44 protein-coding genes and 1 pseudogene (2 of these 45 cut by a window edge) are annotated in these 57671 nt (G+C 75.1%); 26 read left to right on the top strand and 19 right to left on the bottom strand.

Annotated features, from left to right (window positions below; genetic code table 11):
• A protein-coding gene (locus Q5530_RS33570) for a discoidin domain-containing protein (protein WP_415366825.1) crosses the window boundary here: on the bottom strand, positions 1 to 1467 show its 5' portion. 192 nt of this gene lie to the left of the window's left edge; only the first 1467 of its 1659 coding nucleotides appear in the window; its start codon is at positions 1465 to 1467; the stop codon falls past the left edge of the window.
• A gap of 205 nt (positions 1468 to 1672) precedes the next feature.
• On the opposite strand from Q5530_RS33570, the gene Q5530_RS33565 reads away from it, so the two are divergent.
• The 3 genes from Q5530_RS33565 (at position 1673) to Q5530_RS33555 (ending at position 5927) form a co-directional block, all read left to right on the top strand.
• Positions 1673 to 3037: a M20/M25/M40 family metallo-hydrolase gene (locus tag Q5530_RS33565; RefSeq protein WP_415366824.1), complete on the top strand. Its 1365-nt coding sequence runs from the start codon at positions 1673 to 1675 to the stop codon at positions 3035 to 3037.
• Positions 3030 to 4619 carry a RecQ family ATP-dependent DNA helicase gene (locus Q5530_RS33560; RefSeq protein WP_415366823.1) on the top strand — a complete coding sequence of 530 codons (1590 nt, stop codon included), beginning with the start codon at positions 3030 to 3032 and terminating at the stop codon, positions 4617 to 4619. Before Q5530_RS33565 ends, Q5530_RS33560 begins: the two co-directional genes overlap by 8 nt.
• An 84-nt stretch (positions 4620 to 4703) precedes the next feature.
• Positions 4704 to 5927, top strand: coding sequence for an NAD(P)/FAD-dependent oxidoreductase (locus Q5530_RS33555; protein WP_415366822.1), 1224 nt, complete (start codon positions 4704 to 4706; stop codon positions 5925 to 5927).
• Positions 5928 to 6106: 179 nt separating this feature from the next.
• Here Q5530_RS33555 and Q5530_RS33550 read toward each other — a convergent pair whose 3' ends face one another.
• The 6 genes from Q5530_RS33550 to Q5530_RS33525 all read right to left on the bottom strand — a co-directional run bounded on the left by Q5530_RS33550 (position 6107) and on the right by Q5530_RS33525 (position 12328).
• Positions 6107 to 8122, bottom strand: a complete 2016-nt coding sequence (locus Q5530_RS33550; protein ID WP_415366821.1) for a molybdopterin cofactor-binding domain-containing protein — start codon at positions 8120 to 8122, stop codon at positions 6107 to 6109.
• On the bottom strand, positions 8119 to 8589 hold the full coding sequence (locus tag Q5530_RS33545) for a (2Fe-2S)-binding protein (protein ID WP_415366820.1): 471 nt from the start codon (positions 8587 to 8589) through the stop codon (positions 8119 to 8121). The genes Q5530_RS33550 and Q5530_RS33545 overlap by 4 nt, the downstream gene beginning before the upstream one ends.
• A 162-nt stretch (positions 8590 to 8751) precedes the next feature.
• The gene (locus Q5530_RS33540; protein ID WP_415366819.1) at positions 8752 to 9624 is read right to left on the bottom strand and encodes an ABC transporter permease; all 873 of its coding nucleotides are present in this window, start codon (positions 9622 to 9624) and stop codon (positions 8752 to 8754) included.
• Positions 9621 to 10463: an ABC transporter ATP-binding protein gene (locus Q5530_RS33535; RefSeq protein WP_415366831.1), complete on the bottom strand. Its 843-nt coding sequence runs from the start codon at positions 10461 to 10463 to the stop codon at positions 9621 to 9623. The genes Q5530_RS33540 and Q5530_RS33535 overlap by 4 nt, the downstream gene beginning before the upstream one ends.
• A gap of 9 nt (positions 10464 to 10472) precedes the next feature.
• The gene (locus Q5530_RS33530; RefSeq protein ID WP_415366817.1) at positions 10473 to 10850 is read right to left on the bottom strand and encodes a GntR family transcriptional regulator; all 378 of its coding nucleotides are present in this window, start codon (positions 10848 to 10850) and stop codon (positions 10473 to 10475) included.
• Between the two features lie 362 nt (positions 10851 to 11212).
• Positions 11213 to 12328 (bottom strand): substrate-binding domain-containing protein, encoded by a 1116-nt coding sequence (locus Q5530_RS33525; RefSeq protein WP_415366816.1) that lies wholly within the window; start codon positions 12326 to 12328, stop codon positions 11213 to 11215.
• Between the two features lie 274 nt (positions 12329 to 12602).
• Here Q5530_RS33525 and Q5530_RS33520 point away from each other — a divergent pair, with 274 nt between their 5' ends.
• Positions 12603 to 12878, top strand: coding sequence for a hypothetical protein (locus tag Q5530_RS33520; protein ID WP_415366815.1), 276 nt, complete (start codon positions 12603 to 12605; stop codon positions 12876 to 12878).
• A complete protein-coding gene (locus Q5530_RS33515) occupies positions 12875 to 14281 on the top strand; it encodes a BNR repeat-containing protein (protein WP_415366814.1) in 1407 nt (468 codons plus the stop codon). Before Q5530_RS33520 ends, Q5530_RS33515 begins: the two co-directional genes overlap by 4 nt.
• A gap of 99 nt (positions 14282 to 14380) precedes the next feature.
• Here Q5530_RS33515 and Q5530_RS33510 read toward each other — a convergent pair.
• Positions 14381 to 14795: pseudogene (locus tag Q5530_RS33510) on the bottom strand (transglycosylase SLT domain-containing protein); the annotation flags it as partial.
• A 988-nt stretch (positions 14796 to 15783) separates the two neighbouring features.
• On the opposite strand from Q5530_RS33510, the gene Q5530_RS33505 reads away from it, so the two are divergent.
• The 9 genes from Q5530_RS33505 (at position 15784) to Q5530_RS33465 (ending at position 25842) form a co-directional block, all read left to right on the top strand.
• Positions 15784 to 17034, top strand: coding sequence for an oxygenase MpaB family protein (locus tag Q5530_RS33505; protein WP_415366813.1), 1251 nt, complete (start codon positions 15784 to 15786; stop codon positions 17032 to 17034).
• On the top strand, positions 17027 to 17245 hold the full coding sequence (locus Q5530_RS33500) for a DUF6939 family protein (protein ID WP_415366830.1): 219 nt from the start codon (positions 17027 to 17029) through the stop codon (positions 17243 to 17245). Before Q5530_RS33505 ends, Q5530_RS33500 begins: the two co-directional genes overlap by 8 nt.
• A gap of 4 nt (positions 17246 to 17249) precedes the next feature.
• Positions 17250 to 18452: an ROK family transcriptional regulator gene (locus Q5530_RS33495; protein ID WP_380635315.1), complete on the top strand. Its 1203-nt coding sequence runs from the start codon at positions 17250 to 17252 to the stop codon at positions 18450 to 18452.
• A gap of 258 nt (positions 18453 to 18710) precedes the next feature.
• A complete protein-coding gene (locus Q5530_RS33490; RefSeq protein ID WP_415366812.1) occupies positions 18711 to 19919 on the top strand; it encodes an ROK family protein in 1209 nt (402 codons plus the stop codon).
• Positions 19916 to 21565: a sugar ABC transporter ATP-binding protein gene (locus Q5530_RS33485; RefSeq protein WP_415366811.1), complete on the top strand. Its 1650-nt coding sequence runs from the start codon at positions 19916 to 19918 to the stop codon at positions 21563 to 21565. The genes Q5530_RS33490 and Q5530_RS33485 overlap by 4 nt, the downstream gene beginning before the upstream one ends.
• 5 nt (positions 21566 to 21570) lie before the next feature.
• Positions 21571 to 22572, top strand: coding sequence for an ABC transporter permease (locus Q5530_RS33480; RefSeq protein ID WP_380635545.1), 1002 nt, complete (start codon positions 21571 to 21573; stop codon positions 22570 to 22572).
• A gap of 50 nt (positions 22573 to 22622) precedes the next feature.
• Positions 22623 to 23669, top strand: coding sequence for a substrate-binding domain-containing protein (locus Q5530_RS33475; RefSeq protein WP_415366810.1), 1047 nt, complete (start codon positions 22623 to 22625; stop codon positions 23667 to 23669).
• Positions 23670 to 23704: 35 nt separating this feature from the next.
• Complete coding sequence (locus Q5530_RS33470) at positions 23705 to 24841, top strand: Gfo/Idh/MocA family protein (protein WP_415366809.1); 1137 nt, start codon at positions 23705 to 23707, stop codon at positions 24839 to 24841.
• Positions 24838 to 25842 carry a sugar phosphate isomerase/epimerase family protein gene (locus Q5530_RS33465; RefSeq protein WP_415366808.1) on the top strand — a complete coding sequence of 335 codons (1005 nt, stop codon included), beginning with the start codon at positions 24838 to 24840 and terminating at the stop codon, positions 25840 to 25842. Before Q5530_RS33470 ends, Q5530_RS33465 begins: the two co-directional genes overlap by 4 nt.
• A gap of 125 nt (positions 25843 to 25967) precedes the next feature.
• On the opposite strand, the gene Q5530_RS33460 is transcribed toward Q5530_RS33465, so the two are convergent.
• From Q5530_RS33460 to Q5530_RS33430, 7 genes are all read right to left on the bottom strand, one after another.
• Complete coding sequence (locus tag Q5530_RS33460; protein WP_415366807.1) at positions 25968 to 26384, bottom strand: DUF6892 domain-containing protein; 417 nt, start codon at positions 26382 to 26384, stop codon at positions 25968 to 25970.
• Positions 26385 to 26494: 110 nt separating this feature from the next.
• On the bottom strand, positions 26495 to 27664 hold the full coding sequence (locus tag Q5530_RS33455) for a cytochrome P450 (RefSeq protein ID WP_415366805.1): 1170 nt from the start codon (positions 27662 to 27664) through the stop codon (positions 26495 to 26497).
• 118 nt (positions 27665 to 27782) lie between these two features.
• A complete protein-coding gene (locus tag Q5530_RS33450) occupies positions 27783 to 29666 on the bottom strand; it encodes a hypothetical protein (RefSeq protein WP_415366804.1) in 1884 nt (627 codons plus the stop codon).
• Positions 29667 to 29685: 19 nt separating this feature from the next.
• Positions 29686 to 30789 (bottom strand): VWA domain-containing protein, encoded by a 1104-nt coding sequence (locus Q5530_RS33445; RefSeq protein WP_415366803.1) that lies wholly within the window; start codon positions 30787 to 30789, stop codon positions 29686 to 29688.
• The gene (locus Q5530_RS33440) at positions 30786 to 33197 is read right to left on the bottom strand and encodes a DUF5682 family protein (RefSeq protein WP_415366802.1); all 2412 of its coding nucleotides are present in this window, start codon (positions 33195 to 33197) and stop codon (positions 30786 to 30788) included. The genes Q5530_RS33445 and Q5530_RS33440 overlap by 4 nt, the downstream gene beginning before the upstream one ends.
• Complete coding sequence (locus Q5530_RS33435) at positions 33155 to 34231, bottom strand: ATP-binding protein (RefSeq protein WP_415366801.1); 1077 nt, start codon at positions 34229 to 34231, stop codon at positions 33155 to 33157. Before Q5530_RS33435 ends, Q5530_RS33440 begins: the two co-directional genes overlap by 43 nt.
• 34 nt (positions 34232 to 34265) lie before the next feature.
• Positions 34266 to 37955: a DUF4132 domain-containing protein gene (locus Q5530_RS33430; RefSeq protein ID WP_415366800.1), complete on the bottom strand. Its 3690-nt coding sequence runs from the start codon at positions 37953 to 37955 to the stop codon at positions 34266 to 34268.
• 85 nt (positions 37956 to 38040) lie between these two features.
• Between Q5530_RS33430 and Q5530_RS33425 the strand changes: the two genes are divergently transcribed.
• Positions 38041 to 39342 carry a CoA transferase gene (locus Q5530_RS33425; RefSeq protein WP_415366799.1) on the top strand — a complete coding sequence of 434 codons (1302 nt, stop codon included), beginning with the start codon at positions 38041 to 38043 and terminating at the stop codon, positions 39340 to 39342.
• Between the two features lie 193 nt (positions 39343 to 39535).
• Positions 39536 to 41230, top strand: coding sequence for a serine/threonine-protein kinase (locus tag Q5530_RS33420; RefSeq protein ID WP_415366798.1), 1695 nt, complete (start codon positions 39536 to 39538; stop codon positions 41228 to 41230).
• A 148-nt stretch (positions 41231 to 41378) separates the two neighbouring features.
• On the opposite strand, the gene Q5530_RS33415 is transcribed toward Q5530_RS33420, so the two are convergent.
• Together Q5530_RS33415 and Q5530_RS33410 are read right to left on the bottom strand one after the other, a co-directional pair.
• The gene (locus Q5530_RS33415) at positions 41379 to 42320 is read right to left on the bottom strand and encodes a GNAT family N-acetyltransferase (protein WP_415366797.1); all 942 of its coding nucleotides are present in this window, start codon (positions 42318 to 42320) and stop codon (positions 41379 to 41381) included.
• Between the two features lie 70 nt (positions 42321 to 42390).
• Entirely contained in the window at positions 42391 to 43305 is a 915-nt protein-coding gene (locus Q5530_RS33410; protein ID WP_380635286.1) for a hypothetical protein, read from the bottom strand.
• A 181-nt stretch (positions 43306 to 43486) separates the two neighbouring features.
• On the opposite strand from Q5530_RS33410, the gene Q5530_RS33405 reads away from it, so the two are divergent.
• Positions 43487 to 45646, top strand: coding sequence for a M20/M25/M40 family metallo-hydrolase (locus Q5530_RS33405; RefSeq protein ID WP_415366796.1), 2160 nt, complete (start codon positions 43487 to 43489; stop codon positions 45644 to 45646).
• Positions 45647 to 45667: 21 nt separating this feature from the next.
• Here Q5530_RS33405 and manD read toward each other — a convergent pair whose 3' ends face one another.
• The gene (gene manD / locus Q5530_RS33400; protein WP_380635283.1) at positions 45668 to 46897 is read right to left on the bottom strand and encodes a D-mannonate dehydratase ManD; all 1230 of its coding nucleotides are present in this window, start codon (positions 46895 to 46897) and stop codon (positions 45668 to 45670) included.
• 188 nt (positions 46898 to 47085) lie between these two features.
• Here manD and Q5530_RS33395 point away from each other — a divergent pair, with 188 nt between their 5' ends.
• The 3 genes from Q5530_RS33395 to Q5530_RS33385 all read left to right on the top strand — a co-directional run bounded on the left by Q5530_RS33395 (position 47086) and on the right by Q5530_RS33385 (position 50412).
• Entirely contained in the window at positions 47086 to 48114 is a 1029-nt protein-coding gene (locus Q5530_RS33395) for a LacI family DNA-binding transcriptional regulator (RefSeq protein ID WP_415366795.1), read from the top strand.
• Positions 48115 to 48180: 66 nt separating this feature from the next.
• Positions 48181 to 49053 carry an NAD-dependent protein deacetylase gene (locus Q5530_RS33390; RefSeq protein WP_380635280.1) on the top strand — a complete coding sequence of 291 codons (873 nt, stop codon included), beginning with the start codon at positions 48181 to 48183 and terminating at the stop codon, positions 49051 to 49053.
• An 81-nt stretch (positions 49054 to 49134) separates the two neighbouring features.
• On the top strand, positions 49135 to 50412 hold the full coding sequence (locus tag Q5530_RS33385) for a hypothetical protein (RefSeq protein WP_415366794.1): 1278 nt from the start codon (positions 49135 to 49137) through the stop codon (positions 50410 to 50412).
• Between the two features lie 99 nt (positions 50413 to 50511).
• On the opposite strand, the gene Q5530_RS33380 is transcribed toward Q5530_RS33385, so the two are convergent.
• On the bottom strand, positions 50512 to 51135 hold the full coding sequence (locus tag Q5530_RS33380; RefSeq protein ID WP_415366793.1) for a class I SAM-dependent methyltransferase: 624 nt from the start codon (positions 51133 to 51135) through the stop codon (positions 50512 to 50514).
• Between the two features lie 404 nt (positions 51136 to 51539).
• Between Q5530_RS33380 and Q5530_RS33375 the strand changes: the two genes are divergently transcribed.
• The 6 genes from Q5530_RS33375 to Q5530_RS33350 form a co-directional block, all read left to right on the top strand.
• Positions 51540 to 52364 (top strand): hypothetical protein, encoded by an 825-nt coding sequence (locus Q5530_RS33375; RefSeq protein WP_415366792.1) that lies wholly within the window; start codon positions 51540 to 51542, stop codon positions 52362 to 52364.
• Positions 52361 to 53305, top strand: coding sequence for a polysaccharide deacetylase family protein (locus Q5530_RS33370; RefSeq protein WP_415366791.1), 945 nt, complete (start codon positions 52361 to 52363; stop codon positions 53303 to 53305). The genes Q5530_RS33375 and Q5530_RS33370 overlap by 4 nt, the downstream gene beginning before the upstream one ends.
• A 110-nt stretch (positions 53306 to 53415) precedes the next feature.
• Entirely contained in the window at positions 53416 to 54711 is a 1296-nt protein-coding gene (locus Q5530_RS33365; RefSeq protein ID WP_415366790.1) for an O-antigen ligase family protein, read from the top strand.
• 1 nt (position 54712) lies between these two features.
• Positions 54713 to 55759, top strand: coding sequence for a glycosyltransferase (locus Q5530_RS33360; RefSeq protein WP_415366789.1), 1047 nt, complete (start codon positions 54713 to 54715; stop codon positions 55757 to 55759).
• Positions 55756 to 56643 (top strand): hypothetical protein, encoded by an 888-nt coding sequence (locus tag Q5530_RS33355; RefSeq protein ID WP_415366788.1) that lies wholly within the window; start codon positions 55756 to 55758, stop codon positions 56641 to 56643. The genes Q5530_RS33360 and Q5530_RS33355 overlap by 4 nt, the downstream gene beginning before the upstream one ends.
• On the top strand, positions 56640 to 57671 hold the 5' portion of the coding sequence (locus Q5530_RS33350; RefSeq protein ID WP_415366787.1) for a glycosyltransferase 87 family protein. The gene runs 219 nt beyond the window's last position; only the first 1032 of its 1251 coding nucleotides appear in the window; the start codon lies at positions 56640 to 56642; its stop codon lies beyond the right edge, outside the window. The genes Q5530_RS33355 and Q5530_RS33350 overlap by 4 nt, the downstream gene beginning before the upstream one ends.

The following is a 57671-nucleotide window of genomic DNA, read 5'->3' as shown; positions in this document are numbered from 1 at the left end:
GACCGCGACGGTCTGGGTGCGGCGGCCCCACGCGGGGTTGGGCGGCAGGCCGAGGACCAGGCGGGTCGGCGCGGCGACGGCGCCGAGGTCGACCTGGAGCCACTGGGGGAAGGCGGAGTTCGCGCTCTCCCAGTAGCTGTGCGGGTCGGCGTCCACGGCGAGGTGGCCGCCGTAGTGCTGGTTCTGGCTGCTCTGCGCGGTGGGCCGGCCCGCGGCCAGGTCCCGCTCGACGGGCGGGTTGCCGTCGGGCATCGGTTTGGTCGGGCGCACCGCGGTCAGCGCGATCTGGCCCTTGAGCATCCGGCCGCCGTCGCCGGTCAGGCGCAGGTAGTAGTCCGAGGAGCAGCGGGTGCCGTCCTCGTCCAGGGCGAGGAAGCCGGAGCCGACCGGGATGCCCGCCTGCGTCTCCGGGGTCTTGGCGATCTGGTTGGCCTCGTTGTACTCGTCGAACATCGAGATGTAGATGCCCTGCACGCCCAGGCGCACCACGTTGTAGAACTGCCGCCACATGAAGTCGCCGTGCGCGCGGTGCCGCCGGGACAGGTCGCCGGGCAGCACGCACGGCTGGTAGTCGATGCCCAGGCGGTTGCACTCGGCCTGGTCGGGGCCGTTGACGTTGGTGTAGAAGTGGTCGGCGTCCGCGACGTTGCCGATCCGGCCGACCATCCACGGCGAGAGCATGTGGAAGCTGCGGTAGACGCCCGCGAAACCCGGCCGGGAGTCCTCGACCTCGCGCCGCCAGTGCGTGGGCACGCCGCCGATCAGGTAGACGCCCTGCCCCCTGAACCAGTCGACGACGTCCTGGCACTGCTGCGGGGTGAACGGGCGACCCGGGTCGTTGAAGCCGAAGCCCCACACGCACACCACGGGCTTGCCGTTCTGCCGCGCGTACATGGGGGAAGAGGTGTAGGCGCGCATCTTGTTCAGCCAGTCGGCCTTGATCTCCGACTGCATGTTCGCCCAGTTGGTGACGTCGTACATGATGTAGAACTTCACGCCGTGCTTCTCGGCCGCCGTGCGCACGTGCGCGGTGACCGCGTCGCGGATGGGCCCCTCACCGCCGGTCGGGTTGAACCGCTGGAGGGCGGCGGTGTCGCAGCCGTACTGCTTCATCCAGCCGAAGTGGACGTCGACGGTCTGGAAGTCGTGGTTGGAGAACACCGTGGCGGGCCGGCCGTCGCCCAGCGAGCCGAACGCGGTGGTGTACCGGTTCGCGTAGTCGGTCATGTCCGGCCACGACATCAGCGCGTGGTTGGTGGGCGACGGCGGCTGCCCCCAGTTGTCGCTCCAGTGCCACCAGCCGTCGAGGGGTGAGCGGTCGCCCCGGGCGGCGAACCAGCCCTGGTAGCCGACGGTGATCTTGCCGACCACGTCGCCGGGTGGGCTCGCAGCCAGGGCGGGGGTGGCGGCACCGAGGGCGGGGACGGCGAGGGCCGACCCGAGGAACGTCCTGCGCGACAGGGACACCGCAACTCCTTCGTTGGAGGGACGGCATCAGCATGGAAGAAGTAAGCAGCATTACGCAAGAACTTGACAGGATTAACCGGAGGTGGTGAACGGTGCCGTCGCCTCGCCGGGGTCCGCACGTTTGATCGCCCCGAGCCGGGCAACACACGGGCATGTCGAGCGCAGGGGAGGTGGCACCCGCGGTGCCGATCGGGGTGAGCGACTCGTGAGCGACGTCCACGACTACCTGGCCGCCCACCGGGAGCGGCTCGTCGGGCAACTGGTCGAGTGGTGCCGGGTGCCCTCGGTGGCCTCCCTGCCCGAGCACGGGCTCGACGTGCTGCGGTCGGCCAACTGGCTGGCCGCCGCGTTGCGCGACCTCGGTTTCCCCGAGGTCGAGGTGTGGGACGCCGAGCGCGCGCCCGCCGTGTTCGCCCAGTGGTGCGCCGCGCCCGGCGCGCCGACGGTCCTGGTCTACAGCCACCACGACGTGCGGCCGGCCGGGAGCGGGCGGTGGGAGGAGACCCCGCCGTTCGAGCCCGCCGAGCGCGACGGGTTCGTGCACGGTCGCGGCGCCTCGGACGCGAAGGGGCAGGTGCTGGCCCACCTGTGGGGCCTGCGGGCCCACCTGCGCGACCGGGACGCCCCCGCGGTGAACCTCAAGTTCCTGGTGGAGGGCGAGGAGGAGACCGGCTCGGCGAACCTGCCGGAGCTGCTGTCCGATCCCCGCGTCCAGGCCGACCTGGTCGTGTTCACCGACACGATGCTGTGGCGGGCCGACCACCCGGCGGTGTGCACGAGCGTGCGCGGCACCACGTTGGCGCACGTGGAGATCCGCGGTCCCGCGCGGGACGTGCACAGCGGCGCGGTGTCCGGCCCCGCGCCCAACCCGGCGCGGGAGCTGAGCCGGGTGCTCGGGCTGCTGTGGGACGACGACGGGCGGGTGACCGTGCCCGGGTTCTACGACCGGGTGCTCCAGCCGTCCGAGCGGACCCGCGCCGCGTACGCCGCGCTGCCCTTCACCGAGGAGGACTGGGTGGAGCGCACCGAGACGCGCGCGGTCGTCGGCGAGGCCGGCTACACCGTGCCCGAACGGCTGTGGGCGCGGCCCGCGGTCGAGGTGCTGACGGTGCTCGCGGGCGACCCGACCGGGCCGCCGCTGGGCGCGGTGCCCTCGGTGGCCGCCGCCGACCTGAGCATCCGCACGGTCGCCGACCAGCGCGTCGTCGAGGTCGGCGAGCAGCTGCGGCAGTGGCTGGCCAAGACCGTGGACGACCGGTACGAGCACGAGGTGTCGGTCACCGACGACACCGCGCAGGAGGCGTACCGGACCCCCGAGGACCTGCCCGAGCTGGAACTGCTGGTGGAGGCGGCACGGGAGGGGTTCGGCCGGCCGGTGGGGCGGATGGGCAACGCGGGCGGCGGTCCCGCCGCCCTGCTGGCCGAGCGGGCGGGCGCGCCGGTGCTGTTCTTCGGCACCGGCCTGCCCGAGGACCGCTGGCACGACAGCGACGAACGCGTTTCGGTGGACGTGCTGCTCGCGGGCGCGGCCACCCTGGCGCACTTCTGGGAGCGGGTGGGTCGTGGGTGACCGGGAGCGCCTGTGCGCGGTGGCGTCCGAGGTGTTCGGGTGGCCGGAGCTGCGCGCCGAGCAGCTGGACGCGATGGAGCAGGTCCTCGCGGGCCGGGACGTCTTCGTCGTGCTGCCCACCGGGGCGGGGAAGTCGGCGGTCTACCAGGTGCCCGGTGTGCTGCTGGACGGGCTGGTCGTCGTGGTGTCGCCGCTGATCGCGCTCCAGCGGGACCAGGTGGCCGCGCTGCGCGCGGCGGGCGCGCCGATGGCGGTGCTGGTCAACTCCGGTCAGTCCGAAGGGGACAACGCGAGGGCGTGGGAGGCGGTGGAGAGCGGCGAGGCGCGGTACCTGTTCGTGTCGCCCGAGCAGCTGGCCAACCCCGAGGTGCTCGACCGGCTGGGGAAGCCGGCGCTGTTCGTGGTGGACGAGGCGCACTGCGTCTCGGCGTGGGGCCACGACTTCCGGCCGGACTACCTGCGGCTGGCGGGCGCGGTGGAGCGGATCGGCCGGCCGCCGGTGCTGGCGCTGACCGCCACCGCGGGCACGACCGTGCGCGAGGACGTGATCACCCACCTGGGGATGGATGACCCGGCCGTGGTGGCGATCGGCTTCGACCGGCCGAACCTGTCGCTGGAGGTGCGGATGTTCACCTCCGACGACGACAAGCGCCGCGCGGTGCTGGAGTGGGTGCGCGAGGCGCCCCGGCCGGGCCTGGTGTACGTGGCGACCCGCAAGGACGCCGCCCGCTACGCGGAGGAGCTGGGCGCCGAGCCGTTCCACGCCGGCATGGGGGCCGCCGAGCGGGAACGCGTGCAGGACGCGTTCATGGGCGGGTCGACCGACCTGGTGGTGGCCACCTCGGCGTTCGGCATGGGCATCGACAAGCCGGACGTGCGGTTCGTCGCGCACGCGTCCGCGCCGGGTTCGCTGGACGCCTACTACCAGGAGATCGGGCGGGCCGGGCGCGACGGCGACCCGGCGCGGGGCGTGCTGTTCTACCGGTCGCAGGACCTGGGGCTCCAGCGGTTCCTCCAGTCCCGGCACGTGGACCGGGACGACCTGCTGGCGCTGGCGGCGTTCGTCGGCGAGCGGCCGGGGCAGCGGGTCACCGAGCTGACGCGCGGGTTCGGCAGTTCGCGCCGCAAGGTCACCACCGGGGTGAACCTGCTGGAGCGGGTCGGCGCGGTGGTCGTGGAGCGGGCGCGGTTCCGGCTGGTGGTCGAGCCCGCGCGGGCCGCGGACCTCGCGGTGGAGGAGGCCGAGCGGCTCCAGCGGCTGGACCGGTCGCGCATCGAGGTGCTGCGCGCCTACGCCGAGACCAGGGCGTGCCGGCGGCAGCACCTGATCGGGTACTTCGGCGAGGTGCTGGAGCGGGCGTGCGGCAACTGCGACACGTGCTGGAGCGGCGACGCGGGCACCGGCGTCTCGGCCAACCCCGAGTACCCGGCGCAGTCCCGGGTGCGGCACGCGGAGTTCGGCGCCGGGACGGTGGTGCAGAGCGAGACCGACCGGTTGACCGTGCTGTTCGAGGAGGTCGGCTACAAGACGCTGTCGCTGGAGGCGGTGCACGCGGCCGACGTGCTGGGCCGGCACCCCTGAGGGTCGCGGTCCCGGGGTTCGCGGCCCGCTCGGGACCACCGACTCGTCGTGCACCCGCCCGCGACCCTGCCTAGCGTCGGGGCCATGGTTGAGGTGGTGGTCGTCGGGGCCGGGCTGGCCGGGCTCAACGCGGCGCGCGAACTGGCCGCGGCGGGGATCGGCGCGGTGGTGCTGGAGGCGGCCGACGACGTGGGCGGCCGGGTCCGGACCGACGTGGTCGACGGGGTGCGCTTCGACCGGGGCTTCCAGCTCCTGCTGCCCGCCTACCCGGCGCTGGCGGGGGTCGACCTGGACGCGTTGGACCTGAGGCACTTCCGGCCGGGCGTGTTCGTGCAGCGCCGCGGGCGGCACGACCTGCTGGCCGACCCGCGCGACGGCGCGCACGCCTGGCGCGGCGCGGTGGCGCAGCGGGTGCTGGGGCCCCGGGACCTGCTCGCGCTGGCCGCGCTGTCGTTGCGGGACCTGGTCGGCCCGGTCCGGGCCCTGCTGGACGGGGACGACCGGAGCACGCGCGAGGAGCTGGCCCGCCGGGGCCTGTCCGACCGGGCCGTGGACGAGGTGCTCCGGCCGTTCCTGGCCGGGGTGTTCCTGGAGCGCGAGCTGACCACGTCGGCGCGGTTCTTCCACCTGGTGTGGCGCAGCTTCGCGCGCGGCGGCGCGGCGCTGCCCGCGCTCGGCATGGGCGAGCTGCCCCGGCAGCTCGCGCGAGGGCTCGACGTGCGGCTGGGCGCGGAGGTGGCCGAGGTGACCGGCAGCGGGGTGCGGCTGGCGGACGGCACGAGCATCCGGGCCCGGCACGTCGTCATCGCCACCGACGGCACGACCGCCGACCGGCTGTGGCCGGGGCTGGGCGCGCCGGCCTGGCACGGCGTCACCACGTGGTACCTCCGGCCGCCCGCCTCGCCGCTGCGGGACCCGACCCTGGTGGTCGACGGCGACGGCGGGCCGGTGGTCAACACGGCGGTGCTCTCCGAGGTCGCGCCCGACTACTCGCCGAACGCGCCGCTGGTGCAGGCGTCGGTGCTGGGGGAGGCGACCGAGGAGGAGGTGCGCGCGCGGCTGGACGTGCTGTACGGCACGTCCACGCGGAACTGGGAGGTCCTGGCGCGCTACGAGGTCCCGAGGGCGGTGCCGGCCATGCCCGCGCCGCACCGGCTGCGCGCCCCGGTGCGCCTGGCCCCGCGCCGGTACGTGTGCGGCGACCACCGGGACACCGGCTCGATCCAGGGCGCCCTGGTGTCGGGCCGCCGCGCGGCGCGGGCGGTGCTGGCCGACCTGGGCCGTGCCGGTCCCACCGGGACGGGGTGACCGCGACCGACGAGGTCACCCGTCCCGGCGCGGAACCTCGTCGGTCGCGGTGACCGGCGCCGTCGCGGCGGTCACCGGGCACGGCGCGTCGCCGCCGGGGTTCACCACGCCGTGGAGCACCGGCGAGGACCCCCGGGCGGCTCGCGCGGGCCGCCTGCCGTTCGACCGGCCGCGTCCGGCTACCCGATCGCCACGCCCACCGGCATCCCGGTCACCTCGTGCCCGGACGCGGAGGCGAGGGCCGCTGCGGCGGGCGGGTAGGCCAGCTCGCCGAGCCCGCCGACCGGCGCGTCCGACGGCACGACCACCACGTCCACCTCCGGCGCCCGGTCGATGCGCAACCACGCGTAGTCGCGGAACGACGACTCCACCACCCGGCCGTCGCGCACGGTGACCTGCGCGCCGAACACGGTGGACATCGCGTCCACCACGCAACCCTCGACCTGCGCCCGCACCCCGGACGGGTGCAGCGCCAGGCCCACGTCCACGGCCGCGACGACCCGCCGCACCCGGCCGTCGGCGTGGTCGGCCACCACCGCGCACACCGAGCCGTAGTCGTCGTGGCAGGCCACGCCGCGCCGGGTACCGGGCGGTGTCGCGCCCGCCCGCGCCGCCGCCGCGTCGAGCACCCGCCGCAACCGCGAGTCGGCGGGCAGCAGCCGGCGGCGCAGCTCCACCTGGTCCACGCCGGCCCGGTCGCCCAGCGCGCTGAGGAAGACCTCCTCCGCGTACTGGAGGTGCCCGGCGTAGACCGACCGCCAGAAGCCGGTGCGCAGGGGCGCGGGGCGAGTCGCCACGTCCACCCGGCCCGGCACGGCGTAGGGGAACCGGTCGCCGTTGAGCCGCACGAAGCTCGGGGGCAGGAACGGCGCGACGGTCAACGGCCAGGTGGCCACGGCGTGCGACCGCCACGTGGGCACGCCGGAGCCGTCGACCACGGCCGAGAGCCGGTGCGCCGACATCGGCCGGTACGAGTCGTGCCGCGTGTCGTCGTCGCGGGTCCACAGCACGGCCACCGGCGCGCCCGCGACCCGGGAGCAGGCCACCGCCTCCAGCACCGCGTCGTTGTCGAAGCGCCGGCCGAACGCGCCGCCCATCAGCGAGGTCTCCACGCGCACGGCCGCCTCGGCGAGGCCGGTCCGGCGGGCCAGGTCCGCGCGCAGGCCGCCGGGGTCCTGGGTGGGCGCCCACACGGTCAGCCCGGTCGCGGTCAGGTGCGCGGTGGCGTTCATCGGCTCCATCGGCGCGTGCGCGAGCAGCGGCAGCCGGTAGGTCGCCTCGAACGCCACCGGTCCGGGCGCGACCGCCGGCGCGGGCAGCGCCGCCTCCAGCTCGTCGAGCCACACCCGGCTGTCGGCGGTCGGCGTGCCGCCGCTCCACGTCACGCGCAGCGCCTCGCGCCCGCGCAGCGCCTCCGGCGTCGACCGCGCGACCACCGCGACCCCGCCCTGGCCCGCCGTCCCCGGCTCCAGGGTGGTCACCGCGACCACGCCGGGCACCGCGCGCGCCGCGGCGTCGTCCACGGCGGTGACCCGGGCGCCGATCCACGGCGGCCGGAGCACCACGGCGACCAGCGCGTCCCGCGGCCGGTTGTCGATGCCGTACCGGGCCCGGCCGGTCACCACGTCCCGCGCGTCCACGCGGCCCGCGCGGGTCTTGCCGATCAGCCGCCACCGCTCCGGCGGCAGCGTCGCGACCGGCACGGAGGCCGGGTCCAGCGCCGCCGCGTCGCGCACCAGCTCCGCGTAGGACAGCCGGCGGCGGCGGTGGTGCACCGCGCCGTCGCGGGCCGCGCACTCCTCGACCGGCACGCCCCACCGCGCCGCCGCCGCGGCGACCAGCAGGCACCGGGCCGTGGCGGCGGCGGTGCGAATGGGGGTGTCGAGCTGCCGCACGGAGCCCGAGCCGCCGGTCATCTGCGACCCGTACCGCGCGGTGTCGCCGGGCGCCTGCTCCACGCGCACGTCGTCCAGGTCGACCACCAGCTCCTCGGCGACCAGCAGGGCGACGACCGTGCGCACGCCCTGCCCGGAGTCCGACTTGGGCACGGTGGCGGTGATCCGGCCGCGGCCGTCCAGCCGCACGAACACGTTCGGCGCCAGGTCCGCCGCCGGCGCCGCCGACGCCAGGCCGGGCAGCGCCACCGGCGCGGAGACCACCAGCACGCTCCCCAGGAAAGCCCGTCGGTTGATCACCGCTCGCCCCGCTTCAGCTGGGCCGCGCGCCGCACGGCCGACCGGATCCGCGAGTACGTGCCGCAGCGGCACACGTTGTCCCGCAACGCCTCGTCGATCTCCGCGTCGTCCGGGTCGGGGTTGCGGGACAGCAGCGCCACCGTCGACATGATCTGCCCCGGCTGGCAGTAGCCGCACTGGGCCACGTCCAGCTCCAGCCAGGCCCGCTGCACCGGGTGGTCGCCGTCCTCGGACAGCCCCTCGATCGTGGTGATCCGCTTGCCCTGCGCGTCGGCGACGGGGGTCACGCACGGCCGCGCCGCCCGGCCGTCCACGAGGGACGTGCACGCGCCGCACGCGCCGACGCCGCAGCCGTACTTGGGGCCCAGCACGCCCAGCTGCTCGCGCAGCGCCCACAGCAGCGGTGTGTCCGCCGGGACGTCCACCACGCGCCGCTCACCGTTGACGTGTAACCGGTACCGACCCACGGTGGCCTCCTCGTTGATCCCGCCGTAGGCCCATCGTGGCGTTCACCGACGCATTGGGCAACGATCCATCGCGATCGGCTCACACCCGCCTCACACCGGCGAAACTGTTGCGGCGGAACCGTTGTGGCGGAACGTTCCCCGGACCCGGTCGTCGTCGCCCGATCAGCCCAGCCGCAGGCGCTTGTGCAGCGCCCACGCCCCCACGGCGAGCAGCGCCGCGCACAGCGCGGCGAACAGCCCCGCCTCGATCGCCTGGAAGGACCAGAACCGGTCCGCCGGGTGGAAGGCCCACCGCACGGTCAGCCCGCGTTCGGCCAGGCACTCCTCGAACCGGCCGACGCACCCCGCGACCCCGGACGGGACCTCGTTGCCTGCGCCGTCGAGGAAGGTCATGCCCCTGCGCCAGGCGCCCTCCGGCAGCTGCGGCGCCACCTCCGACACGGGCGTCGCGTACGACGGGCGCAGCACGCTCGCCACCACGCCCACCAGCGGCACGTAGGCCACGATCGTCAGCACCATGGCCGCGAGGCCGTTGCGCAGCAGCAGGCCCAGCGCCGCGCTCAGGGTGAACGCCAGCGCGGTGTACGCGGCCGGCACCAGGCCCTGCACCTCGAACATCGGGGTGTTCAGGCGGCTGTTGTAGGTCAGGGCGCCCAGCACCTGGTCCGACCACGAGCTCACCAGGCCGAGCACCGCCATCCCCAGCACGACCGGGACCCCGGCCACGGCCAGCTTCGTCGCCCACCACCGGTTCCGGCTGATCCCCTGGGTCAGGCCGAACACGTGGGTGCCCCGCTCGATCTCCGCGGCGAACAGCGGCGCCCCCGCGAAGGTGCCCATGAGCACCGGCAGCGCCAGCAGGACCAGGCGCTGGTAGTCCACGTACCGCTCGTAGGTCGCCTCGACCAGGGCGGGGTCGTGCGCGATGGCCGCCGCGCCGAAGCGCACCCACGTCATCACCGCCGCGAACGCGACGACGACACCGAGGCACACCAGGATCTGGAGTCGCTGCTGCCGCCAGGCCACCCAGGTCATGCCGCCGCCTCCTTCGAGGATCGCAGGTAGCCCAGCGCCAGTTCCTCCAGCGAGGGCTCGTTGTTGTCCCAACCGGGCACGTCGCCGGTGCGCGCCAGCACGGTGGCCTGGCGCCCGGTCGCGCGGAACTCGACCACGCCGGGCGGCGGCTCCAGGTCCCGGGAGCCGATCAGCACGCGGTGCCCGGCCAGCAGCTCGTCGACGTCGCCGTGCAGCCGCACCCGCCCGTCGGTCAGCAGCACCAGGTGGTCGCACACGCCGTCCAGGTCGGCGATCACGTGGGACGACAGCAGCACGGTCAGCTCGGTGTCGGCGACCTCGGCGAGCAGCGTCTGCATCACCTCCTGGCGCGCCACGGGGTCGAGGTCGGCCAGCGGCTCGTCGAGCAGCACGAGCCGCGGCCGCCTGCCCAGCGCGAGGGCCAGGGCGACCCGGGTGCGCTGCCCGCCGGACAGGGTGCCGATCCGGGCGTGCGCCGGCACGCCGGCCTCGCGCACCAGCCGGTGCGCGTACTCCCGGTCCCACGTCGGGTTCAGCTCCTCGCCGGCCCGCAGCATCTCCGCGACGGTGAAACCCTTGTACAGCGGCTTGTCCTGCGCGAGGAACGCGAGCCCGGGGTGCGCGCCGCGGTGGGTCGGTTCCTCACCGAGGACGCGGATCGTGCCGCCGGTCGGGCGCAGCAGGCCGGTGGCGATGCGCATGAGGGTGCTCTTGCCCGCGCCGTTCGGGCCGATCAGCGCCGAGATCCGCCCGGCGGGCAGCGTGAACGCGCAGTCGCGCAGCGCCCAGCCGCGCCGGTAGCGCATGGCCAGCGCCCCGGTTTCGAGTGCGGGGGTCAACGTGCTCACTCACTTTCCTCCGTAGTGCTCGTCGAGGCGTGCTTTGACGAGGGCTTCCACGTACTCCCGGTCCAGCCCCTGGGCCTTGGCCCGGCGCACCCAGTCCGCCAGCTCGGCGCCGATCTCGGCGGCGTCCGGCTGCGGCGGGGCCGAGGACACGAAGGTCCCCACGCCGCGCCGGGCCTCCACCAGGCCCTCCCGTTCGAGCTCGCGGTACGCCTTGAGCACGGTGTTCGGGTTGATGGCGGTGGCGGCGACCACCTCCTTGGCGGTCGGCAGCTGGTCGCCCGGTCGCAGCAGTCCCAGGCGCAGGGCGTGCCTGGTCTGGTTGACGAGCTGCTGGTAGGTGGCGACACCGGAGCGCGGGTCGATCCGGAACTCGATCACCCATGACCCTTTCACTAATTAATTAGTGAAAGTAGGTTGGCGTACGGCGGGGTGGCGTGTCAAGGCGGGGGTGTGGTGTGGGCCGGCGCGGTGGGGGGTGGGAGGGGCTGGGGTGGAGCGAGGCCGGGCCGGGCTGGGTGGGGGCCGGGCTGGGCTGGGCTGGGCTGGGGCGAGGCGAGGCGGGGGCTGGCGTGGTGCTGAGCCGGGCGGTGCTGGGCGGGCGGTGCGGCCGTGCAGTGCGGCCGTGCCGTGTGGTCGTGCCGTGTGGTCGTGTGGTGCGACCGTGCAGTCGTGCGGTGCATGGCGCGGCCGTGCGGTTCGGCGCCGGGTCGCGCGGCGTGTTCTCGGGTTGTGCCTGCCGGCTAGGCCGAGTGGTGCCGCGGCGTCCCGCACGACTCGCGCACGGTCAGGCTGGGCCACAGCGCGACGCGGTGGACCGGCCGGTCCAGCGGGTCGGCCACCCGGGCCAGCGCCAGTTGCGCCGCCAGCGCGCCGAGCCGGTGCTTGCTCGGTCGCACGGCGGTCAGCGGCGGGTCGGCGGCCGCGGCCACCTCGTCGTCGTAGGACACCACCGCCAGCTCGTCCGGCACCGCCAGCCCCCGGTCGCGGGCGCGTTCCACCAGGCCGATGGCCTCGCGGTCGGCGTGCACCAGCAGGGCCCGCACACCCGCGCGCACGCACCCGTCCAGCACGTCGTCGCACACCGCGGCCCAGTCGGCCGACCCGAACGGCGGCACCTCCACCACCGGCGCGGGCCGCAGGTCCAGCGAGGTCACCGCCTCCCGCCACCCGGCCCGGATCGCCTCGTGGTGCGGGCTCGGCCGCGACACCACCAGACCCACTCCCCGGTGGCCCAGGGTCGCCAGGTGCCGCACCGCCAGACCCGCGCCCAGCGCGTGGTCGGTGACCGCGGCGTCCAGACCGATGGTGGGCAGTTCCGGCGGCGGCACGCGCTCGATCAGCACCACCGGCACGGGCAGCGCGCCCAGCCAGCGCATCAGGTCCACGCCCGCCGGGCCGTCCGTGCTCGGCGCGACCAGCAGCGCCTGCACGCCCCGGTCGAGCAGCTTGATCACCTGCCGCCGGTCCTCCGCCGCGTGGTAGCAGGAGGTGCGCAGCGCCAGGCGACTCCCGCCCGCGCCGACGGCGGCCTGCGCGCCCTGGATGACGGCGGGCCAGTAGTAGTCCTCCGACGGGGCGACCATGCCGACCAGGACGTGCCCCGGCGGGACCTGGCCCGACGCCTGCCTCGGCAGGATCTGCCCCGCCCGCGCGACCACCTGCGGTTCGCCGTGGCGCGGCATGGTGACCCCGCCGTGCACGCGGGTGACCAGGCCGCGGTCGGCCAGCGCGGTGACGTCCCGGCGCACCGTCACCGCCGTGACGCCCAGTTGGTCCACCAGGTCCGCCAGCCGCACCACGCCGTTCGCGCGGACCGCCGCCAGGATCAGGTCACGTCGCTGCGCCGCCAGCCTCATCGTCGGTTCCGATCGACTTTGATCGTTCCTGTTCGGTTCGTTGACCTTGAGTGTGCCACGGGCTGGAGTGGGCGACACCACTCCAGCAGGGGGATCGGCGATGACGCTGCACTCTCGACGCACCGTGCCGCGCGCGGTCGCGGTTAGGCCACCCGTGGCGGCCTGTTGGAGTTCCGTTGCCGCGTTCTCGCGTGCCGCCGATGGCCCGCCACCCGCCGTCAACACCACCGCTACCGCCACCACCGACGCGCGCCGCGTCACCCCCCGCCGGCCGATGCACGGCGACGGCGACGGCAGCGGCTTGGAGACGGCCCGGTGCCTGCTGATCGTGGTCGCGCTCAACGCCGGCTCGGCGCAGGACCTGACCCTCGACCTGACCCGCTTCGGCCAGGTCCCCGACGGCGTCACCACCCGCTGGTCCACGGCCACCTCGGGCTCTGGAAATCGTTGTACCCGGCGGCAGGGCCTGCGGGTGTCGGGCAAGCAGCTGCGGGTGCCGTTCACGCAGGCAGAGGTGCAGACGATGCGGATGGACGGGGTGGCGGCATGAGGCGGAAATCGTTTTACCAGGGCGCCGTGGTGGCGCTGGTGCTGGCCGCGTCGGTCGGCGGTCCCGGCACGGCCCACGCCGCCCCCGGGGTGACCCCGCTGTCCGACACGCCGCTGGACCAGTCCGCGCTGTACTTCGTCTCCTACGACGGCCTGGTCAACAACAACGCCTTCCAGGACGGCCTGATCACCCACAACGGCCACCAGTACGCGGCCTGGTACACGGCGAGCCGCAACGCGGTGGTCGCGCGCCGCGCGCTCGGCGGCGCCTGGGAGACCGCTGTACTGCCGCACCGGCTCAGCGCCGACGACTCGCACAACGTGATCTCCCTGGGCGTCTCGCCGCGCGACGGCATCCTGCACGTGGCGATGGACACCCACAACACCCGCGTGCACTACGCGAAATCGATTTCCGGCCTGGTGACCAGCCCCGGCGCGCACCGCTGGTCGGCCTCGCTGTTCGGGTCGGTGCAGCGGACCCTGGGCGGGGTCGAGCTGGGCAACATGACCTACCCGCAGTTCGTCGTCACCCCCGAGGGGGTGCTCCAGTTCAGCTACCGGACCGGCGGCTCGGGCAACGGCGTGAACGAGCTGGCCGAGTACACCGACGGCGCGTGGCGCAGGCTGGGCGCGTGGTCGTCGGCGACCGGCAGCTACACCGGTCCCAACGGGGTCGTCTCCACGACCCGCAACATGTACGTGCACGGTCTGACCTACGACCGGCGCGGTCGGCTGCACGTCTCGTTCACCTGGCGCGAGGGCAACGCCGGGGTGCTGTGCAACTCCGGCGGCCTGACCAACCACGACACCGGCTACGTCTACAGCGACGACCGGGGCCGGACGTGGCGCAACGCCGCTGGGGCGGTGGTCGGCACGACCGGTGGCACCCGCGTCTCGGTCACCTCGCCGGGCCTGGTCGTCGACCCGCTCGACCCCGACCACGGGCTGATGAACCAGGAGGGCCAGGCGGTCGACTCGACCGGCACGCCGCACGTGGTGATCAGCTACGTGCCGGGCCGGTTCACGCAGTGCGTGTCGAACTACGCCCAGCAGCGCGCCCAGTACGGCCGCACCTTCCACGTGTTCCGCACCGCCGGCGGGACGTGGACCAAGCGGGAGGTGCCCGTGCCGCCGGGCAGCACGCAGCGCACCAAGCTGGTGTTCGACCGCGACGACAACGCCTACCTGGTGATGCCGCGCGGCCGGGTCGTCTCGGCGAGCCGGGCCTCCGGCTGGACGGACTGGACCCTGGTGTTCGACCGGCCGTCGATGAACGCCTTCGGCGAGGTCAACGTGGACCTGTCGCGGGTCGCGGTCGACGGCGTGCTGTCGTTCCAGTACCAGCAGCGCTCCAGCGGCACGACCCCGTCGCCGATCCGCGTGGCGGACCTCCGGCTGGGCTGAACCCCCGGCCGGGCCGAATCCCCGGCCGGGCTGAACCCCCGGTGGCGGCGCGGTACCGATCGCGCCGTCACCAGGGGGGCGTCGTCGGCCCGGGTGGGGTCAGTAGCCCAGGTAGCCGGAGCCGGCGGCCATGGAGACCAGGCCCGGGTGGTTGTGGAAGCCGCCGTAGCGCGCGTAGGTGTAGCGGACGCCGGCGATGATGTTGTCCACCGGGTTGTAGATGTCGTTGTGGCCCGACAGCTTGTACGCCTGGAACGTGGGGTCGATGCACTGCATCAGGCCCTTGGACGGCGTGCCGCGCATGGCGTTGGAGTCCCAGGTGTTGACGGCGTTCGGGTTGCCGTTGGACTCCTTGATGATGATCGTGTAGATCTCGTCGAGGCTGCCCTCGTCGATGGCCGTGCCGTTGGCGGCGAGGATGCCGATGGCCTCGCGGATCCAGCCCTCGACCTGCCGCTGCTTGGGCGGCTTGGCCGCCTCGATCGCCTCCTTGGCCGCCTTCTCCTCGGCCGCCTTGCGGGCCGCGTACCCGTCCTGGGCGAAGGTGCTGGCCTGGTTGAACGCGTGCAGCGCGGTCAGCTGCTCCTGGCGGATGATGCGGGCGGTCTCCGACCCCAGGTTGATCGCGTGGACGGTGTCGACCTTGCCGGTCCGGACGCTGGTGTCCGGCACCACGGCGAACTCCGCACCGCCCGCGACCGGGGTGAACTGCCCGGTCATGGTGGCCGCGGCGGCGCCGGCACCACCGCCCACGACACCGACGGCCACGGCGACGCCGGCCAGGCGCTTGGGCAGGACCCGCTCAGGCTCGGCCCGGTGCGCGCCCCGGTAACCGGGAGGGGGCGGCAGCGGGACCTGGAACCGGAAGGTGTCCTCGCTGTTGTTCTTTGGTCGCGCGTGTCGAGCGTGCCGAGCCAACAGTGCAGCCTCCTGCGTCGGGGAATTCCGGCACCGGGCCTGGCGGGGGATCCAGGTGGTCGGGGCCCGGTTTTCGGGGGATTCGGGCCCGTGTCCGTTCGGTGACAGAACCGTGATCTGCGCGCGGAAACGTAACCGCTCGTGATTTCCGGGGGCAAGGACAGATCCGTTATGGGTGACGCGCGTCACGTGACCTAGGGGGTGTCTGTCACTCTCCGTTGAACCGGGGGTTACGGAGGTCTCAAAAATGCAACGAACAGGGATTCGTCCTTTGGAGAGCCGCAGGCGTCTGAAGACCCCGAGCCGCCGCCCGCCCGCTGACGCACCGGCCCGGGTCCTGCCCGGCCTGCCACCCCTCGCGCCGGGCGGGTCCGCCCGGCGCCTCCGGACCGGCTTCACCGCGCTCGACGGCACCGCCATCCGCCCCGTTTCACCCCTCGGAGGAACGCAGGCCGGAACCCGACCGATGCGGAAAACCCACGCTGCGTGTCACTCCCGCTCCGCGCTTCACCGGATCGTGTTCTGGTCTCCGGTGCGCACGAAGAGTGAGGTGGTTATCACCTACATGTGAAGGGCGGGTCCCCGTGTTCGACGCAGCCGCTTTCGACGCCCTGAAGTTCCAGGGCGACCCGCTCGCCGACGCGGTCGTGGCCGACCTGGTCGCCACCAACCGCGTGAGCGTGGTGAACGAGGTGCTGGAGCACTTCCGCGCCAACGACCAGCCCATCCCCGAGCAGTTGCCCGACCTGGTGCGGGACTTCCTGGTCGCCACGGACAACCCGCCGGACTGGGTCGACCACGACCGGGTGGCCAGGGCCTACGGGTTCTTCGTGGACGACGGCGTGCACGTCGCCTCGGTGCTCACCTTCGGCGCCATGGTCAACTGCTACGCCCAGCCCCGCCCCTCGCGGGTGCTGACCCTGACCCACGGCCTCAACCAGCCCCACCGGCGGCTGTCGGAGACCTCGCAGTTCGTCATGAACATGATGGGCCGCGACGCCTTCGGCTCGGGCGGGACGTTCGTGCCCACCATCCAGAAGACCCGCCTCATCCACGCCGCCGTCCGGCACTTCCTCACCACGTCCGGCCGCTGGGACGTCGAGGCCGACGGCGTGCCGGTGTGCCAGCAGGACATGGTCGGCGCGCTCCTCATCTTCTCCGTTCAGGTGATCGAGGGGATGCGCCGCATCGGCATCTCCGTCACCGAGGAGGAGGCCGCCGACTACTACTACGTGTGGCGGGTCACCGGCGCGATGCTCGGCATCCCGGTCGAGGCCCTGCCCGAGTCGCTGGAGGAGGCGCGCGAGCTGAGCACGGCGGTGGTCGAGGCCGCCTACGGCCCCTCCCCGGATGGTGTGGTGCTCACCCGCCACCTGCTCGACCTGTACGAGCGGCTGTTCCCGGGCAAGGTCTTCGACGGCGTCGTGGCCGCCATGGTCCGGCAGGTGGTCAACCCCGAGGTCGCGGACTGGATGGAGGTCCCGAACTCGCGCGGCTGGGGGCGGGTGGTCAGCACGGGCGCCCGCCTGGTGCGGGCGCTGGAGCGCTCGGAGGACAACAGCGCCCTGGCCACCGCCATCCTGGACCGCGCGGGCGCGCTCCTGCTCGGCGGCAGCGTCCGCGACCTCACCAACGGCCAGTCCACCACCCTCAGCATCCCGACCGACCTGCATGAGCGGTGGGCGGCGGCCGGCACGTGCCCGGTGCCGGCCCAGGCCGGACCCGCCAGGGTCGACCTCGCCGAGCCCGGACCCGCCCAGCCCGGACCCGTCCAGCCCGGACCCGTCCAGCCCGGAGCGGCCTCGACCGGAGCCGCCCAAGCCGGACCTGCCTAGCCCGGTCTGCTCAGGCCGGACCTGCCCGAGCCGGACCGTCTGCCCCGAGCCGGACCTGCCGGAGCCGTGGGTGCGGCTCAGTCCCTCCTACCCGCACGGCGGCATCCCGGTGCCGTTCACACCGGGGGTGAACCCGATCTGTCGAACCGCCCGCCCGGGGTCGGGCCTAGATTGGTGCGGGGGCAACGGGATCGGACTTCGGGCGGGGTAACGCGATGAGCGCGACGGGCAGCGGCAGGCAGCCGCACGTGGTCTCCGGGGAGCAGTCGGAGCTGCTGGCGGTGCTGCGCGACGAGGGCGCGATGTCCAGGGTGGCGCTGGGCGAGCGGCTGGAGCTGCCCCGGGCGAAGCTGACCGGGGAGCTGGCCAGGCTCGTGGACGTCGGCCTGGTGCAGGTCGGCGGTCCGGCGGCCAGCCGGGGCGGGCGGCGCTCCACGCTGGTGCACCTGGCCGACGACCTGCGCGTGCTGGGCGTGGACGTGGGCGCCACCTCGGTGCGGGTCGCGGTCACCGACGGCCGGTGCGAGGTGCTGGAGAGCCGCAGCGAGGAGTGCGACGTGCGGGGCGGGCCGGCGCGGGTGCTCAGCCGCGTGGTCGAGCTCGCCGACGTCGTCTACGCCAAGGCGCCGGGCCGGCTGATCGGCGCGGGCATCGGGTTGCCCGGTCCGGTGAGCTTCCGCGACGGCATGCCCGTGGCGCCGCCGATCATGCCCGGCTGGGACCGCTACCCGGTGCGCGACGAGCTGGCCGGCCGGTGGGGCTGCCCGGTGACGGTCGACAACGACGTCAACGCCATGGCGCTGGGGGAGCGGCACGCGGGCGTGGCCCGGTCGCTGGAGGACCTGATCTTCGTCAAGGTCGGCACGGGCATCGGCTGCGGGATCGTGCTCGGCGGGCGCGTCTACCGGGGGGTGGCGGGCACGGCCGGCGACATCGGGCACATCCGGCTGGACGACTTCGGGCCCGCGTGCGCCTGCGGTGAGGTCGGGTGCTTGGAGGCGTACTTCGGCGGCGCGGCCCTGGCGCGGGACGCGACCACGCTGGCCCGCAGCGGCCGGTCGGTGGCGCTGGCCGCCGCGCTGGGCGGGAAGGGCTCGCTCAACGCCGAGGACGTGGGCGCGGCGGCCGCGGCGGGCGACTTCGCGGCGGCCAACCTGGTCCGCGAGGGCGGCCGGCGGCTGGGGCACGTGGTGGCGTCCCTGGTCAGCTTCCTGAACCCGGGGATGGTGGTGATCGGCGGCGGCGTGTCCCGGCTGGGGCACTCGCTGCTGGCCGAGGTGCGCAGCGCGGTCTACCGCCGCTCGCTGCCCCTGGCGACGGGCAACCTGCCCATCGTGCTGTCCGAGCTGGGTGACCTGGCCGGCGTGACCGGCGCCGCGTGGTCCGGCACGGACCGCGCCTTCTCCGCAGCGGGCTGACCCGCAGAGATCCGATCTCTCCTCCGTGAAGTCGAGCGGGACTCACGGAACAGCGGCATGTCCGGAACCGGCTGCGCTCGGTGTCGGCACGCCTCCCCTTCTGTCATAAATGGACCGACTTTTGCAACGAACTGACAAAAGTCGGCCCGAGTTCTTGTCAGCGCGCCTGCCGGACTGTCAGGATCTGCCGCAACTCACCCGGGAACGTGAGCTGGACCACCTCCTTTGATCGGCTCCCTCGACGAAGTCGGAGACACGATGCAGGCGCAGACCGAGAGCAGGCGCGAGGCCAACCTCGCCCTCCTCCTGCGCACGCTCCGTGCCCACGGCCCGGTCTCCCGCGCCCAGCTCGCCGCGAGATCGGGTCTTTCGAAGGCGACGCTGTCCCCGCTGCTGGCGGACCTCGACCACCGGGGCCTCACCCAGACCGCGGGCACCACGACCACCCAGGGCCGTCCCGGCGGCCTGGTCCGGCTCCGCCCCGGCGCGGCCTGCGGCATCGGCCTCGACATCCGTCCGGGCAGCCTGGGCGCGACCGTCACCGACCTGACCGGCGAGGTCCACCTGCGCCGCCGGCGGGCCTGCGACACCACCGTCCCCGAGCACGCCCTCGACCAGCTGGCCGACCTGACCCGCCGGGCCCTGGACGACGTCGCGCGGGCCGGCTGGACGGGCGTCACCGTCGCCGTGCCCGGTCGCGCCGACCACCGCGCCGGCACGGTCACCGCCACCCCGCTGCGCTGGCGCGGGGTGGCCGTGGTCGACGGGCTCGCCGCCCGCACCGGCCTGCCGATCGACCGCCTGGACGTGGACAACGAGGCCCACCTCGCCGCCCGCGCCGAACACGACGCCGACCCCGTCGACGACCTCGTCTACCTCAACGGCGACCACGAGGTGGAGGCGGGCGTGATCACCAACGGCGCCCTGGTGCGGGGCGCGGACAACCGCGCCGGCGGGATCGGGCACATGGTCCTGGACCACTTCGGCCCCCACTGCGGCTGCGGCAAGCGCGGCTGCTGGAACACCAGGGTGGGCCTCGACGCGTTCCTGCACGCCTGCGCGCCCCGGCACGACCAGGTGCACGACCCGCACCTGTCCCGGGGCGAGCGCATGTGCATCCTGCGCACCCGCGCCGAACGCGGCGACGCGCGCACGGTCGACGCCCTGCACCGCACGGCCGAGCACCTGGCCACCGGCCTGTCCGTGCTCACCGCGCTGCTCAACCCGAGGCGCATCGTGCTCGGCGGCTACTTCGCCGCCCTCCAGGACTGGCTGGTCGTGCCGCAGCGCCAGGAGGGCACCTCGATCACCGCGTCCACGTTCGGCTTCACCGCCGGCGCGCGCGGCGCGGCGCTGGCGGCGCTGCGGCGCGTGCTCGACGACCCGACCCTGGTGCCGGTGAAGGAAAACGATGTACCGCACGGCGCGGCCCAGGAAGGCACCCGACAGGAAGGCACCCCCGCATGACGTTGCTCAGGATGACGGGCATCGGCAAGACCTTCCCCGGCGTGCGCGCGCTGGACGGCGTGGACCTGGAGGTCGCCGAGGGCGAGGTGCACTGCCTGCTCGGCCAGAACGGCGCGGGCAAGTCGACGCTGATCAAGGTGCTGGCGGGGGCCCACCAGCCCGACCAGGGCGAGATCACCTGGCGCGGCCGGCCCACCACCCTGTCGTCGCCGGTGGCCGCGCTGCGGCTCGGCGTGGCGACCATGTACCAGGAACTGGACCTGGTGCCGGGCATCTCGGTGGCGGAAAACGTTCTACTCGGGCACGAACCCAACCGGTTCGGCTTCACCAGCGGCCGCGCGGCGCGGCAGCGGACCCGCGCGCTCATGGCCCGCCTCGGCCACCCCGAGATCGATCCCGACCGCGAGGTGGGTTCGCTCTCGGCCGCCGGGCAGCAGCTGGTGTCCATGGCCCGCGCGCTGGCCCACGACGCCCGGCTGATCGTGATGGACGAGCCCACCGCCGCGCTGGCCGCCGACGAGGTGGACAACCTCTTCCGCATCGTCGCCGAGCTGACCTCAGACGGCGTGGCCGTGCTCTACATCTCCCACCGGCTGGAGGAGATCCGCCGCATCGGCAGCCGCGTCACCGTGCTCAAGGACGGCCGCACGGTCGCCGCCGGCCTGCCCGCCGACACCCCGACCTCCGAGCTGGTCGACGTGATGTCGGGCCGCGCGGTGGACACCGTTTTCCCGCACCGCGACGTGTCCACCGTGGACGTCACCCGCGAGGTGCTCACCGTCGAGGGGCTGACCCGCGCCGGCGAGTTCCGCGACGTCACCTTCCACGTCCACGCGGGCGAGGTGCTGGGCATCGCGGGCCTGGTCGGCGCGGGCCGCAGCGAGATCCTGGAAACCGTTTTCGGCGCCCGCAAACCCGACGCGGGCGTGGTCAGGGTCGACGGCAGGCCGGTGAAACCGGGCAGCGTGCCCGCCGCCGTGCGCGCGGGCATCGGGCTGGCCCCGGAGGAGCGCAAGGCCCAGGGCCTGCTGCTGGACCTGAGCGTGGCGCACAACGTCACCCTCTCCAGCCTCCCCGCCTACAGCACCGCCGGTTTCGTCGACCGCGACCGGGAGCTGCGCGACTCGCGCGCCACCCTGGAGCGCCTCGACCTGCGTCCCGCCGACCCCCGGCGGCTGGTGGCCGAGTTCTCCGGCGGCAACCAGCAGAAGGCGGTGGTGGCGCGCTGGCTGGTCCGGGGCTGCCGGGTGCTGCTGCTGGACGAGCCGACGCGCGGCGTCGACGTGGGCGCGCGCGCCGAGCTGTACCGGGTGATCCACGAGCTGGCCGCCGCCGGGGTGGCCGTGGTGCTCGTCTCCAGCGAGGTCGCCGAGGTGCTCGGCCTGGCCGACCGGGTGCTGGTGCTGCGCGACGGCGAGGTGGTCGCGGACCGGCCCGCCGGCGAGCTCACCGAGTCGGCCGTGCTGGACATCGTGCTGGCGGGCAGCGCCGTCACCGAGCGGGACGCCACCGAGCGGGACGCCACCGAGCGGGACGTTCCCGAGAGCACCCCCGCGGGGAAGAACCCCGCCGGGAGAACCCCCGCCGGGAGAACCCCCACCGACAAGACCCTCACCGAGAAGGCCGTGACCGAGGAGGTCCAGTGACCGAACTGAGGGTCCTCGACCCGAAATCCGCCCCGCCCCGGGAGCAGCCGCCCCGCCGGCGCGCCCTGGACCTGCGGCTCACCGGCCTGCTGGGCGTGCTGGTGGTGCTGTGCGCCGTCGGGTACGCCACCCGCCCGGACAGCTTCCTGACCGAGGCCAACATCTCCACCATGCTGCGCTTGGCCGCGGCCATCGGCGTGGTCAGCGTCGGCATGACGTTCGTGATCATCAGCGGCGGCATCGACCTGTCGGTGGGGTCGATCGTGGCGCTGTCGAGCGTGTGGATGACCACCGTCGCCACCCAGTCCTACGGGCCCGTGGTGATGGTGCTGTGCGCGCTGCTCGTCGGTCTGGGCTGCGGCCTGGTCAACGGCCTGCTCATCTCCTACGGGAAGATAGTGCCGTTCATCGCCACCCTGGCCATGTACGCCTCCGCCAAGGGCCTGGCCGAACGCCTGTCCGGCCGCCGCACGCAGGTGATCACCGAGACCGGGTTCAGCACGTTCTTCCGCGGCGACCTGCTCGGCGTGCCGGTGCTGATCTGGCTGCTCGCCGCGGTGTTCGCGATCGGCTGGGTGGTGCTCAACCGCACCACGTTCGGGCGCCGCACGTTCGCCGTCGGCGGCAACGCCGAGGCCGCGCGCCTGGCGGGCATCGACGTCAAGCGGCACACCGCGCTCGTGTACGGCATCGCGGGCCTGTGCTGCGGCATCGCCGCCCTCATGGTCGTCGCCCGCACCACCTCCGGCGCGTCCACCAACGGCATGTTCTACGAGCTGGACGCCATCGCCGCGGTCGTCATCGGCGGCACCCTGCTCACCGGCGGCCGCGGCTCGCTGATCGGCACCCTCATCGGCGTCCTCATCTTCACCGTCCTGGGCAACATCTTCACCCAGAACAACCTCGACACCGACATCCAGAACATCGCCAAGGGCGTGATCATCGTCGCCGCGGTGCTCCTCCAGCGCACCACCGCCGCACGTCGCCGAGGCACGCGCACCACCTAGCCGCACCACCCCGTCCGGAAACACCCGACACCTCGCCCGGGAGTACCACCATGCCCTCACTCGACCGCCGCCGCTTCCTCTGGGGCACCACCGCCGTCGGCACCGCCGCCCTCCTGTCGGGCTGCACCTCCAACCAGTCCGGCAACACCGCGCCCGACGCCGTCGCCGCCGGGTCCGGCCAGAACGCCCAGCCGGGCAAGGCGGTGACCATCGGCTTCTCCGCGCCCGCCGCCGACCACGGCTGGATGGCCGCCATGACCAAGAACGCGCGGGCCCAGGCGGAGCGGTTCTCCGACGTGACCTTCAAGGCCACCGAGGGCACCAACGACGTCAACCAGCAGATCAGCCAGGTCGAGACGCTGATCAACGACAAGGTCGACGTGCTGGTCGTGCTGCCCTTCGACGGCAAGGCCCTCACCGAGGTCGGCCGCGAGGCCATGGACGCGGGCATCCCGGTCATCAACGTCGACCGCGTCTTCGACACCCCGCTCGCCTACCGGACCTGGATCGGCGGCGACAACTACCGCATGGGCGTCAACGCGGGCGAGTTCATCGCCGCGCAGATGAAGGCCAAGAACATCGGCAGCCCGATCATCGGCGAGGTCGCCGGCATCGACTCCCTGCCGCTGACCCAGGAGCGCAGCCGGGGCTTCAAGGACGCCCTGGCCCGCAGCGGCTTCCAGGTCGGCCCGCGCGTGTCCGCCCAGTTCACCTCCGAGTCCGGCGAGCAGCAGACGGCCAACCTGCTCCAGTCCGCGAGCAAGCTCGACGCGCTGTGGAACCACGACGACGACCAGGGCATCGGCGTCATGGCCGCCATCGACAGCGCCGGCCGCACCGAGTTCGTCATGGTCGGCGGCGCCGGCTCGCGCAACATGATGGACCTGATCAAGGCCGACAGCGGCGTGATGAAGGCGACCGTGCTCTACAGCCCGTCGATGTCGTCCTCGGCGATCGCGCTGGCCCGCCTGCTCGGCCAGACCAAGGGCATCGGCGACCTCGCGGAGCACGACATCCCCGCGTCCATCACCACCTACTCCGCCGTGGTGACCAAGGAGAACGTCGACCAGTACCTGGACGTCGGCTTCGACTCCTGATCCTTTCACCCCTGCTGTCGCGGAAAGGCTGCTCGATGACGGAAGAGATCGGCGTGGGCATGGTCGGCCACGCGTTCATGGGCGCGGTGCACTCGCACGCCTGGCGCAACGTCCACCGCTTCTTCGACGTGCCCCTCGCGCCGAAGCTGGCCGCGGTCGGCGGGCGGGACGCGGTGCGCACCAAGGAGGCCGCCACCCGGTACGGCTGGGCCGCCGCCGAGACCGACTGGCGCGCGCTCGTCGACCGCGACGACGTCCACCTCGTCGACATCTGCACGCCCGGCGACACGCACGCCGAGATCGCGCTCGCCGCGCTGGCCGCCGGCAAGCACGTGCTGTGCGAGAAGCCGCTGGCCAACACGGTCGAGGAAGCCGAGGCGATGACCGCCGCCGCCGAGGAGGCCGCCCGCCGCGGCGTCCGCTCGATGGTGGCGTTCAACTACCGGCGCGTGCCCGCCATCGCCCTGGCCCGCAAACTCGTGGCGGACGGGGTCGTCGGCGACGTCCGGCACGTGCGCGCGGTCTACCTCCAGGACTGGCTGTCCGACCCCGAGGCGCCGATGACCTGGCGGCTGCGGCGGGAGAAGGCCGGTTCAGGCGCGCTGGGCGACCTCGGCGCCCACATCGTCGACGCCGCCCAGTTCGTCACCGGCTCGCTGATCACCGGGGTGAGCGCGACGCTGGAGACGTTCGTGCCCGAGCGCCCCGACGGCGACGGGCGCGCCGCTGTGACCGTCGACGACGCGGCGGTGTTCCTGGCGCGCTTCTCCTCCGGCGCCCTCGGGACGTTCGAGGCCACCCGGTACGCCCTGGGCCGCAAGAACGCCATGCGGCTGGAGGTCAACGGCAGCCGCGGCAGCCTGGCGTTCGACTTCGAGGCCATGAACGAGCTGTCGGTGTTCCAGTCCGACGGCCCGGACGCCGGGTTCCGCCGGGTCCTGGTCACCGAACCCGACCACCCGTACGTGGGGGCGTGGTGGCCGCCCGGCCACCTCCTCGGCTACGAGCACACGTTCACGCACGAGGCGGCCGACTTCCTGACCGCCATCGGCGAGGGCACCGACCCCGCGCCCAGCTTCGCCGACGGCCTGCGCGTGCAGCGGGTGCTGGCCGCGGTGGAGGAGAGCGCCGGGAACCGGTCCACGTGGACCACGATTGGAGAACCCCGATGAGCCGACCGGTCACGCTGTTCACCGGCCAGTGGGCCGACCTGCCGTTCGAGGAGGTGTGCCGGCTCGCCGCGGGCTGGGGCTACGACGGCCTGGAGATCGCCTGCTCCGGCGACCACTTCGAGGTGGACAAGGCGTTGGCGGACGACGACTACGTGACCGCCAAGCGCGCGGTGCTGGAGAAGCACGGTCTCCAGGTGTGGACGATCTCCAACCACCTCGTCGGGCAGGCCGTCTGCGACGACCCGATCGACTTCCGGCACCAGGCGATCCTGCCCGCGCGCGTCTGGGGCGACGGCGAGCCCGAGGGCGTGCGGCAGCGGGCGGCGGCCGAGATGGCCGACACCGCCCGCGCGGCCGCCCGCCTGGGCGTCGACACCGTCGTCGGCTTCACCGGGTCGAAGACGTGGAAGTACGTGGCGATGTTCCCGCCGGTGCCGCAGTCGGTGATCGACGAGGGGTACACCGATTTCGCCCGGCGCTGGAACCCGGTCTTCGACGTCTTCGACGAGGTGGGTGTCCGGTTCGCGCACGAGGTCCACCCGTCCGAGATCGCCTACGACTACTGGACGACCAAGCGGGCGCTGGAGGCGGTCGACCACCGCCCCGCGTTCGGCCTGAACTGGGACCCGTCGCACTTCATCTGGCAGGACCTCGACCCGGTCGGCTTCATCCTCGACTTCGCCGACCGCATCTACCACGTGGACTGCAAGGACACCAAGAAGCGCTTCGACGGCCGCAACGGCAGGCTCGGCTCGCACCTGGCGTGGGCCGACCCGAGGCGCGGCTGGGACTTCGTCTCGACCGGCCACGGCGACGTGCCGTGGGAGGACTGCTTCCGGGCGTTGAACGCGATCGGGTACCGGGGGCCCGTGTCGGTGGAGTGGGAGGACGCGGGGATGGACCGGTTGCGCGGGGCGGAGGAGGCGGTCGGCTTCATCCGCCGGCACCTGTTCGACCCGCCGGCCGCGTCCTTCGACGCCGCGTTCAGCACGGAGAAGTAGGCGGGGTGCGGCGTCCTGCCCCGGTGGTGGGGCGGGACGCCGCACCGTGTTCGACGTCGCGTCCGCCCGGCGCGGGACCGCGGCGGGGCGGCACGGCGAGGTTCCCGGTGCCGTGGCGGTCGGTGTCAGAGCCAGTCCGCCTCGATCCCGCGGGCGCGCAGCGTCTCCAGCGCCTCCTCGTCGCCCGTGTAGAACAGGGTCATCGACTTCAGGTTGGGGAAGTGCCGCAGGTCGGCGAACTCGTCGACGTCGAACAGCCCGTCCTCGCCGTCCCAGTTCGGCGCGATCTCCAGGTAGATCTCGTTGCCGCCGTCCATTTCGATCTCGGTGATCTTCTCCGCGAGCTCGACGGGGACGTCGAGCGCCTCGAAGTAGGCCAGCGCCTCGGGCACCGGCCCGACGCTCCCGTCGTCGTAGGTGAAGCCCTGCTCGGCGGCGTACTCGCGCAGGTCGAACCTCGGCAAGAGGTCCTGGTTGTACATCAGCTCCTGGACGACGGCGAGCTTGAAGTTGGTGTCGGCGAACGGGATCGACTGGCTCATGCCCCGAACCATATAGGCGGCGGATGATACCGCCACCCGGTGCCCGGGATCGAGCCGCCGGGTCTGGCGAGCGCGGGGGGCGGGTCGGGTCGGCGGGCGGTCCGGACGGGTTACCAGGTCACCGGCAGCGACCGCAGGCCGTAGATCGGGGCGTCGAACCGGAACGCGACCTCCTCGAACGGCACGGCCAGGCGCAGGTCCGGCAGCGCGGTCACCAGCGCGCGCAGCGCGACCCGCATCTCCAGCCGCGCCAGCAGGTGGCCGATGCACTGGTGCACCCCGCTGCCGAACGCCAGGTGGGACTTCGCCGACCGCCGCAGGTCGAGCCGGTCCGGGTCGGGGAACTCGGCGGGGTCGCGGTTCGCGGCGAACAGGGAGGCGATGACGCCCTCGCCCTCCCGCACCGGGCAGTCGCCCACCCGCGCGTCGCCCGCCACGGCCCGCACCACGCCGTGGTGCACGGGGCTCAGGTAGCGCAGCAGCTCCTCGACCGCGTCGTCCACCAGGTCGGGGTCGGCTGCCAGCGCCTCCCACTGCGCGCGGTCCCTCAGGAGCGCCAGCACGGACAGCGCGATCGAGTTCGCCGTGGTCTCGTGCCCGCCGACCAGCAGCAGCACGGTCATGCCGACCGCTTCCCCGACGGTCAGCGACGGGTCCGCCACGAGCCGGCCGACCAGGTCGTCACCCGGCGCCGCGCGCCGGGCCCGGATCAGGTCCTCCAGGTAGGCGTGCAGCTCGTCCAGCGCGGTCCGCACCTGGTCGGCGGTCAGCGACCGGTTCAGGTGGGCGCGGCTGCGGGTGGAGAAGAACTCCTGGTCCTCGACCGGCACGCCGAGCAGCAGGCAGATCACGTCCGACGGCACCGGCAGCGCGAACCCGGCCACCAGGTCGGCGGGGCGCGGGCCGGCGAGCAGCGCGTCCAGGTGCTCCCGCGTGATCCGCTCCACGTGCGGGCGCAGCTCGTTCATCCGCCGCACGGTGAACTCGCCGGTCAGCATCTTCCGGTACCGGGTGTGCTCGGGCGGGTCGGTGACCAGGAAGCTGCCCGGCGCGGCCTTCCGGTCCACCACGGGTCGCAGCTGGGGGAAACCCGGCCGGGCGGGGTCGGAGCTGAACCGCTCGTGGTCGCGCAGGACCGCGCGCACGTCGTCGTACCGGGTGACCAGCAGGGCTTCCTGCCCGTGCCGCAGCGACACCGGGCACACCGGCGCGGTGGCGCGGAGCGCGGCGAACTCGTCGGGCGGGTCGAACCCCGGGCGACGCGGAATCGGGTAGTCCACGGGGATCGACCTTAGCCGCGTGCGGGGACCGCGAGCGGGACCGGGCCGGGGGCGGGTTCGGCGGCGGTGGGGCTCGGTGGCGTTCGGGTCCAGGGCTCGGGTTCGGTGGTGGCCCGGTTCAGCGGCGTTCGGCGGTCACCACCAGCCGCAGGTGGGCGCGGTGCCAGGTGTCCGGCGTCGGCTCGTCGGCGAACGCGGCCACCAGGTCGCCCGCGGTCGTCAGGCCGAGGCGGCGCAGGTCGTCCGCCGCGCTGCGGGCGCGGCCGAGCAGGGGCGGCGGCAGGTGGCGCAGGCCCCGGTGGGCGGCCTCGGCGCACAGCGACAGCGCACCGTCCACAACGGACGTCAGCGGGTCCGGCGCGGGGGCGTCGCCCGGTGCCATCGCGGTGGTGCCGGTGGCCAGGTCCGGCACGACCAGGCCGTCCGGCGTGAGCACCGCGATCGGGTCGACCACCAGGCCGCCGCGGGACCGGCGGACCTCGCCGCTCACGTGCGTGGCCACCGGCAGGGCGCGGGCCAGGGCGTCCAGGGCCGCGGGGCAGTGGGCGCGGTGCGTCGCGGACACCGCGGCGGTGGCGCCCGAGGCGTCGAGGACCACGGCGTCGAGCCGCTGCGCGCCGGGGTGGTAGGCGATCCGCCCGACCCCGGCGATCCGCACCACCCGCACCAGCTCGGCGGCCACCCGGGGGCGGACCACGCGGGGCGGCAGCTCGTCCCACTCGCGCCCCGCCGCCGCGTAGTCGTGGACCACGAGTTCGTCGGGCAGTGCCTCCCACGCGCCGCCGAGCGGGGTGATCGACGTGCTCGACGCGCGGCCCGAGATCCGCACCAGGCGGCCCGCGCTGCGGCTCGCGGACTCCGACACCACGTTCGAGGCCGCCAGGTCGGCCAGGGACGTGCCGCGCACCCGCCGCGCGGCCAGGTCGTGGCCCGTCGGGCGCCCGTCCTCGCCGGCGGGCCACCGGTGCCGCAGCACCAGCACCGTGCCGCCGTCGGCGAAGAACACCTCGGCGGTGCGGTCCTCGGCCGTCGCGCGGACGCGGCAGCCCAGGGACGTCAGCCGGACCCGGCGCAGCGGGGTCTCGGCGGGCTCCTCCGCGCCGAGCACCTGCGAGCGCGGGCCGGTGGCCCGGTCGCGGGCGTGCAGCTCGGTGATCAGGTCGGCCACCCGCGCCGGGTCGTGGTGCGCGCTGCGCCCCCGGTACGCCCGCAGCTGGTCGGCCAGCTCCCCGACGGCCAGCGCGGGCCAGTGCAGGCGGGCCGCGGCCAGGTCCGCGCGGGCCCGCTCCAGGGCCGCCTCGAACACCGGGCCGGCGGTGGCCGCGCCGTCGCGCAGCAGCGCGGCGACCAGCTCCGGCACCGGTCCGAGGCCGGGACCGCCGGTCTCGGTCTCGGGACCGCCCACGTCGAGCCGCACGACGTCGTCGACCAACCCTCGCTCGTCGGCCTCGCGGAACGCCCACACCGCGAGCACCGCCCACTGGTCGCGCGCGGCGGCCGCGGCGTCGGTGTGGGTGTAGCCCAGCTCGCCGGGCACCAGGAACCGCACCGTGCACGACGGCAGCTCGGCCGTCGCCACCGGGTCGGCCTCGGTGGGGCGGCGCAGCCGCACGGGCACGCCCGACCCGCGCAGCCGGCGGGCCGCGGCCAGCACCCGCTCGCCCAGCAGCTCGCGCAACCGGTCGTCGGTGATGTCGCCCGGCGACCACGGGGCGAACTCCGCCGCCCCCTCGTGCTCCCGCTGGTAGGCCAGCACGACCGCCACCCGGTGCCGGCACACGCCCGTCGCCCCGCACGTGCAGCCCGCCCGCTCCAGCCCGGCGCCCGGCGGCAGCGTCGCCACCACGCCGTCGGCGAACCGGCCCGCCACGGTGTCGCCGTCGACCTCCAGCACCGGTCCCGCGCCCGCGTCCAGCTCCTTGGCCGCCCGCTTCACCAGGCCCCGGTTGGCGAGGGCGGCCAGCGCGTCGGCGGTCAGCGACAGCAGGTCCGCGCGCGTCACGCCGGCTCCCCGAGCCCCATCAGCCCATCCTCTCCGCGACGAACTCGGCCAGCTGCCCCGGCGTCATCGCGCCCACGTGCGCGCCCGCGTCCGCCCACCGCTGCGCCAGGTCGCGGTCGTAGGCGGGGTTCGCGTCCTCGTCCAGCGCCGCCAGGCCCAGCACCCGCGTGCCCTGCTCGACCAGGCCGCGCACGGTCCGCACGAGCCGGTCGGCGTCGCCGCCCTCGTAGAAGTCGGTGACGACCGCGACGATCGCCCGCCGCGGGTTGTCCACCAGGCCGGCGGCGTAGTCGACCGCGCGGGCGATGTCCGTGCCACCGCCCAGCTGCACCTTCATCAGCAGCTCCACCGGGTCGGCCACGTCGGAGGTCAGGTCGACCACCTCGGTGTCGAACGCGACCAGGTGCGTCTTGAGCCCCGGCAGCCCCCACAGGCACGACGCGGTGACCGCCGAGTGGATCACCGACCCGGCCATCGAGCCCGACTGGTCCACCACGAGCACCAGCTGCCACCGGTCGACGTGCCGCCGCGTGCGCGAGGTGAACCGGGGCCGCTCGATCAGCAGCCGCTCGTGCTCGGGCTGGTAGTGGGCGAGGTTGGCGCGGACCGTGCCGCGGAAGTCGAAGTCCCGGGCCGGCTTGAGGTTGCTGGGCCGCCGCGACCGGGTGCCGGTGAACGACCGCCGCACCTGCGTGGCCAGCCTGCGCACGAGCTCCCGCACCACCGCCTCCACGATGCGCCGGGCCAGGGCGAGCACCTCGGGGTTCATCAGGTGCTTGGTCCGCAGCACCGCGCGCAGCAGCGCCGCGTTCGGCTCGATCCGCTCCAGCACCGCCGGGTCGGTCACCACCTCGGTGATGTCGTAGCGCTCGACCGCGTCCCGCTCCAGCCGCTCCACGGTCTCCTTCGGGAACAGCCGGTGCACGTCGTCGAGCCAGTCCACGGTGGTGAGCACCGAGCCGCCCGTGCCGCCGGTGCGCACCCCCCGCTCGGCCAGGTCGGGATCGCGCCCGTAGAGCCACTCCAGCGCCGCGTCCCGCCGCGCCGCCTCCTCGGACAGCGGGCCGCCCACCCGCGACGCCGGTTCCCCGAGGATCAACCGCCACCGCTCCAGGTCGCTCACGACAGGCCCTCCCGCACGAGCACCCGGTCCACCTTCTCCTCCAGCGCCCGCGCCTCCGCGACCAGCAGCGGGTCCGCGGGTGTCCGCAGCAGCGCCCGAGCCGACCCCCGCACGCCGCGCCGGGCGAGCAGCGCCGCCGCGATCGCCTCCCGCTCGGCGGGCGGGAAGTGCGCGAACGCCTGCCGCAGCGCCGGGAGCGCCACCAGGAAGTCCTGTTCGGACAGTTCGCCGACGACCTCGTCCAGCACGCCGACCACGGCCCCGTCGGCGACGACCTCCTGCCGGGCCAGCGCGAACAGCCCCGTCAGCCAGTCACCGAGGACGGTCGGGGCGGCCATGCCGCGCACCGCGCCGGCGACGCCCGCCGGCTCCGCACCGCCGCCCAGCGACCAGGCGAACCCGAGGGCCGCGCCACGCAGGTCCGGCGGCGCGTCGGGGGCCGCCGCCACGCGCCGCGCCACGTCCACCGCCCGCGCCCGGTCCGCGCTCAGCACGTCCGCCGCGTGCGCGAGGGCGTCGCGGGCCCCGACGAGCGCCCGCAGCCGACCGGGCTCGGCGGGCGCCGGACCGCCGCGCAGCCCCTCCACCAGCCACAGCACCCGGTCCACCGCCGCGTCCAGCACGGCGGCCAGCGCCGGGCTGCCCGCCGTGCCCAGCAGCCGGTCGTGCCGCCACAGGCCCAGCACGTCGGTCAGCACCCCGCCCAGCGGGTCGAGCGAGCCCGCCGCGGCCACGCCCCGCGCCAGGGCCTCGGTGACCCGGCCCGACAGCTCGTCGACGCCGCACAGCGCCGCGTCGAACAGCACCCCGGCCAGGCCGGTCACGTCCGCGCCCGGCACCCGGTCGCGCAGCACCGCGCCGGCGGCCTCGGCCGGGGTCGCCCCGTGCGCCGCGGCCTCCACCAGGGCGGACTGCCGGTCGTCGTCCGGGGTGGGGTCCCAGCGCTCGGCGGCGACGGCGGTCGTCCCGCCGGACGGTCCGGAGCGGCGGCGGAAACCCGGCACGCCGAGCACGCGCAGCCGGTGCAGGACCCGGCTGCGCTCCAGGTCGAGCGGGTCGGTCAGGTCGAGGTCGAGCCGTTCGCGACCGTCGAGGCCCAGGCGGGCCAGTTCCGCCGCCACGTCCGCGACCAGCGGCGGCGCCGGGGTCGCCGGGTGCAGCCTGCCCACCCGGTCGCCGCTGAGCGCCGCCACGACCTCGACCACGGCGGGGTGGGTGCCGGGGGCCAGGGGACCGCGCACCGACCACGGCGGCGGTTGCGGCAGGTCCTCCGACACCAGGGCGCTGACCAGGCCGTCGAGGACGTCGACCCGGGCCGGGTGCTCGTGGCCGCGCAGCCTGGCCAGGCCCTCGGCCTGCACGCGGGCGGCGATCAGGTCGGCGGTCGACACCGGTTGCCGCCGCGCCCGCAGCCGCGTCACGACCGACTCGACCAGGGCGGTGGCCGCGGCTTCCGGGCCGTCGGTCCACAGCCGGTGGTAGTAGCCGGGGGACGGCATCCCCGACTCGTAGCCGGTGAAGGCGTCCAGCCGCCGGTGCGAGTACGGGACCAGGTAGCTGGCTCCGATCGAGCCCGGTGGGGGCGCGGGCACCTCGGGTTGGTGGGGGAGGTCGGCTGAGGCCGGGGGTGGGGCTCCGGGTGCGGTGGGGTCGGAGGTGGTGAGGTTGGGCGCGGTGGGGCTGGAGGTGGCGAGGTCGGGTGTAGTGGGGCCGGAGGAGGAGGTGGCGGCGGCGGTGAGGGCGCGCAGCGCGGGGGTGTGGAACCCGCCGGTCACCACGAGCACCGGTCGGTCGCCCGCGTCGGCCACCGCCGCCCGCACCCACTCGGCCATGTGCGCCTCGCGCGCGGTGTCGGCCTCGCCCGCCGCGGTGTCGCCGCGCACCAGGTCGAAGTACGCGGTCAGCCGCTCGGCCAGCCCGCTCGGGTCGGCGACCTCCACCAGGTGGTCCCACAGCGCGTCCACGTTGTCCACGGCGAACTCGCGGCACAGCCGGTCCACCACCTCCGCGTACCGCAGTTCGGCGTCGGCGTACCGGTTGCCGCGGTCGGAGAACGCCGGGTGCCACGCGGGCAGGTCGATGAACGACACCCGCGCGCCGGCCTCGCGACCGGCGGTGAGCGCCACCCACTCCGGCGAGTGGTCGCAGAACGGCGTCCACGAGGCGTGCGCGCGTCCCCCGTCGCGGTGGTAGGTGAAGATCGCGATGGGCAGCTCGTGGCCGAGCAGCAGCTCGTCGAGCCGGTCGTTCACGTCCGCCGGCCCCTCCACCAGCACGTGCGCCGGCCGCAGCGCCTCGATGGTCTCGCGGACCAGTCGCGCGCACGCCGGGCTGTGGTGGCGCACGCCGATGAAGACGGCGCCCATCAGCCCGGCAGCAGGTGGCGCGCCCGGTGCAGCGCCCGCCACTGCTCCCCGGTGCGGCGCGGCACCTGCTGCTCCAGGTAGCGGCGCAGCCGGGCCAGGTCGTCGGCGTTGTCCTTCGCCGCCGTCCCGGCCAGGCACTCCACCACGTCCTCCGGCGATCCCGCCTCACCGCGCAGGTACCAGCCGCGCAGGCCGACCGCGTGCGCCACGGACACCGCCTCGGCCGTGCTCATCACGGTCGACAGCCGGTCCGCCGGCTGCCCCGCGCCGCGCAGGTCGCGGAACGTGCGGACCAGCACCTCCAGCACGTCCCGGCGCGGCGGCACCCCGACCCCGGACCGCTCCAGCAGCCGGGTCGCCTCCTGCTCGACCAGCGCCAGCTCGGTGCGGAAGTCCGCGATCGGGAACACCGTCTCGAAGTTGAACCGCCGCTTGAGCGCCGCGCTCATCTCGTTGACGCCCCGGTCGCGGGTGTTGGCGGTGGCGACGACGGCGAACCCGTCGCGGGCGAACACCATGCCGTCCGGGCCGGGCAGCTCGGGGATCGCCACGACCCGCTCGGACAGCAGCGACAGCAGGCTGTCCTGGACCTCCAGCGGGCAGCGGGTGATCTCCTCGAACCGCACCACCTTGCCCTCGGCCATGCCGCGCAGCACCGGCGCGGGCACCAGCGACCGCTTCGACGGGCCCTCCGACACCAGCAGCGCGTAGTTCCACGAGTACTTGATCTGGTCCTCGGTGGTGGCCGCGCCGCCCTGGATCGTCAGGGTCGACTCGCCGCTGACCGCCGCCGCGATCAGCTCGGACAGCAGGGACTTCGCCGTGCCCGGCTCACCGACCAGCATCAGGCCCCGGCTGGTGGCGAGGGTGACCAGCGACCGGTCGACCAGCGAGGGGTCCCCGACGAACTTCCGGCTGATCCCGGCCCGCTCGTCGCCGACGACGAACCGCCGCGCGGCCGACATGCTCAGCGCCCAGCCGGGTGGGCGGGGCGCCTGGTCGTCCTCGCGGAGCCGGGCCAGCTCGTCGGCGAACCGCACCTCGGCGGGCGGGCGCTGGAGCTGTGGATCGGTCATCTCGGGCACTCCTGGTCGCGGGAGGGACGGGCGGTCAGCTCGTCAGGGCGGTGAACTCGGCCAGCAGCTCGGAGGCCGTCACGGCGTCCAGCTCCCCGAAGGTCCGGCCGCTCCGGGGCCGCCACTCCCCGCCGCCGCCGTCGTTCACCCAGATGTCGGTCAGCTTCTGCTCCGGGAACTCGTGCGGGATCCCCACGGCGATGCCGGGGTCCAGGTTGACCACCACCGCGCCGCCGTTCGCCAGGGGCCTGGTGATCCAGCCCTCGACGCCCGCGTCCAGCGGCTCGCCCCGCACCCAGCCCCGCTTGGTCAGGCCCAGCAGCCGGCCCACCGGCACCACCGAGCCCTCGAAGCGCTCCAGCCGCGCCGCGCGCCGCTCCCCGTCGCCCAGCGCGTGCACCGGCCGCCCCAGCTGCGGGAACGGCTGGAGGATCTCGTAGTCCGCGAACACCTCCGACCACGCGGCCAGGTCGTCGCCCAGGTGCAGCGGGTGCGCCACCCCGACCCGCGCGTCCCCGGGCAGCGCGAAGGCGTCGTCGGACGCGTCGGCGAAGGTGCGGTCCTCGGCCACCCGGAACGACGCGCCGCCGTCGGTCACCCACACCAGCCGCCGCACCAGGTGCCACAGCAGCGGGTGGCCCACGAGCAGGTCCCGGAACTCGGCCGCGCTCCACCGGCGGCCCAGCACCATCGCCAGCTCCAGCCGGTCGACCTGGTCGGCGGCCACGGTCCGCACGTCCTTCTTCAGCACCGCGAACCGCTTGTGCTCGGCGGCCGCCTTCTCCTGGTCGTCCCTCGCGCCCGGCTTGGGCAGCTCCTTGCGCCGCTTGCCGTCCTCGTCGAGCACGAACGGCTTGAGCTGCTCGTCGAAGCCGACGGTGAACCGGCGGGGCCCGTAGTCGACCACCAGGGTCGCCGCGTCGTCCAGGCCGAAGTCGGGCACCAGCCGGTCGGCCAGCTGCTCGGCGGTCAGCCCGAGCCCCTCGGCCACCGATTCGACCTTCTCCTGGGCCCGCTGCTTGAGGCCCTTGAACCTGACCTTCCGCGCGATGCCGTTGAGCGACACCAGCGCCAGGTCGGTGCCGATCGCGGCCAGCACGTCCAGACCCGCCACGGCCCTGTTGTGCTGGGACTCGCCCGGCCAGGCGCGGATCAGCGGGACCAGCGCCCGCACCGTGTCGTCGTCGCCGAGGGCACCCTGCGCGGTCAGCGCCCAGCCGTCCCCGGCGGGCATCCCGGCGGTGGTCCACAGCCGGAACAGCTCCCGGCCGAAGCGCGCCAGCGAACCGGGCTCGCAGACCTCCCGCACCACCTCGACGCCCGGGAACGACCCGTCCGGCCCGGTCAGCGCCAGCACGGTCAGCAGGTGGCGCACCGACTCGTCGGGCAGCGCCAGGCCGGTGCCCCGCGCGATCACCTGCGGCAGCACCGCCGGGTCCGCCCAGTCGCCCGGCACGGGCACCCTGGCGGGCAGCGCCGCCAGCGGGTCCGCCGTCAGCAGGTGCTCGACCGCCCGCCCGGCCTCCGGCCCCTGCTCGCGCGCCGCCTCCCGCGCCTGCTCGGGCACCAGCTTCAGCACCGCCTCCGCCGCGCGCCGGGCCGGGCCGACCGGCCCCACGGCGGCCGGCAGCAGCAGCCGGGCCGCGGCGGCGGGGTGGCGGCGCACCCACGCCACCGCGGGCGCGCGCATGCTCTTCAACCGCACCAGCCAGTCCGCGACCAGCGCGGCCACCTCCGGCGACACGAGCGGCTGCACCAGGTCCGCGACGCCCGACGGCGGCCGGCTCGTCGCGACCAGGCAGGCCGGGCGCAGCGCGTCGACCCCGAAGCGCGCCACGACCGCCTTGGCGAGTTCCTCCACGCCCCACGACGCGGACGGCTCCCACCGGGCGAGCAGCGGGCGCACCAGCAACTCGGGCCCGTGGACGAGCAGCGCGTTGCGCGCCTGCCAGTGCAGCCCGCCGGTGTGGAACGACCCGGCGACCTGGTCCCAGCCGGGTGTCCCGGACCACCGGAAGCGGGCCTTCCCGTTGGCCAGCCAGGACTCGCGCTCGCCCTCCCGCCACTCGACCGCCCGGAGGTCGGGCGCGGTGAGGCCCTCGACCACCGGGGGCTTGACCACCCGGCGCTTCACCGTCCACGGTGGACGGACCAGCAGCTCGGGCAGGCCCTCGGTCGAGGTGGCGACCCGGCGCGCGGCCTGCCCGCGCACCTCCTCGACCACGGCCCGCTCCGCGTCGCCCAGCTCCACCCGGTCGGGCAGGTCGGGGTGGCGCTGGAGGTGGCCCCGCAGCAGCAGGCGCGCGGTGTCGCCGGACGCGGCGGCCAGCCGGCGCAGCGCCCGCGCGGGGTAGCGCCGGGACATCGCCAGCACGGCGGGCTGGACGCCCTTGCGGTCCAGCCGTCGCAGCAGCAGGTCGAACGCCTCGTCGACGGGCAGTTCCGCGAACACCTCCAGCAGCACCTTGCGGAAGTCCGCCGACAGGTCCTCGTCGAGCAGGGGCGCCAGCGCCGGGGCCACGGCCGGCCCGATGCCGTCGACCGCCGTGTGCAGCACGTCGGGGCGGGTCAGCCGCCACTTCACCGACTCGGAGGACAGGGCGCGCGCCAGCTGCCCGGCCGTCCCCAGCGCGAGCACCAGCTCCAGCCAGTCGTCCTGGTCGCCGCCCGCCTCGACCTCGGCGCACACCCGCTCCACCCAGTCCAGGCGGTGCGGCATCAGGTAGGTGACCGCGAACCGGGCCACCGGGTCGTCGAGGCAATCCTCCACAGCGGACCGGACGGCCTCCTCCTCGGCGTCCGCCGCCGCCGCGACCAGTTCCCGCACCCGGACCGCCACCACGCCGGGCGAGTAGTGCCAACGCCGACCCTGCGGCGGTGTGGCGAACCGGAGGGTGCGCGGCGTCTCCCGGCGCCCGGAGCTCGTCCAGTGCACCTGCACCCGCTTCGCCTCCACCGCCGCCCGCGCGGCGAAGGCCAGGCCGTGCTCGACCGCCCACGCGTCGGCCAGTTGGGCCAGCACCGCCGCCTGCGGGATGCCCTCGGCCGCGATGAGCTGCGCGACCACGCCCGCGCCGAGCGGTGTGGCCTCGCCCGCCAGGAGGGCCAGGGCGGCGTCGACGAGCTGCCGCTCGCTGCCCGGTTCGTCCAGCGCCTGCCGCGATTTGGCCGGGAACGAGGCCAGCGCCGCGCGCACCGGCTCCACCGCGCCGGGATCGGGCTTCGCGGGCCGCCGCACGTGGCCGCCGCGCCGGGGGTGCACGTGGCGCCACCACTTGCGCGGCAGCGCGAAGGTCGTCTCGTCCGGCAGGTCGTCGGTGGTGGGCGGCCCGGCGGGAGAGGCGGGGGAGGGGATGGGGGTGGCAAGGGGCGTGGCAGCGGGAGTGGCAGCGGGAGTGGCAGCGGGAGTGGGCGTGGATGTGGCGGTGGGCGTGGCAACGGACGTGGGTGTGGCGGCGGGAGCGGACGTGGGTGTGGCTGCGGGAGCGACAGGTCCGGTGGCCGGTGTGGACGGTGAGCCGGTCACCTCGCGGTACCCCTTCTTCTCCTTCTGCGCCACCAGCTTCGCCACGTGCGCGGTCGCGGTGTCCTCCGAGGACAGCTCGGTGACCTTCTCCTGGCCCGCCGAACCCAACCGGCCGAACCGGACGGTCACCACCGCCCCGTCCCGGGAGACCTCCCAGAACTTCGCGGACCCGCCCTCGACGAGTTCCCACCTGCGCACGTCACACCCCCTGCTCGACCGACCTGTGGCGGACCCTACGCGGCAGGTCCGACAATTCCGACGCCCCGCCGCGCACACTGGTTCCGTGGACGAGGTCACAGGACGGGTGTGGGCGGCGCTCGGCGGTTCCGCCGGGGAGGTGTCCTACCGGGGCGCGGGCGACGTGCTGCCCGCCCGGCTCCCGGTGCGGGACGCGGCGCGCGCGACGGTCGGCGCGTGCTCGCTGGCGGCGGCCGGGCTGCTGGCGCTGCGCAACGGCGGACCCGTGCCGGAGGTGGTGGTGGACGAGGGCGCGGTGGCGGTCGCGTTCACCAGCGAACGGCACCTGCGGGTCGACGGGCGTGCGGGCGGGGCGTTCGCGCCGCTGTCCGGGTTCTGGCGCACGGCGGACGGGTGGGTGCGCACGCACGCCAACTACCCGCACCACCGCGAACGGTTGCTGAGCGCGCTGGGCGTGCCCGACGACCCCGACGCCCTGGCGCGGGAGCTGGCCGCGCGGCAGGCCCTGGAGGTGCAGGAGACCGCGTACGCGGCGGGCGGGCTGGCCGTGGCGGTGGCGACCGCGCCCGACCCCGCCCGGCGCCCCCTGGTGGAGGTCCGGCGCACCACCGGCGACCGGCGCGCGCTGCCCCCGGCGGACCGCCCGGCCGACGGGGTCCGCGTGCTGGACCTGACCAGGGTGATCGCGGGTCCGGTGGCCACCCGCGTGCTCGCGTTCCTGGGCGCGGACGTGCTGCGGGTGGACAGCCCCCGGCTGCCCGAGGACGCGCACGCGCACGCGGACACCGGCATCGGCAAGCGCTCCGCGTCGCTGGACCTGGACGACCCGGCCGACCTGCGGACCCTGGAAGCCCTGCTCGACGACGCGGACGTGGTGGTCACCGGCTACCGGCCCGGCGCGCTGGACCGGTACGGCCTGGCACCCGAGGCGCTCCTGGCCGGGCGGCCCGGCCTGGTCGTGGCCCAGCTGTCCGCCTGGGGGTACGCGGGGGAGTGGGCGTCGCGGCGCGGGTTCGACAGCCTCGTGCAGGCGGCCACCGGCATCGCCGCGGTGGAGGGCGTCGACGGCGGACCGGGCGTGCTCCCGGCCCAGGCGCTCGACCACGGCACCGGCTACCTGCTCGCGGCGGCCGTGCTGCGCGGGCTGGCCGAGCCGGGCGGGCGGCACGTGCGGCTGTCGTTGGCGGGCACGGCGTCCTGGCTGCTGCACGAGGTTCGCGCGTCCGCGCCCGAGGGCGACCACGACCCCGGGCGGTGGCTGACCACGACCCCCTCGCCGTACGGGCCGCTGCGCCACGCCCTGCCGCCCGTGCGCTACGCGGGCGCGCCGACGACCTGGGACCGCGGGCCCTCGCTGTGGGGCTCCGACGAGCCCCGCTGGCGGTAGGCGCGGACCGGCTGCTGAACCGCCGCGTTCCGGATCGGGCCGGCGAAGGGCTCGGCCGTCCGCGCGACCGGGCGGATCCGCGTGGTGAGCGGACGAAAGCTTGCCTGAGGTGCTAGGACTGACACGCACGTTCGAATGATCACCTGATCGGGTAACCCTGGCGACGAACGTGCGCACGACGTTGGGAGCACCGGTGGAGGACCGCACGATCGCAGGCCGGTACCGGCTGACCGAGCGGATCGGCTCGGGCGGCATGGGCGTGGTCTGGCGCGCCGAGGACACGCGCCTGCGCCGCGTCGTCGCGGTGAAGGAGCTGCTGTCCCGCAGCGGGTTCGACCAGGAGTCGATCGACCGCGCCGTGCGCGAGGGGCGGATCGCGGCCCGGTTGCAGCACCCCAACGTGATCGCCCTGTACGACGTCATCGAGCACGACGGCCACCCGTGGCTGATCATGGAGTACCTGCCGTCGCGGAGCCTGGCCGCGGTGCTGACCGAGCGCGGCACGCTGCCGCCCGACGAGGTGGTGCGGCTCGGCGGCCAGCTGGCGGCCGGGTTGGCCGCCGCGCACGCGGCCGGGGTCGTGCACCGCGACGTGAAGCCCGGGAACGTGCTGGTCACCGAGTTCGGCACGGTCAAGGTCACCGACTTCGGCACCTCGCGCGCGGCCGACGAGGTGACCGTCACCGCGTCCGGGATGCTCGTCGGCACCCCCGCCTACCTGGCGCCGGAGGTGGCCCGGGGCGAGAAGGGCGGCTTCCCCGCCGACGTGTTCGCGCTCGGCTCCACCCTGTACGCGGCGGTGCAGGGCGATCCCCCGTTCGGGGTGGACGGCAACACGATCGCGCTCCTGCACCGGGTCGCGGAGGGCAAGTTCGCGCCGCCGGCCGACGCGGGTCCGCTCGGGCCGGCGCTGATGCGGCTGCTCGACCCGGACCCGGAGACCCGGCCGACCATGCCCGAGGCCGAGCGGATGCTCCGGGACGTGCGGTTCGACCACAAGCCCGACCGGACCGCGCTGCTGGCCACCCCGCTGGCCACGCTGACCTCGGTGGAACCCGAACCTGCCCCGCAGCCGGTCGCGGAGCCGACGCCGGAACCCGCGCCGGAACCGATCTCGGAACCGGCTCCCCAGCCGGCCTCGGCCTCGGCCCCGGCCCCGACCCCGCCACCGACGCCACCGCCCACCCCGCAGCCGACCCCGCAGCCGCAGCCGGCGCAGCAGTCGGCGCAGCGGCCCGCCGCCCCGCCGACGCCCCCGCCCTCGGCCGCGCCGCCCCCGTCGTCCCCCGCTCCCGAGCGAGAGGAGCGGCGGGGCGACCGGAAGGCGTTGATCGCCCTGGGTGTCGTCGCGCTGGTCGCCGTCGCCGTGGTGGTCTACCTGCTCAACCGGAACGGGGACGACCCGGGGACGGCGGGACCGGACGGCGGCGCCACCGCCACCACCACGCAGGTCACCACGACGGCCGGGCAGCAGCAGCCGCCCGTCGAGCCCACCGGCGAGCAGCCGCCCGGCACGACCACGACCACCACCCCGGCGCCCGAGGGGACCACGACGCCCCCGCCCGAGCAGCCGCCCGCCGACGTCCCAGCCGACCAGGCCGTGGGCAACTACTACGCCCTGCTGCCGGGCAACGACCTGGAGGCCGGCTACGCGCGGCTGACCGACGGCTTCAAGGCCCGGTTCGCGCCCACGTTCGGCGACTACCGGGCGTTCTGGGGCCAGATGAGCGCGGTCACCCTCGGCAACGTGCGGGCCGTGGGCGTGAACGAGGTGGCGGCGACCGTGACCTACCGGTACAAGGACGGCCGCAGCCAGGCCGAGCAGCACATCTACACCCTGGTCAAGACCGAGGGCGGGTGGATGATCGACGGCCAGCGCTTCGCCTGACCACCGGACCCGACCACGCGACCCGACCCGACCTGACCGACCCGACCTGACCGACCCGACCTGACCGACCCGACCTGACCGACCCGACCTGACCGACCCGACCCGACCTGACCGACCCGACCCGACCTGACCGGCCCGCCGCGGCCGGTCAGGTCGGGAACGTGCCGCGCCACACGTCGATCACCAGCACCGGCCGCATCCCCGCCGACTCGTACAGGCCGAGGGCGGGCGTGGGGTTGTTCGAGTCGACGTGCAGCACGGTGCCGACCCGGCCCTCCGCGGTGTCCAGGTGGAACGCGTGCCGCAGCAGGTGCCCGGCCACGCCCCGCCCCCGCGCCGCGGGCAGCACGCCCAGGTGGCCCACGTAGCCGCGGTTCTCGTCGGCGAACTGGTCGGTGCGCTCCAGGAACCCGACCGGCGCGCCGGCCAGTTCCGCCAGCCACAGCCCCGACCAGTCGAAGATCGACTTCCGGTCCTGCGCCTCGTGCCACTCGCGGTAGGTCTTCGGCGCGAACCCGAACTGCCCGGCGAACGACCCGTTCCACACCTCGTGCGCCGCCCGCCGCACCCCGTCGTCGACGGCCTGGCGCAGCACCAGCCCGGCGATCGGCGCGGGCGGCGGCACGGTGCCGGCGTGGTCGACCCGCATCCGGTGGAACGTCGTGCCGACCGCGAACCCGAGCGCCGCCACCTTCCCCCGCAGCGCCTCGTCCTGCCGGTAGACGCCCTGGTCCACGACCACCTCGGCGTGCCCGGCCGCGCGGGCGACCTCCCGGGCCCGCGCCAGCGCCCGCTCGAACAGCCAGTCCACCACGGCCGGCCGCCCGGACACCACGTCCACGTCGGCCCGCGCGCCGTCGCCGCGCCCCTCGACCGTCGCGTACCCCACCGGCTCGTCGCCGTCGAGGACCAGCCAGGCGTCGCGCGCCGGGTCGAGGCCGGGCCTGCCCAGCTCGTCGCGCACGTCGTCCAGGGTGTAGTCGCCGAACCCGATCACCGGGGTCGTGCAGGCGTGCACGAGCCGCAGGATCGCTTCGGCGTCGTCGAGGGCGGGCGGCCGGGTGGTGTGGCCGGTGGGGGCGGTGAGCACGGCGGACATGGTGCGCCGCGCCCACCGCCCGTGTCGACCGGTATTCACGCGGCCGGCGGGGCTCCCGGCGCTAGTCCGGCCACTCCCAGGCCACGCAGAACATGCCCGGCCCGAACCCCAGCGCCACCGCGTGCGTGTAGCCCTCCGGCGACACCGCCATCCGCTGGTGCTCGACCGGGTGCGACCCGTCCGGCTTGACCACGTACCGGCGGACCGACCTGGGCAGCGCCGCCGGGTCGAACTGCACCTCCACCGCGTAGTCCCGCACCGGGGTGCGGAACTGGCTGCAGTAGGTGTCGTCGCCGCGCGGGTAGGGCGGGCCGTCGACCACCGACGCGTACTCGACCACGATGGTCTCGCCGCGCGCCAGCACCCGGTCGAACACCAGCTCCGCGGCCACCACCCCCTCCTCCTCCACGCGGACCACCCGGCCGAGCTCGCACGACCGGATCGGCTCGATCCGCGGCGCGGGGCCGGGCTGGGTGAGGTCGTGCACCGTCACCCACCGGTCGGCCCCGTCGCGCTCGGCGCGCAGCACCTGCCTGGTCCGCACGGTCCGCACGCCCCGGTCCGCCGCGATCTCCACGGCGATGTGCAGGGTGATCCTGCTCATCGCCTCGTCCCGGTCGACCAGGGACAGCACCGGCTCGATCCGCTCGCGGTCGGGCCACATGTCCTCCAGCCCCGGCGCGTCGACCGTGCGCCGGGTCCGCCCGCGCGCCCTGGGCTCGCCCAGCAGCCCGGTCAGCGACCCGGGCGCCAGCCCCAGCACCTCCTCCAGGTGCCGCACGGCCTGGATGGAACCGCGCCGCTCGGGCTTGCTGCGGCCGGACTGCCAGTAGCTGAGCGCGGCGACGCTGATCTCCGTGCCCCGGTCGAGCAGCCGCTGCCGGATGCGGTCCAGGCCCAGGCCGCGGGCGGCGATCGCGGCGCGCAGCGCGGTGGCGAAGGGTTCCTCGGTGGAGACTTGGTCCCGGATGTCCATCTGGCCTCCTGATTCACAGCGCCGGCTGACGTTACGGGTCCGCCGCGCGCACCGGTAGCACCCCAGTCGTCCGTTCGGCGGCGACGCGCGCGGCGTCGGGGCATGTGCTGCGGGTACCCGAAAGCCGCGGCCCCGTCGCGGACCGGTTCCCGTCCGCCGCGCGGCGGTCTAAGGTCGGCCGGTGCTCCAGCGGACGTGGTCGGCGGCGGTGTTGCTCGTGGTGGTCGCGGCGGTGGGCGCGCTCGCCGTGCTGGCGTTCCGCCCGCCCTCCCCGCGCGCCGACGCCCCGCCCGCCGAGTTCGCCGCGGGCCGGGCCGAGGAGCACCTGCGCGCGGTCGCGCAGCGGCCCCACCCGATCGGCTCGGCCGACAACGCGCGGGTGCGCGAGTACGTCGCCGGGGCCGCCCGCGGGTTCGGCGCCGAGGTGTCGGTGGAGTCCGACGACGTGGTCCGCGCGTGGCGCGGGGTGGAGCGGGTCGCGACGACCCACAACGTCGTCGCCAGGGTGCGCGGCACCGACCCGTCCGCCTCCGGCGGCAAGGCGCTGCTGCTGGTCTCGCACTACGACTCGGTGCCCACCGGTCCCGGCGCGGCGGACGACGGCGCGGCGGTCGCGGCGATGCTGGAGACCGTGCGGGCGCTGGGGCAGCGGCCCGTGCGCAACGACGTGGTGTTCCTGTTCACCGACGGCGAGGAGGCCGGGACGCTGGGGGCCGAGGCGTTCGTGCGGCGGCACGGAGTCGGCGACTACGGCGCGGTGCTGAACTGGGAGGCCCGCGGCAGCGGCGGGCCGGTGTGGATGTTCGAGACGGGGCCGGACAACGGGCCGCTGGTGTCGGCGTTCGCGGCGGCCTCCGGCAGGCCCATCGCGAACTCGCTGGCCGCCGAGGTCTACCGGCTGATGCCGAACTACAGCGATTTCAGCGCGTTCCTCGCCGCCGGGGCGCGCGGGCTCAACAGCGCGTTCATCGAGCACGTCCACGACTACCACTCGCCCTACGACGACGTGTCGCGGCTCGACCGCGGCAGCCTCCAGCACCACGGCGACACGATGGTGGGCCTGGTGCGCGAGCTGGGCGACCGGGACCTGAGCGCGGCGGGCGGCGGGTCGGCGGTGTACTTCGACCTGTTCTCGCGGGTGCTGGTGCGCTACCCGGTGTGGTCGGCGGCGCTCCTGGCGGCCGTCACGGTGGGCGCGTTCCTGGCCCTGGTCGTGGTGCGGCGGTTGCGGGTGCTGTTCGTGGCCGGGGTGGCGGCGGGCGCGGTGGTCGTGGCGGGGGCGCTGACGTTCGCGCTGTGGGCGGCGGTGGCGGCGCTGCGGCCGGGCCTGGCGTTCCTGGCGCTGTCCGAGCCCCACGAGCGGGGCTGGTTCGTCGCCGGGTTCGCGGTGCTGGGGTTGGCGGTCCTGCTCGGCGCGGCGCGGTTGGTGCGGGGGCGTGCCCCGGAGGAGGTGGTCGGGGGCGTGCTGGTGCTGCCCGCCGTGCTGCTCGCGGTCACCGCGGTGCTCGTGCCGGGGGCGAGCTTCCTGTTCCAGTGGCCGCTGGCGGTGGGCCTGCTCGCGCTGTGGCGGCCCCGCCTGGCGTTCCTGCCGCCGCTGGTCGCCGCCGCGGTCTACCCGCCGCTGGTGGGCACGCTGCTGGTGGCGCTGGGGATGCCGATGGCGGCGGTAGGCGTGGTGTTCGCGCTGCTGGCGGGCGTGCTGCTGGTGCCGCTGCTCGGCGGGCTGCCGCGCCACGGCGCGCTGGTGGTCGGCGCGGTGGCGGTGGCGCTGCTGGCCGCGGGGACCCTGCGGTTCGGGTTCAGCCCGGCCGAGCCGCGGCCGAACGCGCTGGTCTACCGCCTGGACACGGAGGCGGGCCGGGCGGACTGGCTCTCCGGCGACCCGGAGACCGACGAGTGGACCCGGCGGGTGCTGGGGGAGCACCCGGAACGGGTCGCCGCGCCGCCGCTGCCCGAGCCGGCGCTGCGGGCCGACGCCCCGGTGCTGGACCTGCCCGCCCCGACCGCCGAGGTGCTGCCCGACCCCGGTGCGCTGCGCCTGCGGATCACGCCCGGCGAGCGGGCCTGGCGCACGCACGTGACGCTGCCCGGGGGGAGCTGCCGGTTCGGCGGGCACCGGTTGGGCGGCCGGCAGCTGGAGCTGTACGGCACCGCGCCGCGCGAGATCACCTGCGAGGTCGCCCCGGGCGAGCCGGTGGTGGTGGAGCTGGTGGACCACTGGGTCGGCCTGCCGCCGGGGGCCGCCGACCTGGTCGGCGCCCGCCCGCCCGACACCATGCCGGTGCAGTCCGGGAACCGCCCGTACGACGCCGCGCTGGTGCGGGCCGTGTTCCGCGGTTGACCGCCCGTCTCCCGCACGTGCTCACCAGTCGTGGACGGTCCCGTCCGCCAGGCGGTTCACGGGGAGGTACGCGGCGCGGTAGGGGAACCGCGCCGCCGCGTCCAGGTCCAGTTCCACGCCCAGCCCCGGGGCGTCGGACGGGTGCAGCAGGCCGGCGGTGAACGTGTACGAGGTGCGGAAGACCTCCAGCGTCCGCGCGGTGTGCGGCATGTACTCCTGGATGCCGAAGTTGTGCACCGCCAGGTCCAGGTGCAGCGCCGCGGCCATGCCCACCGGCGAGATGTCCGTGGGCCCGTGCAGCCCGGACCTGGCCCCGTGCACGGCGGCGTAGTCCAGCAGCTTCCTCATCGCGGTCACGCCGCCGGTGTGGGTCACCGCCGACCGCACGTAGTCGATCAGCCGCTCGCCCAGCAGCGTGGTGTAGTCGTGCACGGAGTTGAACACCTCGCCGATCGCCAGCGGGGTGGTGGTGTGCTGCCGGATCAGCCGCAGCGCCGCCTGGTCCTCGCCGGGGGTGGCGTCCTCCAGCCAGAACAGGTCGTAGGGCTCCAGCGCCTTGCCCAGCCGGGCGGCCTCGATCGGCGTCATCCGGTGGTGCCCGTCGTGCAGCAGCGGCAGCTCCGGCCCGAACTCGTGGCGCACCGCCTCGAACACGCCCGGCAGGTGCCGCAGGTACGCGCGGGTGTCCCAGACCTCCTCGACCGGCAGCGCGGTCGGCCGGGCCGGTTCGTAGTCGTACCGGTCGCCGCCGCCCGCCGCGGACGACGCGACGCCGTAGACCGTTCCCAGGCCGGGGACGCCGGTCTGCACCCGGATGGCCCGGAAACCCCGCTCCAGGTGCAGCCGGATCGAGTCGAACAGCTCCGGCAGGTCCCGCCCGGACGCGTGCCCGTAGGCCAGCGCGCCGACCCGGCACGCGCCGCCCAGCAGCTCGTAGAGCGGCATCCCGGCGGCCTTGGCCTTGATGTCCCACAGTGCCGTGTCCACTGCGGCGATCGCGGCCATGGTCACCGGCCCGCGCCGCCAGTACGCGCCCCGGTACAGGTACTGCCAGGTGTCCTCGACCGCCCGCGCGTCCCGCCCGAGCAGCAGCGGCACCACGTGGTCGGCCAGGTAGGACGCCACCGCCAGCTCCCGGCCGTTGAGCGTCGCGTCGCCCAGCCCGACCAGGCCGTCCTCCGTGGTCACCCGCAGGGTCACGAAGTTGCGCCCCGGGCAGGTCACCACCACGTCCGCCGCCGTGATCCTCACTCGTTCCTCCGCACTCCCGCCACCACCGCACCGGACTTCCCCCGGCTCCGGACCGCGCACGTCGGTCGCCGGCACCCGCTCACCGCCCGAGCCGGTGAGCCTGCCCGGACCGCGCCGCACGACACAGGTATATCGTTTTACCAAAAATCAGTCGAGCCCTGTTCAGCGCCAGGTGTAACGTTTTCCGCATGGGAGGAAGTGGCAAGCCGACGATCTCCGACGTCGCCTCGCTCGCCGGCGTATCCGTCTCGGCCGTGTCCAAAGTCGTCAACGGCAAGAGCGGCATCTCCTCGGCCACCCGCGAGCGCGTGCTGGCCGCGGCCGCCAAGCTCCGGTGGACGCCGTCGGCCACCGCGGTCGCCCTGCGCGCCGCCAGGACCCGCGCCGTGGGCATGGTCCTCCGACGCGGGCCGGGCCTGCTCGGCACGGACCCGCCCTTCACCCTGCTGATGGACGGCATCGAGCGCGAGCTGACGCCCCGGGGCTACGGCCTGCTGCTGCACGTGGTCGGCGAGGAGCAGGGCGCCGAGGAGGCCGCCTACCGCAGGCTCGCCGAGGAGGGCCGGGTCGACGGCGTGCTGCTCACCGAGAGCCGGGTCGGCGACACCCGGTTCGCGCTGCTGCGCGACCTCGGCCTGCCCGCCGTGCTGGTCGGCACCCCGTGGGACGACGACCCGATCCCGTCCGTCCGGGCCACCCACCCGGACCGCGGCATCCGCCAGGCCGTCGAGCACCTGCTGCGGCACGGCCACCGGCGCATCGCCTACCTGTGCGGCCCCGGGAGCCGCGTGCACACCCACCACCGCAAGCGGGTGTTCAAGGAGGTGCTGGGGGAGAACGGTTTCGTGCCCAGCCCCTCGGTGGTGGACGGCGACTTCACCCCGGCGGGCGCGGCGGTGGGCGTGGCCGACCTGCTCGCCGGACCGCGCCCCACCGCGATCCTGTTCGCCGACGACTCGATGGCCGTGGCCGGCCTCAGCGCCGCCCGCCGGCTGGGCGTCGACGTGCCCCGCGAGCTGTCCGTCATCGGCCACGACGACCTGCCGCTGAGCGAGCTGGTGCACCCGCGGCTGACCACGGTGCGGCAGGACCTGGTCGGCCTCGGGCAGGCGGCGGCCCGGGTGCTGCTCGCCGCGCTCGGCGAGGTCGAGGACGCCCCCGTGCAGGTCAACCCGCCCGAGCTGGTGATCCGCGAGTCCACCGGCCCGGCCAGGTGACCCCGGTCCCGCGGCCGCGCGCCACGAGACCCCGGGATGTCGGTCCGGCCACGTAACCTGGGTGCCATGCGCACACGGCCGACGCTGAGCTGGACGGCCACCGGCGCGCCGCTGCCGCGCACCACGAGCCTGGACGAGGTCGTGCGGGCGCTCGCGGCGGGCCGGGTCCTGGTGCTCAGCGGCGCGGGCCTGTCCACCGAATCCGGCATCCCCGACTACCGGGGCGCGGCGGGCAGCCTGCGCAAGCACACCCCCATGACCTACGAGGAGTTCGTCGGCAGCCCGGCGGGCCGGCGGCGGTACTGGGCGCGCAGCCACCTCGGGTGGCGCACCATCGCCCGCGCCCGGCCCAACGCGGGCCACCTCGCGGTGACCCGCCTGCACGCCGCCGGCCGCGTGACCGGCGTGATCACCCAGAACGTCGACGGCCTGCACCAGGCCGCGGGCACGCCCGACGTGGTCGAGCTGCACGGCAGCCTCGACCGGGTGATCTGCCTGGACTGCCGCCGCACCGGCCCCCGCGAGGAGCTGGACCGCAGGCTGCGCGCGGCCAACCCGGACTTCGCGGCCGAGGCGTCCCGGATCAACCCCGACGGCGACGTGGACCTGGCCGAGGCCGAGGTGCGCTCGTTCCGGCTGGTCGACTGCGCCGACTGCGGGGGAGTGCTCAAACCGGACGTGGTGTTCTTCGGCGAGAACGTGCCCAGGCCGCGCGTCGAGCGGTGCGGCGAGCTGGTCGACGGGGCCGCCGCGCTGCTGGTGCTGGGCTCCTCGCTGACGGTGATGTCCGGCCTGCGGTTCGTCCGGCGGGCGGCGACCTCGGGCACCCCGGTCCTGATCGTCAACCGGGGCGAGACCAGGGGCGACGCGCACGCGTCCGTCCGCGTCGACCTGCCCCTGGGGCAGGCCCTGACCACCCTGGCCGACCTGCTGGCCTGAGGTCGGGGCTGGCGCGGCACAACGTGTGTACTCCTCAGTAGGGTGAACGGGTTCTTCCCGACCCGATCCCGGAGGAGGCTCATGAGGAACCGGAACGCGGTGTCCCTGCTCGCCGTGTCCGCGGTGCTCACCGCATCCCTGACCAGTCCCGCGACCGCCGCGGCGGCCACCGCGCCGTCCCTGGGTGACTTCGTCCTGGCCCCGAGCAACGCCAACCTGCACTCGGTCGTCGGCCTGCTCGACGCGCAGCTGCCGAAGCTGGGCGTGCAGAACATCCTGCTCCAGGCGAACCGGACCGACGCGCCCAAGGGCGCGGACTGCACCTCGCCCGCGTTGAACACCAACGACCGCCACGTGGTGGGCAAGTTCTGCTTCAACGAGGGCGACACCAACACCACGCAGTGGATGCCGCAGGGCGTGACCACGGTCGCCGACGCCCAGGACGACGAGCTGTGGGGGGACAAGCAGGCCATCCTGGTCAGCTGGTACAACAAGGACACCTCGCCCGCCAAGGGCGTCCGGGTGTCCTTCCTGGACACCGACACGGGCAACTACCAGCACGTGCTGCTGGTCTACCCCTTCGTCAACAACTCCGGCAACGCCTCCTACGAGGCCGTGACCACGCCGCAGTCCGGCGACGGCGGCAGCGTCCACGCGGGCGGCATCGTCTGGTACGGCAACTTCCTGTACCTGGTGGACACCCGGCGCGGCATCCGGGTGTTCGACATGCGCTACATCTTCGACGTCAAGTCGGCGGCCAACGGCGACGTGACCGACCCGGACCGGGTCGGCAGGCAGGACGGCACCTTCTACAGCTACGGCTACCGGTACGTCATGCCCCAGACCTACGGGTGGAGCAACCCGAGCGGCCTGGCGTCGTTCCCGCCGGACCACGGGTGCAACGCCTCCGGCCCGCAGAAGTTCTCCTACATCTCCCTGGACCGCAGCACGGAGCCGGACCTGATCACCACCGGCGAGTACTGCTCCGACCTGGGCGACCCGGACCGCAACGGCCGGGTGGCGACCTGGCCGCTGAACTTCGTCGACGGCACGCCGCTGACCGACGGCAACGGGCTGTGGCGGGCCCGGAGCGCCGACCGCCTGCCCAAGCCGAGGGTGCAGGGCGCGGTGTCCTTCGCCAACCGCTGGTACCTGCACAGCACCGGCGGCGGCACGACCGGTCCCGGCCACCTCCAGGCGGCCGTCCGCAGCGGCATCGGGGTGCTCGCCACCGACGGCGCGGAGCACGACGTGGCCATCGGGGTCGAGGACCTGTCCTACTGGTCGAGCCGCAACCAGCTGTGGACCGTCACCGAGCACGACGGCAAGCGGATCGTCTACGCCACGCCGCGTCCCTGACCCGGGGTTCCCGGCGGGTCCGCACCTCGCGGGCCCGCCGGGACCGCTCCCGGGTCCTGTTCGCGGGCCCGCCGTGACCCGGTCCCGCCGCCCGCCGGGCTAGCGGCCCCGGCGCAGCCTCAGGACGTGGTCCGCGCGCGTGCCGGGCTCGCCGTCCGGGCTGGTCAGCTCCCGCACCACCGACTCGTCCACCTCGACCGACCAGCCCTCGTCGAGGTCGAGCCCGGCCAGCACCTCGGCGTTGGTGGGGAAGTGGTACTCCGGGCGGTCGCCCACCTGCCAGGTCGGCCACCCGGCGTGACCGACGACCAGCAGCACCCCGCCGGGCGCCACGGCACCGGCCGCCCGCGCCAGGATGCGGTTCCGCTCGCCCTCCGCCTCGGTCGACGAGTGCAGGAACTGCGCCGACACCAGGTCGAACTCCCCGGCGGGGAACGACAGCGACAGGTTGTGGCGCTGCCACTCGACCCGCTCGGCCAGCCCCGCCTCGGCGGCCCGCGCCCCGGCCCGCTCCAGCGCGACGGCCGACACGTCGACCGCGGTGACCCGCCAGCCCCGCGCGGCCAGCCACAGCGCGTCCCCGCCCTCCCCGCAGCCCAGGTCCAGCGCCGTGCCGGGGGTCAGCTCGGCCACCTCGCGGGCCAGCAGCGGGTTGACGTTGCCGGTCCAGACCCGCTCGTGCTCGCGGTAGAACGTTTCCCAGAACTCCTCGGTCGTGGTCATGCCCCAATGCTCCGCACCGGCCCGCGTTGGTGACAACAAAAGTTGCTGATCCGGCAACAGCGGACCGATCTTGGGGGACGGCGCGGGTGGGCCGGCCTGGTCCTGGGTACGCCGCGCCGGTCCCGGGTGGGCTACGCCGGTCCCGGGTGTGCCGCGCCGGTCCCAGGTGGGTCACGCCGGTTCCGGGTGCGCCGCACCGGCGCGGTGGTGAAACACCGCGGCTGACCGGGGCCCGGCTCACCCGGATCGGGGTGGCGACGGCCGACCCGGGCGGCCGATAAATCGTTGCGTAATCAGGGAGTTCACTCACTCGTGTAGTTGCCTATCGCTCGAAAGAGAAGGCGCCTCCCGCGTCCTACGCTGCCCCTCCGAACATCGGATCGCCCCCGCTGGGGAAGGGTCGCGTGACTGGTTACCTCGAACTCGCCGCGTCCGCGGTGATGTACGCGCTGGGCGTGGTCGCCCAGTCGGTCGCCTCCCGGCGCGCCGACGACGACCTCGGTGGTCCCGGCCTGCTCGCCCGGCTCGCGCGCGACCGCCTGTACCTGCTGGGCTTCGCCGGTCAGCTGGGCGGGTTCGCGCTGGCCTTCCTCGCCCGCGCCGACCTGCCGCTCTACCTGGTCCAGGCCGGGTCCTCGTGCGCGGTCGGCCTGGCCACCCTGTTCGGCGTGCTCGTCCTCGGCTGGCGGGTGCGGCCGGTGGAGGTCGCCGTGCTCGCGGTGATGGCGCTGGGGCTCGTGCTGCTGGTGGCCGCCGCGACGCCGTCCACAGCGCGTGACCTGCCGCCGCTCGCCGCGTTCGTCCTCTTCGGACTCCCGCTGGCGCTGCTCGCCGCGGCGCAGCGGAAGGTCCGCGCCGTGGTGCCGCTGGCGGCGTTCGCGGGCCTCGCGTTCGCCGTGGTCGCGATCACCAGCCGCACCATCGCCGACGAGCCGCTGCCCTCGCTCCCGCTGAACGCGCTGGCCTGGCTCATGGTCGCGGCCGCCCTCGTCGGGCAGTCCTACCTCGCCCTGGGCCTGCGGCGCGGCTCGGCCACCTCGACCGCCGCCACCATGGACGCCACCACCGTCGTGGTCACCTCGGTGATCGGCATCGCCGCCCTCGGCGACCGCGTCGTACCCGGCCGCGAGTGGTGGGTCGTGCTCGGCGTCGGGCTGGTCGTGTCCGGCGTCCTGCTGCTCGGCTCCGCCGACCGGCTCGCCGCCACCCCCGTGCGGGTGGCCGGATGAGCACCGCCAGCGTCTCGCTGGACCTGGACAACCTCTGGGCCTACCTGAAGACCCACGGCGACCCGGAGTGGGAGCGCCGGCCCAGCTTCCTGGGCACCGCCGTGCCGCGCCTGCTGGAGGTCTTCGGCGCGCACGGCCTGACCACCACCGTGTTCGTGGTGGGCGCGGACGCCGAGCGCGACGACGGAGCCGCCGCCGTGGCCGCGGTCGCCGCCGCCGGCCACGAGGTCGCCAACCACTCCTACGGGCACGAACCCTGGCTGCACCGGTACTCCCGGACCGAGCTGGAGACCGAGCTGGTCCGGGCCGAGGACGCGATCACCGCCGCGGGCGCGCCCCGGCCCCGCGGCTTCCGCGGCCCCGGCTTCAGCGTCACCCGCGAGCTGCTGGAGCTGCTGGCCGAACGCGGTTACGACTACGACGCCAGCACCCTGCCCACCTGGATCGGCCCGCTGGCCCGCGCCTACCACAACCGCACCGCGCCGGGCGGGGGCGACCGCGACCTGTTCGGCGGCTTCGGCCGGGTCCGCGCGCCCAACGCCGCCTACCGCTGGCGCGTCGGCGCGGGGCTGGTCGAGCTGCCGGTGACCACGATGCCGCTGCTGAGGGTGCCCGTCCACGGCTCCTACCTGCTCCAGCTGCACCAGCTCTCACCGCGCCTGGCCCGCGGCTACTTCACCACCGCGGTGCGGCTGTGCCGGGCGCGCGGGGTGCAGCCGTCGCTGCTGCTGCACCCCACCGACGTGCTGGGCGCGGCCGAGGCGCCGGGCCTGGAGTTCTTCCCCGGCATGGCGGTGCCGGGGGCCCGCAAGGTCGAGTTCCTGGGCTGGGTGCTCGACGTGCTGCGCCGGCACTTCGAGGTGGTGGGCACCGGGGAGCACGTGCGCCGCCTGGCGGGACTGCCCGACCGCGACGCCGCACTGCTGGCGCGGTCCGGATGACCGGACCGCTCGCCGCCGGCCGCCCGGCCGCCGAACCCTCGGCCGCCGAGCCCTCGACGGCCGAGCCCTCGACGGCTGGGCCCTCGACGGCTGGGCCCTCGACGGCAGGCTTGCCGCCGGTCGGGTCTCCGCCGGCCGGGCTCTCGCCGGCCGGGTCCTCGCCCGCCGCCCGCCCGGCCGCCGAACTCCCCGCCACCGGTTCGCCGACCGGCCCCCTGGCCACCGCCCTCCTGCGGGCCTTCGCCTGCGCGACCGCCTTCGCCGCCCCCCTGGAGGGCTACCTGCTCCAGTGGCACGGCCAGCTGGCCAAGCTCCCGCCCGTGCTCCTGGTGCTCACCTGGGCCGCGGTGCGCGTCCGGCACCGCACGCCCCCCGCGCCGCACCCCCTCCACGCCCTGCTCGGGCTGCTGGCGGTGGTGCTGCTGGCGTCCTCGGCGCTGCACGCCGGCGGCACCTACACGGCCGAGTACGCCCTCCGCTGGCTCCCGTTCCTCCTGCTCACCACCGTGCTGGTGGACGTGGTGGCGCGCGAGGCCCCGCCGCGGTGGGTGCTGGGCGCGGCGGTCGCCGGCGCGGTCGTGGCGGCGACGGGCGCGCTGCACAGCCTGTTCGTGGCGGGGGAGACCCGCGCCAGCGGCCCGCTGGAGGACCCCAACGACCTGGCCTACTTCCTGGTCGCCGCGCTCCCGCTGCTGGTCGCCCTGCGGCCCCGGGCGGGCGGCCGGGCCGCGACCGCCGGGCTCGCGCTGGTCGCCACCACCCTCGCCGCGGGCGCGGCGGCCACGTTCTCCCGGGGCGGCGCGCTCGCGCTCACCGCCGCCGCGGCGTGGCTGGTGGCCCGCCGCGCGGTCCCGCCGCGCGCCCTGCTCGCCGGAGCGGCCGCGCTGGCGCTGCTCGTCGGCGCCGCGGCGCTGGCGGCCGGTCCCGCGCTCGACCGCGCCTTCCAGGAGAAGACCCACATCGCGGGCACCAACGTGGACACCCGCGAGCTGCGCTGGCAGGCCGCCGCCCGCCTGGTCGCCGAGCACCCGGTGCTGGGCGTCGGTCCGGGGGGCTTCCGCGCCGGCTACCCCGCCGCCTCCCACAACGCCGAGGTCGACGAGCAGTCCCCGGTGGCGCACAACATGTACCTGGAGGTCGCCGCCGAGCTGGGCCTGCCCGGCTTCGCGCTGTTCGCCGCGCTGCTGGCGCTCACCGCGGTCACCGCCGAACGCGTCCTGCGCACCACCACCGACCCCGCGCCGGTCGTCGCCGTGCAGGCGAGCCTGATCGCCGTCGCGGTCGCCTCGGCCTTCCTGTCCCAGCAGTACTACCTGCCCCTGTGGTCCCTGGTCGCGGTCGTGGCCGCGGCCGACCTGCGCCTGAGGAGAACGAGCTACCTTGCGTGTGCTCCACGTGATCAGTGAGATGGGGACCGGGGGCGCCGAAGCCCTGGTCGTCGGGATGACCCGCGCCGGCGGGCGGTTCGGCTGGCACTCGGCGGTCGCGAGCGGCGGCGGCCACCGGGCCGAGGCGCTGCGCGCGCTGGGCGTGCCCACGTTCACCGTGCCGGTCGCGCGCCGCAGGCCCGCCGGCGTGCTGCGCGCCGCCACCGCGACCAGGGCCGCGATCGGCAGCTTCCGGCCCGAGGTCGTGCTGGCCCACAACGTGTCCGCGAGCCTGGTCACCCGGCTCGCCGCGCTGCCCCACCGGCTGCCGCTGCTGACCGTCTTCCACGGCGTGTCCGACGCGGACTACGCGGGCGCCGCGCGCGTGCTCCGGCGCACCTCCCGCACCGTGGTGGCGGTCGCCGACGCCGCCGCCGACCGGTTGCGCGCCGCGGGCGTCCCCGACCCGGTGGTGATCCCGAACGCGGTGTTCCCGCAGGCCGAGAGGGTGGACCGGGCCGTCGTGCGCGCGGTGCACGGCGTCGGCCGGGACGTGCCGGTCGCGCTGTGCCCGGCCCGCCTGGAACCCCAGAAGCGGCACGACGTGCTGCTGGAGGCGTGGGCCAGGCTCGACCCGGACGCGGTGCTGTGGCTGGCCGGCGACGGCAGCCGCCGCGACGTGCTGGAGAAGCTGGCGGCCGACCTGGGCATCACCGACCGGGTCCGGTTCCTGGGCAACCGCTGCGACGTGCCCGACCTGCTGGCCGCCGCCGACGTCACCGTGCTCACCAGCGACTGGGAGGGGATGCCACTGGCCGTGCTGGAGTCGCTGGCCGCCGGTCGCCCGGTGGTGGCGACCGACGTGGACGGCGTGCGCCAGGCCCTGGCCGGCGGTGGCGGGATCGTGGTGCCGCCCCGCGACCCCGGGGCCACGGCGGAGGCGCTGCGCCGGCTGCTCGACGACCCCGGCGTCCGGGCCGACCTGGGCGCGGAGGGACGCGCGTCGGTGCGTCGCGTGCACGACCCGGACGCGCTGATGCGCTCCTACGACGAGCTGCTGCGCACCGCGATCGGCGACGAGCGGTGACCGGTCTCCTGACCCGCCTCGCCCCGTGGCGCCCGGCGTTGACCGCCGTCGGCGTGGCGGTGCTCGTCGCGGCGGCGGTGGTGCTGTTCGTGGAGGTGCGCGGCGAGGAGCACGAGAGCCGCGTGGGCCTGCTCGCCGGACCGGTCGCCTCCGACGGGCCCGCCCAGTTCGGCGAGGTCGTCGCCCTCTCGCTGCCCGCGCTGGTCGAGGTGGCGCGCAGCCCCTCGGTGCTGCGCGCCCCCGCCGAGGCGGTCGGGATCGCGCCGGCGGACCTCGCGGGGCGCGTCTCGGTCGAGCTGGTGCCCGCCTCCGGCCTGGCCCGGCTGTCCGTGCGCGCGCCGACCGCCGACCAGGCGAGCGAGGCGGTGAACCTGATCGCGCGGGCCGTGGTGGACGCCGACCTGCTGGCCCCCGCCGCCCGCCTCCGCCTGCTCGACCGGCCGGAGACCAGGCGGGTCGCGCCGGACCGGCCGCTGGCGTTCGGCCTGGCGCTGGTCGCGGGCGTGGTCGCGGGCCTGGGCGCCTACGCGTTCGGGCACCTGCGGCGCACCCGCGCGGGTGACCGGGTGCGCGCGGCGCTGGCCGCGGGCGGGGTGCGGCACCCGGTGGCGGTGCTGGACGACGACGACCCGGACCTGGTGCGGCGGCTGGCCGTGCTGTGCGGCGCGGCGGCGCGGCCGGCGCGCGTGGTGGCCGTGGTGCCGGAGCTCACCGGGCGCGCCGAGGCGCTGGCCGCCGAGCTGCCGGACAAGACCGGTGAGCCCGCCGACGGCGACGCGCTGATCGCGCTGGCACCCCGGGACCGGGGCCGGCACGACGAGCTGGCCGCCGTGGTCGGCGCGCTGCCCGCCCCCACGACCGTGGTCGGGGTGGTGCTGGCGTGACCGCGCTGCGCACGCGGGCCGCCCGCGGGCACCTGCTGCTCGTCGGGTTGGTGGGCCTGGCGGGTGTCGTAGGCGCGTGGCGCGCGCTGCGGCCCGCGTGGCAGGCGCCGACGCCGACGGCCGCGAACGCGGCCGAGGAGCGGATGCAGGACTTCCGGGACGCGCTGTACTTCCCGATCCGCGAGTTCCTCGACGGCGGCAACCCCTACCACCCGGCGGAGATGTTCGCGCACTGGCCGGTGCGGCAGAACTTCAACCTCTACCAGCCCTACCACCTGGTGCTGCACCTGCCGTTCGCGCTGCCCGGGTACCGGGTGGGCGCGGTGGCGTTCGCGCTGGCCTCGCTGGTGCTCCTGGTCCTGCTGGCGGTGCTGGCGGCGGGCCGGTTGCGCCCGCACGCGCCCCTGGCGGTCGGCACGGCGGTGGTCGCGACGCTGCTGGTGCTCAGCCAGGTGGGCAAGGCCCAGCTGTACGTCGGCCAGGTCAACCCGCTGATCGCGGTCGGCGCGGCGGGCGCGCTGCGGTGGCGCGACCGGCACCCGCGGTGGGCGGCGGTGGCGCTCGCGCTGGCGTGGCTGAAGCCGCAGTTCGGCCTGCCGCTGGCGCTGCTGCTGTTCGCCCGGGGCTCGCGGCGGGTCGCGCTGACCGGCACGGCGGTGGCGGCGGTGGCGAGCCTGGTCGTGGTGGTGCCGCTGGTGGCGCGCGGCGGGCCGGGCGCGTTCCTCGACGCGGTCGCGGCGAACCTCGCGCACGCCGCCCACACCCCCTACGGCGCGGTGGATTCCCCGACGTCCCAACGCATCGACCTCGCGGCCGTGTTCTTCCGGCTCACCGGCTGGTCGCCGCCGGGCGCGGAGGTGGTGGTGCTGGTGGCCGCGCTCGCGGTGAGCGCGGTGCCGGCGCGCCGGCTGGACCGGGCGGGCGCGCCGGCCGCGGCCGACCTGCTGACGTGCCTGGCCGTGGCGGTCGCGGTGGTGCACCAGCCCGGTGACGTGCTCATCGCGGTGCCCGCGCTGGTGGCGGTGGCG

Source organism: Saccharothrix sp. BKS2, assembly GCF_047689505.1.
GTDB classification, from domain to species: Bacteria; Actinomycetota; Actinomycetes; order Mycobacteriales; family Pseudonocardiaceae; genus Actinosynnema; species Actinosynnema lopnurensis.
The sequence above is the reverse complement of the archived record's forward strand: the minus strand, read 5'-3'. Positions and strand labels throughout refer to the sequence as shown.

Bases quoted from the DNA above. Each gene is read 5' to 3' on its own strand.
- Q5530_RS33555 (WP_415366822.1), top strand. From the start codon at position 4,704: ATGGTTGAGGTGGTGGTCGTCGGGGCCGGGCTGGCCGGGCTCAACGCG.
- Q5530_RS33540 (WP_415366819.1), bottom strand. From the start codon at position 9,624: ATGACCTGGGTGGCCTGGCGGCAGCAGCGACTCCAGATCCTGGTGTGC.
- Q5530_RS33525 (WP_415366816.1), bottom strand. From the start codon at position 12,328: ATGAGGCTGGCGGCGCAGCGACGTGACCTGATCCTGGCGGCGGTCCGC.
- Q5530_RS33520 (WP_415366815.1), top strand. From the start codon at position 12,603: ATGCACGGCGACGGCGACGGCAGCGGCTTGGAGACGGCCCGGTGCCTG.
- Q5530_RS33515 (WP_415366814.1), top strand. From the start codon at position 12,875: ATGAGGCGGAAATCGTTTTACCAGGGCGCCGTGGTGGCGCTGGTGCTG.
- Q5530_RS33495 (WP_380635315.1), top strand. From the start codon at position 17,250: ATGAGCGCGACGGGCAGCGGCAGGCAGCCGCACGTGGTCTCCGGGGAG.
- Q5530_RS33490 (WP_415366812.1), top strand. From the start codon at position 18,711: ATGCAGGCGCAGACCGAGAGCAGGCGCGAGGCCAACCTCGCCCTCCTC.
- Q5530_RS33485 (WP_415366811.1), top strand. From the start codon at position 19,916: ATGACGTTGCTCAGGATGACGGGCATCGGCAAGACCTTCCCCGGCGTG.
- Q5530_RS33475 (WP_415366810.1), top strand. From the start codon at position 22,623: ATGCCCTCACTCGACCGCCGCCGCTTCCTCTGGGGCACCACCGCCGTC.
- Q5530_RS33470 (WP_415366809.1), top strand. From the start codon at position 23,705: ATGACGGAAGAGATCGGCGTGGGCATGGTCGGCCACGCGTTCATGGGC.
- Q5530_RS33465 (WP_415366808.1), top strand. From the start codon at position 24,838: ATGAGCCGACCGGTCACGCTGTTCACCGGCCAGTGGGCCGACCTGCCG.
- Q5530_RS33460 (WP_415366807.1), bottom strand. From the start codon at position 26,384: ATGAGCCAGTCGATCCCGTTCGCCGACACCAACTTCAAGCTCGCCGTC.
- Q5530_RS33435 (WP_415366801.1), bottom strand. From the start codon at position 34,231: ATGACCGATCCACAGCTCCAGCGCCCGCCCGCCGAGGTGCGGTTCGCC.
- Q5530_RS33410 (WP_380635286.1), bottom strand. From the start codon at position 43,305: ATGGACATCCGGGACCAAGTCTCCACCGAGGAACCCTTCGCCACCGCG.
- Q5530_RS33395 (WP_415366795.1), top strand. From the start codon at position 47,086: ATGGGAGGAAGTGGCAAGCCGACGATCTCCGACGTCGCCTCGCTCGCC.
- Q5530_RS33390 (WP_380635280.1), top strand. From the start codon at position 48,181: ATGCGCACACGGCCGACGCTGAGCTGGACGGCCACCGGCGCGCCGCTG.
- Q5530_RS33385 (WP_415366794.1), top strand. From the start codon at position 49,135: ATGAGGAACCGGAACGCGGTGTCCCTGCTCGCCGTGTCCGCGGTGCTC.
- Q5530_RS33380 (WP_415366793.1), bottom strand. From the start codon at position 51,135: ATGACCACGACCGAGGAGTTCTGGGAAACGTTCTACCGCGAGCACGAG.
- Q5530_RS33370 (WP_415366791.1), top strand. From the start codon at position 52,361: ATGAGCACCGCCAGCGTCTCGCTGGACCTGGACAACCTCTGGGCCTAC.
- Q5530_RS33360 (WP_415366789.1), top strand. From the start codon at position 54,713: ATGGGGACCGGGGGCGCCGAAGCCCTGGTCGTCGGGATGACCCGCGCC.